This is a genomic window from Mycobacterium sp. 852002-51961_SCH5331710, from assembly GCF_001665535.1.
GTDB lineage: Bacteria > Actinomycetota > Actinomycetes > Mycobacteriales > Mycobacteriaceae > Mycobacterium.
This window is the reverse complement of the sequence record NZ_LZSQ01000019.1, coordinates 1-57,199: the sequence shown is the minus strand read 5'-3', so window position 1 is coordinate 57,199 and position 57,199 is coordinate 1. Positions and strand designations below refer to the sequence as shown.

Sequence of the window (57,199 nt, the reverse complement as noted above, 5' to 3'; positions counted from 1 at the left end):
GCGCGCCACCGGATCGAACGACGTCGTGATCGACGACGTGTTCGTGCCCGACCACCGGTTGGTCCGGGTCGTCGACATCTACACCGGCACCGCCCCCGGGTCGGCGCTACACGACGCCGACACCTACCGCTGGCCGATGGTGCCCGCTCTCGCGCTGCTGGCCGCGATGCCGGCCCTGGGCAGCGCCGAACGTGTCGCCGAGATCTACGCCGAGCGGCTCGCGGGACGGGTGCTGGCGTACGAGGGCGTCATGCAAAAGGACAAGCCGATCGCACAGGCCCGCCTCGGGGAGGCCGAAGTGCGACTGCGGGCGCTGCGCGGTCTGCTGGCCGACACCGTCGGCGAGATCGAGACGATCGTCGCCGCCGGCGACGCCGTGCCCAGACCGGTGCGCGGTGCGGCCCGGATGGCGGCCGCGCACATCGTGCACGAATCGCGCGCGGTGATCGGGCTGCTGCTCGAAGCCTCCGGCGCCAGCGCGCATTTCGTCGACAACCCGCTCCAGCGGATCAAGCGCGACGTCGACGTCGTGGCCGGTCACGTCGTGTTCGACTACGACACCAGCCGCGAACTCGCCGGGGCGCTGAGGTTGGGTATGAAGGTGTCACGGACCGCGATGGTGTGACCGAAGGGGTAACCATGGCCGAGGACTTGCGCGATCGAGTCACCAAGCTGTTCCAGAAGAACGTCGCCAATCGGGTGATGCGGCATCTGCCGTTCCAGACCTTGCTGGAGACGACGGGACGCAAGACCGGCCAACCCCGGCGCACCCCGCTCGGCGGTAGCCGGGTGGGCAACGAGTTCTGGTTCGTGTCCGAATTCGGCGACAACTCGCAGTATGTCAAGAACATCCGAGCGAACCCCGCGGTGCGGGTTCGGCTGAACGGCAAGTGGCACAAGGGAATCGCACACATCGTCGCGGATGACGATCCGCATGAGCGGTTGCGATCGCTGCCGCAGTTCAACAGTTTCGGGGTGCGGACCTTCGGTACGAAACTGCTGACCATCCGGGTCGACCTCGAGGATTGACTCGCACTGTAGGTAAAACTAAAGTCAGTTTTAGTTCTGGGCGTCCGGCCCGCCGTCACCGTCGATGGAGCGAACCATGGAATCGTTTGTCCACCTGCGCAAGGGCCGCACCCCCAAGCGCCTGCACGCCGACCTCGACGGACTAAAGGACGACGAACTCGGCCGCGGCGGATTCGTCGGGCGCACTGCGAACATCTACCGCCGCCACGACCCCACGGCGTATCGGGCGTCGGGGCCGCTGCGCCCGGTCGACGTGATGACCAGCGAGCTCAAGCCCAGCGACGCCACCGATCCCGCGGGCACGCCCCTGCTGCTCTTCAGCAACCCGGACTGCCGGATCTCGCTGAGCCGGCGCAGCGAGGAGATGCCGTTCTACGTGCGCCACGTGGACGGCGACCTGCTGTCGTTCGTGCACCGCGGCACGGGTCTGCTCGAGACGGAGTTCGGCCCGCTGCGCTATCGCGAGGGTGACTGGGTCTACATGCCGAAGGCGACGACGTGGCGCCAGATACCCGACGCCGAAACGACCCTGTTGATGATCGAGGCCACCGACGAGTTCCGCGTTCCGCCGCCGGGACCGCTGGGCAGGCACTTCCCGTTCGACCCGTCACAGGCCACGGTGCCCGACCCGCAGCCGATCGACGATGACGGTCGTGCCGAATACGAAGTTCGTCTCGTTCACGAGGGCGGACCGACATCGCTGTTCTACCAACACAATCCGATGGACGTCGAGGGGTGGCGCGGCGACAACTTCCCGTTCACGTTCAACATCGCCGACTACAACGTCATCGCCAGCGAGAGCGTGCACCTCCCCCCGACCGTGCACCTGTTCATGCAGGCGACGGGTGTTGCAGTGATGAACTTCCTACCCCGGCCCGCCGAAAGCGTGCCCGGCACCGAGCGTCCGCCGTGGTATCACCGCAACGTCGACTACGACGAGGTCTCCTTCTTCCACGGCGGTGACCTGTTCGGCATCCCGATGCCGCCCGGTCTCGTCAGCCACGCCCCGCAGGGCGTACACCACGGCGCACCGGAGAAGGCGCGCGAGCGGGCGCGGCGCAAGTTCGACGAACAGGACCGCGTCGGTTGGTACGTGATCTCGGTCGACACCACCAGGCGACTCACGCCGTCGGCCGAGGTGCTGGCGAACGATCTGGGGCAGCACTCGTGACGCAGACGACCGAGTCGCCGGTGCGCTACGAGTACGACCGCATTCCCTATCTCGTTGCCTTCCAGAACAACTCGGGTGTTCGCGACACCTACGGCGGGGTTGCCGAACTCGTCGTGATGGAGAGCTACCTGCTCAAGCCGAAGGACAAACCGAGCGATACCGTGCTGGTGTTCATGCACCCGATCGGCGGCGGCGCCTACCTGCCGATGATCAACGCGCTGGCCCGCGCCGGCCATCACGTCATCTACTGCAACAGCAGATTCCGCGGGACGGACGTGGCGCTGTTGATGGAGAAGGTCGTCGAGGACCTTGGCGAGTGCATCAAGGACGCCAAGAACCGGCTGGGCTACTCGAAGGTGGTGCTCGCCGGGTGGAGCGGCGGCGGTTCGCTGTCGGTGTTCTACCAGCAGCAGGCCCAGAACCCCACGATCACCGCCAGCCCGTCGGGCGACGGCCCGGACCTGACCAAGCTCGACCTGATTCCCGCCGACGGGATCATGCTGCTCGCGGCGCACGTCAGCCGGCACGGCACGCTCACCGAGTGGCTGGACGCCTCGATCCTCGACGAGTCAGACCCCTCCAAGCGCGATCCCGAGCTGGACCTGTACAACCCGGACAACCCCAACCAGCCGCCCTACACCGAGGAGTTCCTCGAGCGCTACCGCGCGGCGCAAATCGCCCGCAACCGCCGAATCACCGTGTGGGTCAAGGACAAACTGGCGGAACTGAAGGCCGCCGGACGGCCCGAGGACGAGTTCGGTTTCGTCGTGCACGGCACGATGGCCGACCCGCGGTGGCTGGATCCTGCGGTCGATCCGAACGAACGGGCGCCGCGGATGACCTACCTGGGTGATCCTCAGGTGGTGAACAACAGCCCGGTGGGGCTGGCCCGCTTCTGCACGCTGCGCAGCTGGCTGTCGCAGTGGAGCTACGACGACGCCAACGGCGACGCGGTGAAGTGTGGACCCGACATCGCGGTGCCCACCCTGGTGATCGGCAACCTCGCCGACGACGCCTGCACGCCGAGCCACACCCGCAGGCTCTACGAGGCGATCGGGCATCCGGACAAGGAGATGTACGAAATCCCGGGCGCCAACCACTACTACTCCGGTCCCGATCAGCGCGAGACGCGCGCGAAGGCCGTCGCGATCTGCACGGACTGGCTGCACAGGCACGGGTTCTCGCTATGACCACCGGCCCGCTGGACGGTATCCGGGTCATCGAGGTCGGCACGCTGATCTCCGGCCCGTTCGCGGGTCGACTGCTCGGCGACATGGGCGCCGAGGTCATCAAGATCGAACCACCGGGCGCGCCGGATCCGCTGCGCACCTGGGGGCAGGCCGAGCTCGACGGGCACCACTTCTTCTGGACCGTGCACGCACGCAACAAGAAAGCCGTCACGCTGAACCTGCGGACCGACGGCGGTCGTGCGCTGTTTCTCGACCTCGTCGAGCGCTCCGACATCATCGTCGAGAACTTCCGGCCGGGCACGCTCGAGAAGTGGAATCTCGGTTACGACGTGCTGCGCGAACGCAATCGCGGAATCATCCTGGTCCGCGTCTCCGGCTACGGCCAGACCGGTCCCGAGGCGCACAAGGCCGGCTACGCCTCGGTCGCCGAGGCCGCCAGCGGACTGCGGCACATGAACGGTTTCCCCGGCGGCCCGCCGCCGCGGCTGGCGCTTTCGCTGGGTGACAGCCTCGCGGGCATGTTCGCCGCGCAGGGCGCGTTGGCGGCGCTGTACCGGCGCACGGTCACCGGCGAGGGACAGGTCGTGGACGCCGCGCTCACCGAGGCCTGCCTGGCGGTACAGGAATCCACCATCCCCGACTACGACGTCGGTGGCGTGGTGCGCGGCCCGTCGGGCACGCGGCTGGAGGGCATCGCGCCGTCGAACATCTACCGCAGCGCCGACGGTAGCTGGGTGGTGATCGCGGCCAACCAGGACACCGTCTTTCGCCGACTTTGCGGCGCCATGGGCCGCCCCGAGCTGGCCACCGACGACCGGTTCGCCAACCACGTCGCCCGCGGGCGCAACCAGGACGAACTGGACAAGATCATCGGCGACTGGGCCGCTGAACGCGCGCCCGGTGACATCATCGAAACGCTCAGTGCCGCAGGGGTGATCGCCGGTCCGATCAACACGGTCGCCGAGGTCGTGGAGGACCCGCAGCTGCGGGCCCGCGGGATGCTCGTCGAGCACTGGGACGAGCGGGTCGGGCGGTCCGTGCTGGGACCCGGTGTGGTGCCGGTGCTCTCGGAGACGCCCGGCACGGTGCGCTATGCGGGGCCGGCCGCACCCGGCCAACACAACGACGAGGTCTACCGCGGCCTGCTCGGCAGGAGTCCCGCCGAACTCGACGCGCTGAAGGCGGAGGGAGTGCTGTGAACCAGCTACCCGAACACGTACGGATCCGCGACGTCTCGCTGCGCGACGGCTTGCAGATCGAAGACCCGATTCCGTTGTCGGCCAAGCTCGAACTGCTCGCCGCGGTCGCCACCACCGGGGTGCGCGAGATGGAGGCGACGGCGTTCGTCTCGCCGTCGAAGGTGCCCGCCCTGGCCGACGCCGCCGAGTTGGCCGCGCATCTGCAGGAGTACCGCGACTCGCACGACATCGAGTTCTCGGCACTGGTGGCCAGCCCGAACGGCGCCAAACGCGCGATCGCGGCGGGGTTGTCGTCGATCGAGTACGTGGTGTCGGCCGCCGATGGCCACAGCCGAGCCAACGTGGGCCGCACGTCCGCGGAGGCGACGGCGCTGATTCCGGAGATCACGGCGATCGCCCACGACAGCGGGGCGACCGTCGAGGTCATCGTCGCGACCACGTGGGACTGCCCGTTCGACGGACCCACCCCGCACCAGCGCGTCGTCGACGTTATGACCACCGCACTGTCGAGCGAGGTCGACCGGTTGGCGATCGCCGACACCATCGGGACGACGACCCCGCGGCGGGTGACGGAGACGATCGAGGCACTGCGCCCGCTGATCGGTGATGTCCCGCTCGGCGCACACTTTCACAACACCCGCGGAGCCGGGCTGGCCAGCGCCTACGCGGCCGTCACGGCGGGCGTCACCCGGCTGGACGCTTCGGTGGGCGGGCTCGGCGGCTGCCCGTTCGCGCCCGGCGCCAGCGGCAACATCGCCACCGAAGACCTCGTATACCTGTTGCGCGACAGCGGGATCGGCGTCGACGTCGACCTCAGCGCCGCGATCGAGGCGGCGGGTCTCGCGCAACGCCTGGTCGGACATGACCTGCCGAGTTCGCTGCTGCGCGCCGGCGACCGAATCCTGAACTGAGCCGACGTGCCCACCGGACCGTCGACCGCCCTGAGCGCCAAGGGCCGCCAGACCCGCGAGGCCATCGAGCAGGCCGCGCGAAAGCTGTTCGCGGAACGGGGTTTCCACGGGACGACGCTCGGCGACATCACCTCCGCGGCGGGTAAGTCGCCCGCGGCGTTCTACCGGTACTTCGCCGACAAGGAAGATCTGCTTGCGGTGCTCGCGCAGTCGTTTCTCCGCGAGGTGGTGGCCCCCTCCGGCGGGGCTCTCGACCTGCCGGAATCACCCGATGACGACGCGTTCTTCCGCTCCGTGGTCACGGGCTACTGGAACATGTTCAAACAGAACATCGGCATCATGATCGCGGTCGCGCAGCTGGCCGCGACACAACCCCGATTCGCCGCGGTGCAGAACGAGTTTCGCCGGTTCGGGATGGAGATCGTGGCCGCCTCGGTGCGCAGGGCGCAGGAGCAGGGCTACGGCGCCGAGCTCAATCCCGAGCACACCGCGGCGGCCATCGCGCTGCTGTTCGAGAACTTCACCACCGTCTTCGTCGGAACGTCGGGCCTCGGTGTCGAGCTGACCGACGAGGATGCGATCGTGACGCTATCGAGGATCTGGAAGAAGACGCTGTACGGGTTCTGAAACCCGGAAAGGAAATCAACGTGGATTTCGCCCTGCCCGACCATCTGCCCGGGCTTCTCGCGGAGATGGACGCATTCATCGAAGCCGAGATCAAACCGCTGGAACGCGAGAACATCCAGTACTTCGACAAGCGTCGCGAACACGCCCGCACGGACTGGGACAACGACGGCATTCCGCGCCGCGAGTGGGAGGACCTGCTCGACGAGATGCGCAGGCGCGCCGACGCGGCGGGCTGGCTGCGCTACGGGTTGCCGTCGCGGTTCGGCGGTCGCGACGGCAGCAACATCGACATGGCGGTGATCCGCGAACACCTCGCGCACAAAGGTCTCGGCCTGCACAACGACCTGCAGAACGAGTCGTCGATCGTCGGCAACTTCCCCCAGGTCATCATGATGGACCGGTTCGGCACCGAGGCGCAGAAGGCCGAGTGGACCGAGGCGTTGATCACCGGGGAACGGTCGATGGCCTTCGGGCTCACCGAACCCGGGCACGGCTCGGATGCCACGTGGATGGAGACCACCGCGGTGCGCGACGGCGACGACTGGGTCATCAACGGCGCCAAGCGGTTCAACACCGGTGTGCACCGCGCCACCCACGACCTGGTGTTCGCCCGAACCTCGGGCGACGCCGGCCAGGCCCGCGGCATCACCGCATTCCTGGTGCCCACCGACGCGCCCGGATTCACCGTCCCCTACTACTGGTGGTCGTTCAACATGCCCACCGACCACGGCGAGGTGGAGTTGAAGGACGTCCGGGTGCCCGCCGACGCGGTGCTCGGTGAGGTCGACCGCGGCCTGGAGGTGGGCCAGACGTTCCTGCACGAGAACCGGATCCGGCAGGCCGCGAGCAGCCTCGGCGCCGGGCAATACTGCATCGACCGCGCCGTCCAGTACGCAGGAGAGCGCAAGGTGTTCGGCAAGCCCCTGGCGACGAACCAGGCCGTGCAGTGGCCGCTGGTCGAGCTGCAGACCGAGGCCCAGATGGTGCGGCTGCTGGTGTACTACGCGGCAACGGAATTGGACCGAAACCACCACATGGAGGTGTCGGACAAGGTGTCGATGGCCAACTACCGGGCCAACCGGCTGGTGTGCGATGCCGCCGACCGCGCGATGCAGGTGTTCGGCGGCGTCGGCTACAGCAGGCACGAACCGTTCGAGCACATCTACCGGCACCACCGCCGCTACCGGATCACCGAGGGCGCCGAGGAGATCCAGATCCGGCGGGTCGCGCAGCGGCTGTTCGGGTTCGGCAAGCGTTGAACCGCGAACTCGCCGAAGCCCTCACCACCGTCCTCGGCCCGGTGCTCGGCGACGGCGTCGCCGTCGAGAACCTGCACGCGCTCACGGGCGGGGCGAGCCGCACGACGTGGGCCTTCGATGCGGTCACCGGCGACCGCCGTGCACTGATCCTGCGCACCGGCCCGCCCGACGACGTCCACGCCAGCATGGAACTGGAAGCGGCCGTTCAGCAGCGGGCGGCCGCCGCGGGAGCACCGGTGCCGCACATCCTGGCCGCCGACAACTCCCCTGCGGCGCTGGGCAATCCGTACCTGATCTGCGACGCGATCGGCGGCGAGACCATCGTGCGGCGGATCTATCGCGCATTGGACGACGCCGGGCGCGAACGGCTGCTGCACCAGTGCGCACAGGCACTGGCGGCCATCCACCGCGCGGACCATCGGGGCATCGACGTGCCGCCGTCGGACCAGCTCTCCGAGTGGCGCGCACGGCTCGACGAAATGGGCGACACCACAGCGACATTCGAATGGGCGTTCCGCTGGCTCGAAGCCAACCGGCCGGCCCCGTCATCGCAGGTGCTGGTGCACGGCGACTTTCGGATGGGCAATCTGATCGTCGACGACACCGGGTTGGCGGCGGTGCTGGACTGGGAACTCGTGCACGTCGGCGAGGTCTACGAGGACCTGGCCTGGTTTTGCATTCGGGCGTGGCGGTTCGGCGCACCCGAACATCACGGCGCCGGCGGCCTGGGCAGCGTCGAGGATTTCCTGTCGGCCTACGAGTCGGCGGCGGGTATGGCGCTGGACCGCAAGGCATTCCGCTGGTGGCTGACGGTGGCCACCCTGCGGTGGGGGGTCATCTGCCGCTATCAGGCCGAGCGTCATCTGTCGGGGCAGACGGAGTCGGTCGAGCTGGCCGCGATCGGGCGGCGCGTCAGCGAAACCGAATGGGACGTGCTGGATCTGCTCGAAGGAGGTGGACCGCGATGAGTTGGCTCTACGGGCGCCCCACCGCGGCGGAACTCGTCGCCGCCGTCGCCGGCTTCCTCGAAAAGGACGTTCGCGACGCCACCGGTCCCGACGGCCGGGGCGACGCGGGCCAGGTCAACTTCCACGCCCGCGTCGCGGCCAACGTGTTGCGCATCGTCGAACGCGAACTGCTCGACACCTCGGTCGGCGAGGTCGTCGATGCGCTACGCGGAATCGGTTACGACGACGAACCGCAACTGGCGGCGGCGATCCGCTCGGGCGACCTCGACGGCCGCGCCGCGGAGGTCCTGCCCGTGCTGCGGACGCTCGTGCGGCACCGACTCGACGTCAACCACCCCGGCTACTGACGCGATTTGTGAGTGAAAACGATCGCTGAGCGAACGGAATCACGCACAAACCGCTCAGGGGCGACGGATTCGGGCCAGCCATGCCGGTTCGTCGACCAGCGAACCCGCCGAAAGTCCGATGGCCTCGGCCTGGGACGGCTGGACGACGCCGCGGTAGGTGGTCTCCTCCAGCGACTCCAGCACCCAGCCGTCGCCGAACGCGTCGCGAATGTCGGATTCGCTGACCTGCGGGCCGAATCCACGGCCGCGGTCGGACAGCGCGAGCACATGAACGAGGGCGCCGGGACGGCACGCCGCGTGCAGGCTGCGCACGTACTCGGCGCGGTCGGTCGCATCGAAGATGTGGAACAGCGCGCTGTCGACGATCGTGTCGTAGGCGCCGTTGCCGAGGTCCATCGCGTCGGCGACCTCGAACCGTGCCTCGACGCCCTTGGCCTCGGCGTTCCTGCGCGCATGCTCGACCGCGGACGGCGCATAGTCCACGCCGAGCACGTCGTATCCGAGCTTCGTGAGCAGGATCGTGTGCTCGCCGGCGCCGCAGCCGACGTCGAGGATCCTGCCGCGGATCATGCCCGCGCGTTCGAGGTCGACGACGGCCTTCTGCGGCTCGCCGATCACCCACGGTGCGGTTCCGCTCTTGTAGGCATCGTCGAATAGCGAGAGAGTAGGTGTCACATCCATGCCGCTCAGTGTTCAACCTCAACCGACGTTGAGGTCAAGGAGGACCACGTGACCGTTGCCGACGACACCGTCACCAGCGTGGCGGATCGCCTCTTCCGGGCGATCGAGTCCGGCGACCGCGACGAGATCTCGCGCCTGTGGAACGACGACATCGTGGTGTGGAAGGTGGCCGACCGCGACCGCGACAAGGACCGCGCGCTCCGGGTGCTGCACTGGTTCATCGACGCCACCTCGGCGCGCCGGTACGAGGTCATCGACCGCGAACTGTTCGACGGCGGTCTGGTTCAGCAGCACATCCTGCACGCCACCGGACACAACGGCGGCGCGATCGCGATGCGCGTCGGCATCATCATCAGAATCGGCGCCGACGGGCTCATCAGCCGCATCGACGAGTACTTCGATCCGGCGGAGATGGCACCGTTGCTGGAATCCGCACAGTGACCTGTCGGTGAGCCCGACCCTACAAGGAGACGACATGGCAAGTCTGAGCGAGCTTTTCAGCGACCCCGCCTCGACCGGCACATGGACGCTGGACCCGTCGCAGTCGACGATCGTCGTGCGGAGCAAGTCGATGTGGGGCCTCGTGCCCGTCAAGGGCAGGTTCTCCGAATTCAGCGGCGACGGCCAACTGTCTGCGCCGCAGACGGTTTCCGGGCATGTCGACATCAAGGCGGCGTCGTTGCGAACGGGTATCCGCAAACGCGACGAACACCTGCACTCCGCGGATTTCTTTGAGGCCGAGCGGTTCCCAGAGATCAGCGTGCTCGTCGCCGGCGCCGACGCCATCGACGGCGACACCATCGACCTACGCGCCGAGCTGACCATCAAGGGCACGACGAAACCGCTGACCCTGCGCACCAAGGTCTCGCCGGTCGGCGACGGCGGGATGCGGCTGACCACCGAGGCCACCGTCAATCGGCAGGACTTCGGAGTCGACGGCAACCTGGTCGGCATGATCGGCGACAAGGCCACGATCTCCGGCGACTTGGTGTTCCGGCACACCCGCTAGCCGTACGATCACCGCATGGCCGACTCATCGCGTCCACTGCGGGTCCTCGTCTACAGCGACAACCCCAGGACCCGGGAAGAGGTACAACTCGCGCTCGGTAAGCGGGTGCATCCGGAGTTGCCGGAACTGACCTACGTCGAGGTGGCGACCGGACCCATGGTCATCCGCCAGATGGACGAGGGCGGGTTCGATCTGGTGATCCTCGACGGCGAGGCCGCCCCGACCGGCGGGATGGGAATCGCCAAGCAACTCAAGGACGAGATCGCCGATTGTCCGCCGATCCTGGTCCTCACCGGCCGGCCCGATGACGCTTGGCTGGCCCGCTGGTCACGCGCCGAAGCCGCGGTCCCCCACCCGATCGATCCGATCCGGCTGGGCGAGGCCGTGGCCTCGCTGCTGCGCACGCTGGTGCAATAGCCAGAAAACACGTAAACAGCTGTCGCACTTGCCTATTGGAGGCATGACGACATAGCCACGCGTTGCTAATAGCGATACTAACCAAAAGGTGTGGCGCGCATCCCAAAGGGCGCTAGGGTGTGGGTAAGCTCACATCGAACAGCCCACGAGGGAGCGTTTGCTCGGTATGGATTTGTACACGCCAATCCTGGTGCTTGGCGCTATTGCGGCCGCGTTCGCAGTCGGCTCGGTCGCCATTGCTCTGCTGGTCGGCCCGCGCCGCTACAACCGGGCCAAGCTCGAGGCCTATGAATGCGGGATCGAGCCCGTGCCGCACGGCGGCGCGTCCGGTCAGCCCAGTGGCCAGCGGTTTCCGATCAAGTACTACTTGACCGCGATGTTGTTCATCATCTTCGACATCGAGATCGTCTTCCTCTACCCGTGGGCCGTGGCATTCGACAACCTCGGGCTGTTCGCGCTGGTAGAGATGCTGCTGTTCATGGCGACGGTGTTCGTGGCCTACGCCTATGTCTGGCGGCGGGGAGGTCTGGCATGGGACTAGAGGAAAAGCTGCCCGGCGGAATCCTGCTGTCCACCGTCGAAAAGGTGGCCGGATACATCCGCAAGGGCTCACTGTGGCCAGCGACGTTCGGGCTGGCCTGCTGCGCGATCGAGATGATGGCGACGGCGGGTCCGCGATTCGACATCTCGCGGTTCGGCATGGAGCGGTTCTCGGCCACTCCGCGCCAGGCCGACCTGATGATCGTGGCGGGCCGGGTCAGCCAGAAGATGGCGCCGGTGCTGCGGCAGATCTACGACCAGATGGCCGAGCCGAAATGGGTGTTGGCCATGGGGGTGTGCGCCTCCTCGGGCGGCATGTTCAACAACTACGCGATCGTCCAGGGTGTCGATCACGTCGTGCCGGTGGACATCTACCTGCCGGGCTGCCCCCCGCGACCGGAGATGCTGTTGCACGCGATCCTCAAGCTGCACGACAAGATTCAGGAAATGCCGCTCGGCGTACACCGCGAAGAGGCCATCCGCGAGGCGGAGAAGGCGGCGCTGGCCGTGACGCCGACCATCGAGCTCAAGGGTCTGTTGCGGTGAGCGAGGCCAACGGGACCAACGGTCACGGCGGTCCCGAGATCATCGGTGTGCGCCGCGGCATGTTCGGGGCACGAGGCTCGGGTGATACCTCGGGTTACGGCCGACTCGTGCGTCCGGTGGCGCTGCCCGGCAGCTCCCCGCGCCCGTACGGCGGATACTTCGACGAGGTCGTCGACCGGCTCGCGGAGGTGCTCGGTGAGGACGGTTACGCCGCCTCGATCGAACGCGTCGTGGTCTACCGCGACGAGCTCACCCTCGAGATCCAGCGCGACCAGCTGCCTGCGGTTGCTCAGGCCCTGCGCGACGACGCGGAGTTGCGCTTCGAGTTGTGCCTGGGAGTGAGCGGCGTGCATTACCCCGACGACGTCGGGCGGGAACTGCATGCGGTGTATCCGCTGATGTCGATCACGCACAATCGGCGGATCCGCATGGAGGTCACCGCGCCGGACGCCGATCCGCACATCCCGTCGCTGTTCGGGGTGTATCCCACCACCGACTGGCACGAACGCGAGACCTACGACTTCTTCGGCATCATCTTCGACGGTCACCCGTCGCTGACCCGGATCGAGATGCCCGACGACTGGGTTGGGCATCCGCAACGCAAGGACTACCCGTTGGGCGGCATCCCGGTGGAGTACCACGGCGCCGAGATTCCTCCGCCCGATCAACGGAGGGCCTACAACTGATGAGCATCTCCCACGTTCCGCCCACGCAGGGCGGCGCATCGTCGCCGGACGCCTCGGACAACAACGAGACGGTTGTCGTTGTCGGCGGCCAGGATTGGGACCAGGTGGTGCAGGCCGCCAAGGAAGCGGCCGCGGCACACGCCGGTGAGCGAATCGTCGTCAACATGGGACCGCAGCACCCCTCCACCCACGGCGTGCTGCGGCTCATCCTCGAGATCGAGGGCGAGACCGTGATCTCGGCCCGCTGCGGAATCGGCTACCTGCACACCGGAATCGAGAAGAACCTCGAATTCCGCAACTGGACCCAGGGCGTCACGTTCGTCACGCGGATGGACTATCTGTCGCCGTTCTTCAACGAGACCGCCTACTGCCTGGGCGTCGAGAAGCTGCTGGGCGTCACCGACGCGATCCCCGAGCGCGCCAGCGTCATTCGCGTAATGATGATGGAGCTCAACCGGATCTCCTCGCACCTGGTGGCGTTGGCGACCGGCGGAATGGAACTGGGCGCGATGAGCGCCATGTTCTACGGATTCCGTGAGCGCGAACAGATCCTGTCGGTGTTCGAGACCGTGTCCGGCCTGCGGATGAACAGTGCCTACGTCCGCCCGGGCGGGGTGGCGATGGACCTGCCCGATGAGGCCATTCCGCAGATCCGCGAACTGCTCGAGCTGATGCCCAAGCGGCTCAAGGACCTCGAGGACCTGCTGAACGAGAACTACATCTGGAAGGCCCGCACGGTCGGCGTCGGCTACCTCGATCTGACCGGGTGCATGGCGCTCGGGATCACCGGGCCGTGCCTGCGCTCCACCGGGCTTCCGCACGACCTGCGCAAGGCCCAACCCTATTGCGGCTACGAGACATACGACTTCGACGTGATCACCGATCAGGGTTGCGACTCCTACGGCCGGTACCTGATCCGGGTCAAGGAGATGCACGAGTCGCTGAAGATCGTCGAGCAGTGTGTGGAGAGGCTAGGCCGCCTCACCTCGGAACCCGTGATGATTCAGGACAAGAAACTGGGATGGCCGGCCGATCTGAAAGTCGGTCCCGACGGGCTCGGTAACTCACCCGAGCACATCGCCAAGATCATGGGCCATTCGATGGAGGGACTGATCCACCACTTCAAACTCGTCACCGAGGGGATCCGGGTGCCTGCCGGTCAGGTCTACGTCGCAATCGAGTCTCCCCGAGGCGAACTGGGCGTGCACATGGTCTCCGACGGCGGCACCCGCCCCTACCGCGTGCACTACCGCGATCCCTCGTTCAACAACCTGCAGGCCGTCGCCGCGATGTGTGAAGGCGGCATGGTCGCCGACCTGATCACCGCCGTGGCGTCGATCGACCCGGTCATGGGAGGCGTGGACAGGTGAGCGTATTCCTGGAGCTCGGTCAGCGACCCGAGGAACCCGGCCCGCCGATCAACGGGCCGGTGTCCTATCCGGACGACGTCGCGGCGCGACTGGCCGCCGACGCCGAGCGAATCATCGCGCGCTACCCGCAATCGCGTTCGGCGCTGTTGCCGCTGCTGCACCTCGTGCAGTCCGAGGACGGCTGCATCACCCCGGCCGGTGTCGCGTTCTGCGCCAAGCAGTTGGGGCTCACCGACGCCGAAGTCACCGCCGTGGCGACGTTCTACTCGATGTACCGGCGCACGCCGACCGGTGAGTACCTCGTCGGGGTGTGCACGAACACGCTGTGCGCGGTGATGGGTGGCGACGCGATTCTCGACGCGCTGCAGGAGCATCTCGGCGTGCACGCCGGCGAGACGACGCCGGACGGGCGCATCACGCTGGAACACGTCGAGTGTAACGCGGCGTGCGACTACGCGCCGGTGGTGATGGTCAACTGGGAGTTCTTCGACAACCAGACGACGTCGTCGGCGCGCGATCTGGTCGACGCGCTGCGCGGCGGCAATCCGCCCGAACCGACGCGGGGCACGCCGTTGTGCACCTTCCGGGAGACGGCGCGCACGCTGGCCGGCCTGCCCGATCCGCGGTCGGGTGGCAGCAGGATCGGCGACGCGACGCTCGCGGGTCTGCGGGTGGCGCGCGAACGCGGCATGCAGGCACCCGACGCCGATGCCCCCGCCGCTTCCACTGAGACGCCCGACGACGAGAAGGCGGGTGCCGAAGCCACCTCGAACGCACCCGCACCCGGCCCGTCGGCGACCATCCCGCCCAAGCCGAACAACATCGAAACAAGCCCGGACGCAACGGATTCACGCGCATGACAGCTCTGACACCCGTGCTCAGCCGGTTCTGGGACGAGCCAGAACCGTGGTCGCTGGACACGTATCGCCGCCACGGCGGTTACCGCGCCCTGGAGAAGGCCCTCGCGATGGGTCCCGACGACGTCATCGGGCTGGTGAAGGACTCCGGCCTGCGTGGTCGTGGCGGCGCCGGCTTCCCCACCGGCACGAAGTGGTCGTTCATCCCCCAGGACGACACCGGCGCGGGCGCCAAGCCCCACTACCTGGTGATCAACGCCGACGAGTCGGAACCCGGTACGTGCAAAGACATTCCGTTGATGTTGACCACCCCGCACTTCCTCGTCGAGGGTGCGATCATCGCGGCCTACGCGATCCGGGCGCATCATGCGTTCATCTACCTGCGCGGTGAGGTGGTGCCCGTGCTGCGGAGGTTGCACGCCGCGGTGGCCGAGGCGTACGAGGCGGGTTTCCTCGGAAACGACATCCTGGGGTCGGGCTTCGACCTGGAGTTGATCGTCCACGCGGGCGCGGGCGCCTACATCTGCGGGGAGGAGACCGCGCTGCTGGACTCTCTGGAGGGCCGCCGCGGACAACCGAGGCTGCGGCCGCCGTTCCCTGCCGTGGCCGGTTTGTACGCCTGCCCGACCGTGGTCAACAACGTCGAGTCGATCGCCAGCGTGCCGCCCATCCTGCTCAACGGCATCGACTGGTTCCGCTCGATGGGATCGGAGAAGTCGCCGGGCTTCACGCTGTACTCGCTGTCGGGTCACGTCGCCAATCCCGGCCAGTACGAGGCGCCGCTCGGGATCACGCTGCGCGAACTGTTGGAGTACGCGGGCGGTGTCCGTGCCGGACATCAGCTGAAGTTCTGGACGCCCGGCGGGTCGTCCACTCCCCTGCTGACCGACGAACACCTCGACGTGCCACTGGATTACGAGGGCATGGCCGGCGTCGGCACGATGCTCGGGACGAAGGCGCTGCAGATCTTCGACGAGACCACCTGCGTGGTGCGTGCGGTGCGCCGCTGGACGCAGTTCTACGCGCACGAATCCTGCGGCAAGTGCACGCCCTGTCGTGAAGGCACCTACTGGTTGGCCCAGATCTACGAACGCCTCGAAACGGGCGCCGGCACCGAGGCCGACATCGACAAGCTGCTCGACATCTCCGACAACATCTTCGGAAAGTCGTTCTGCGCGTTGGGTGACGGCGCGGCGGCACCGATCATGTCGTCGATCAAGTTCTTCCGCGACGAGTACATCGCCCACCTCGACGGCGGCTGCCCGTTCGATCCGCATGCGTCCACGCTGATGGCGACGGAAGGGGTCGGGGTCTGATGGGGTGGCGTGCCATGAGTCGCCGAACGTGCGCTCAGCGCGACATTTCGGCCGATTTCTCGATCTGGTCGCACGCTCGGCGAGCTAGGGGGGTGATTCGATGACGCAGACCGCTGACACCGGTGCGGCGGCCACGGAAGTCGAGATGGTGAACCTGTCCATCGACGGCGTGGACGTCAGTGTTCCCAAGGGCACGTTGGTGATTCGGGCCGCCGAACTGATCGGCGTCCAGATCCCGCGATTCTGTGATCACCCGCTGCTCGATCCGGTGGGCGCGTGCCGGCAGTGCCTGGTCGAGGTGGAGGGCCAGCGCAAGCCGATGGCGTCCTGCACCACGACGTGCACACCCGACATGGTGGTGCGCACGCAGTTCACCTCGCCTGCGGCGGACAAGGCGCAGCAGGGCGTGATGGAACTGCTGCTGATCAACCACCCGCTGGACTGCCCGGTGTGTGACAAGGGCGGCGAATGCCCACTGCAGAACCAGGCGATGTCCAACGGCCGCGCCGAAACTCGGTTCGAAGACGTCAAGCGCACGTTCCCGAAACCGATCAACATCTCCTCGCAGGTGCTGTTGGACCGCGAGCGGTGCGTTCTGTGCGCCCGCTGCACCCGCTTCTCCGAACAGATCGCCGGCGACCCGTTCATCGAGCTGCTGGAACGCGGTGCGCTACAACAGGTCGGCATCGCGCCGGGCGAGCCGTTCCAGTCGTACTTCTCCGGCAACACCGTGCAGATCTGCCCGGTCGGCGCGCTCACCGGTGCGGCCTACCGGTTCCGGGCCAGGCCCTTCGATCTGGTGTCGAGCCCCAGCGTGTGCGAGCACTGCGCGTCCGGGTGTGCGCAGCGCACCGACCACCGCCGCGGGAAGGTGCTGCGCCGCTTGGCCGGTGACGAACCGCAGGTCAACGAGGAGTGGAACTGCGACAAGGGCCGGTGGGCGTTCACGTACACCACCCAGGGTGACCGCATCACCACACCGCTGATCCGCGACGAGGACGGCAAGCTGCGGCCGGCGTCGTGGTCCGAGGCGCTGGTGGTGGCCGGCAACGGGCTGGCCGCGGCGAGCGGCAGCGCGGGTGTGCTGGTCGGCGGTCGGATGACCCTCGAAGACGCCTACGCCTACTCGAAATTCGCCCGAATCGTGCTAAACACCAACGACATCGACTTCCGGGCCCGCGCGCACAGCGGCGAGGAGGCCGACTTCCTCGCCGCCCACGTCGCGGGTCAGCCGATGACGGTGACCTACACCGACCTCGAGAACGCGCCCGCGGTTCTGCTGGCCGGATTCGAGCCCGAAGAGGAATCGCCGATCGTGTTCCTGCGGCTGCGCAAGGCCGTCCGCAAGAAGGCGCTGCAGGTGATCTCCGTCGCGCCCTTCGCCACCCGCAGCCTGACCAAGCTGCGCGGCCGACTGGTCACGACGGCCCCGGGAGACGAGGCCGCCGCACTCGACGAGCTGGCAAGCGACCCGCAGTTGCGGCTGCCCGGCGCGATCATCATGGTCGGCGAGCGACTGGCCACCTCGCCCGGAGCCCTCTCTGCGGCAGGCAGATTGGCCGAAGCGACCGGCGCCCGGCTGGCGTGGGTGCCCAGACGGGCCGGTGAGCGCGGCGCGGTGGAAGCCGGTGCGCTGCCCACCCTGTTGCCCGGTGGCCGGCCGATCAGCGACGGCACGGCCCTCGAGCAGACCGCGGTGGCGTGGCACGTCGACGCGCTGCCCAGCGCGCCGGGCCGCGACACCACCGCGATCCTGGAGGCCGCGCGCAGCGGCGAACTCGGCGCACTGCTCGTCGGTGGAGTGGAGATCGCCGACCTACCGGATCCCGAGGCGGCGCTGGCCGCGATCGAGTCCGCGCCCTTCGTCGTCAGCCTCGAGCTGCGAGAGAGCGCGGTCACCGCGGCCGCCGACGTCGTCTTCCCCATCGCGCCGGTGGTGGAGAAGGCCGGTTCATACCTCAACTGGGAGGGCCGACTTCGCCCGTTCCAGCCGTCGCTGAAGACCAACGCCATCCCGGATCTACGGGTGCTGAACTTCCTGGCCGACGAGATCGGGGTGGCGTTGAACCTGCCCACCGCGTCGGCGGCCGGCGACGAGATCTCCCGCCTGGGCATGTGGGCGGGACGGCGACCCGACGCACCGAACGTCCCGCCGTCGAAGCGCACGCCTCCGGTCGAGGGACAGGCTGTGCTCGCGGGGTGGCGGATGCTGCTCGACGAGGGCCGCTTGCAGGACGGTGAACCGCATCTGGCGGGCACCGCACGCACGCCGGTGGCCCGGCTCTCCGCCGCCACGGCCGCCGAAATCGGCGCCGACGACGGCGATCTGATCACCGCGCGGACGCCACGCGGAACGATCACCCTGCCGCTGGCCATCACCGACATGGGCGATCGTGTGCTGTGGCTGCCCCTGAACTCACCGGGTTCGGCGGTGCACCGCAGCCTCGGCGTCTCGCCGGGGGATGTCGTGTCGATCGGGCGGGCCGAGCCGTGATCCATCCCGATCCCACGTTGTTCGGCCACGACCCGTGGTGGCTGATCCTCGGCAAGTCGGTGGCCATCTTCGCGTTTCTGATGCTGTCGGTGCTCTCGGCGATCCTGATCGAGCGCAAACTCCTGGGACGCATGCAGATGCGGTTCGGCCCCAACCGCGTCGGCCCCAAGGGACTTCTGCAGTCTCTCGTCGACGGCGTCAAACTCGCCCTCAAGGAGGGCCTGGTCCCCGCGGGGGTGGACAAGTTCGTCTACCTCGCCGCGCCGGTGATCTCGGCGGTACCCGCTTTCATCGCGTTCGCCGTCATCCCGATGGGCGGTGAGGTCTCGATCTTCGGTCACCGCACCGCATTACAGCTGACCGACATGCCCGTCGCCGTTCTCTACATCCTGGCGGCGACGTCGATCGGCGTGTACGGGATCGTGTTGGCCGGGTGGGCGTCGGGTTCGACGTATCCGCTGCTCGGCGGGATCCGGTCGAGCGCACAGGTCATCTCCTACGAGATCGCGATGGCGCTGTCCTTCGTGGCGGTGTTCATCTATGCGGGTTCGATGTCGACCTCCGGCATCGTCGCCGCCCAGGACGGCACGTGGTTCATCTTCCTGCTGCTGCCGTCGTTCCTGGTCTATGTCACCTCGATGGTCGGCGAAACCAACCGTGCGCCATTCGATCTGCCCGAGGCCGAGGGCGAACTGGTCGGCGGGTTCCACACCGAGTATTCGTCGATCAAGTTCGCGATGTTCATGCTCGCCGAGTACGTCAACATGACGACCGTGTCGGCGCTGGCGACGACGATGTTCCTCGGCGGCTGGCACGCCCCGTGGCCCATCAACATGTGGGACGGCGCCAACACCGGTTGGTGGCCCCTGCTGTGGTTCGTCGCCAAGGTGTGGGCGTTCATGTTCCTGTTCTTCTGGCTGCGCGCCACGCTGCCCCGCATGCGCTACGACCAGTTCATGGGGCTGGGCTGGAAGGTGCTGATCCCGTTCTCGTTGGCGTGGATCATGATCGTCGCCACCGCGCGGGCGCTGCGCAACGAGGGCTTCAGCCAGGTCACCACCACGCTCGCCTCTCTCGGCACCATCGTGGCGCTGCTGATCGTCGTCGGTCTGTGGCGGTCGGCGCGCCGCCGCAATGTCCGCGAGATCCCGCAGCAGAAGCTGGATCCGGAGATCTTCCCCGTCCCGCCCCTGCCGGGCAGCACAACGCCCGTCTCGGGACCGACCGCAACCAAGGAGCGAGCCGATGCCTAAGTTCCTCGACGCGATAAAGGGTTTCGGAGTCACCTTCGGGACCATGTTCAAGAAGCCGATCACCGAGGAGTATCCGGAGAAGCCCGGGCCCGTCGCCAAGCGCTACCACGGGCGCCACCAACTGAACCGGTATCCCGACGGTTTGGAGAAGTGCATCGGGTGCGAACTGTGCGCCTGGGCGTGCCCCGCCGACGCCATCTACGTCGAGGGCGCCGACAACACCGAAGACGAACGGTACTCCCCCGGTGAGCGCTACGGCCGCGTCTACCAGATCAACTACCTTCGCTGCATCGGGTGCGGTCTGTGCATCGAGGCGTGTCCCACACGGGCGTTGACCATGACCAACGAATACGAGATGGCCGACGACAACCGCGCCGATCTCATCTGGGGCAAGGACAAGCTGCTGGCGCCGTTGCGCTCCGGCATGCTGCCGCCGCCACATCCGATGGCGCCCGGCACCACCGACGACGACTACTACCTGGGCAACATCGGGCCCGTCGACCAGGAGCCCCAGAAGGTCACCGGGGACGTGCGGTGAGGCTGGACCTGCTCGCGGCGGTGGCCGCGGACACCCCCGGGCACACCACGACCACCGAAGCCGTGCTGTTCTGGGTGCTGGGCACCGTCGCGGTGCTCGGCGCGCTCGGGGTGATCTCCGCGCCGAAAGCCGTGTACTCGGCGATGTTTCTGGCCACGACGATGATCGTGCTGGCGGTGTTCTACATCGCCCAGGGTGCGCTGTTCCTCGGTGTCGTGCAGGTGGTGGTCTACACCGGCGCCGTCATGATGCTGTTCTTGTTCGTGCTGATGCTGATCGGTGTCGACTCCTCGGACTCGCTCGTGGAAACGATTCGCGGGCAACGGGTCGCGGCCATCGTCATCGGTGTCGGCTTCGGGATCCTGCTCATCGCGGGCATCGGCAACGTGTCGGCCGGCGGGTTCACCGGGCTGGCACAGGCCAATGCCGGCGGCAACGTCGAAGGGTTGGCGGCGCTGATCTTCGTGCGCTACCTGTGGGCGTTCGAGTTGACCAGCGCGCTGCTGATCACCGCCGCGCTCGGCGCGATGGTGCTGGCGCATCGGGAACGCTTCGAGCGCCGCAAGACCCAACGCGAACTCGCCGAAGAACGGTTCAAGCCGGGCGGCTACCCGACGACGCTGCCGAATCCGGGTGTGTTCGCGCGCAACAACGCCGTCGACATCGCCGCCCGGTTGCCCGACGGTTCGGGGTCGGACCTGTCGGTCAGCCCCATCCTGCAGAAGCGGACGGTCACCGTCACGAACGGCAGAGGAGGCGGGGAGTGAATCCCGACAACTATCTCTATCTGTCGGCGCTGTTGTTCACGATCGGCGCGTCCGGAGTGCTGTTGCGCCGCAACGCCATCGTGATGTTCATGTGCGTCGAGCTGATGCTGAACGCGGCGAACCTCGCGTTCGTCTCGTTCTCCCGCATGCACGGACACCTCAACGGCCAAGTGGTCGCGTTCTTCACCATGGTGGTCGCCGCGTGCGAGGTGGTGGTCGGCCTCGCGATCATCATGAGCATCTTCCGTGCCCGCCAGTCGGCCTCGGTCGACGACGCCAGCCTGCTGAAGAACTAGAGGCGCGATGACGATTCCAGTTTGGCTGACCATCGCGCTGCCGTTGGCCGGCGCGGCGATCCTGCTCCTCGGCGGACGTCGGACCGACGCCTGGGGCCACCTGCTGGGCTGTGCCGCCGCCATCGGCTCGTTCGTGGTGGGCGCGCTGCTCTTCGTCGACATGCTGGGCAGAGACTCCGAACACCGCGCCGTTCACGAGGCGCTGTTCTCCTGGGTCCCGGTCGGCGGGCTGCAGGTCGACTTCGGGATGCAACTCGACCAGCTGTCGATGTGCTTCGTGCTGCTGATCACCGGGGTCGGCTCGCTGATCCACATCTACTCGATCGGCTACATGGCCGAAGACCCCGGGCGGCGACGGTTTTTCGCGTACCTGAACCTGTTCCTGTCGGCGATGTTGCTCCTCGTGCTCGCCGACAACTATCTCGGCCTCTACGTCGGCTGGGAGGGCGTCGGCCTGGCCTCGTACCTGTTGATCGGTTTCTGGGCGCACAAACCGTCGGCGGCGACCGCGGCCAAGAAGGCGTTCGTCGTCAACCGCGTCGGCGACATGGGCCTGGCCATCGCGCTGATGGTGATGTTCGCCTATATCGGAAACATCTCCTATGCGGGCGTTTTCGCCGCCGCCCCGACCGCGAGTGAGGGCGTGCTGACCGCGATCGGATTGCTGCTGCTGCTCGCCGCGTGCGGTAAGTCCGCGCAGGTGCCGCTGCAGTCCTGGCTGGGCGACGCCATGGAGGGCCCGACGCCGGTGTCCGCGCTGATTCACGCCGCCACCATGGTCACCGCGGGTGTGTACCTCATCGTGCGGTCCGGCCCGGTGTTCGACCTCGCACCCAACGCGCAGCTCGGCGTCGTCATCGTCGGCGCGGTCACGCTGCTGTTCGGTGCGATCATCGGCTGCGCGAAGGACGACATCAAGAAAGCGCTTGCGGCGTCGACGATGTCGCAGATCGGCTACATGGTGCTGGCCGCCGGGCTCGGACCGGTCGGCTATGCGTTCGCGATCATGCACCTGCTCACACACGGCTTCTTCAAGGCCGGGTTGTTCCTGGGCGCCGGTTCGGTGATGCACGCGATGGACGACGAAGTGAACATGCGCCGCTACGGTGGCCTGCGCAAGGCGCTGCCGATCACGTTCGCCACCTTCGGTCTGGGCTACCTCGCGATCATCGGGGTGCCGCCGCTGGCCGGCTTCTTCTCCAAGGACGGGATCATCGAAGCGGCGCTCGGCGCAGGCGGCGCCAAGGGAATCATCCTGGGCGGCGCGGCGATCCTCGGCGCCGGCATCACGGCGTTCTACATGACCCGGGTGATGCTGATGACGTTCTTCGGCGAGAAGCGCTGGGCGCCAGATGCGCACCCGCACGAGGCGCCCGCGGTGATGACCTGGCCGATGATCCTGTTGGCCATCGGCTCCGTCGGGTCGGGTGCGGCGTTCGCGATCGGCGGCACGCTCGAACACTGGCTCGAGCCGGTGGTCGGCGCGCATGAGGTGCACCACGTCGCACCGGTCTGGGTGGTGACGACGGTGATCCTGGCCGTGGTGGCGGTGGGCATCCTCATCGCCTACCGGATGTACGCCACCAAGCCGGTGCCCGACGAGGTCCCGGCCGGATCGGCGCTCACCGTAGCCGCGCGCCGGGATCTGTACGGCGACGCGTTCAACGAGGCGGCGCTCATGCGGCCCGGCCAACTGCTGACCCGCGGGCTCGTCGAGATCGACGACGAAGCGGTCGACGGCGCGGCCAGCGGCCTCGCCGGGCTGGTGGCCCGGTTGTCTTCGGGCCTGCGGCGCGTGCAGACGGGTTACGCACGCTCGTATGCCCTTTCGATGCTTTCCGGTGCGGTTCTGGTGGTCGCGGCGATCCTGGCGGTGCAACTCTGGTGAACAACTTCCCCTGGCTCACGGTGCTCTGGGCGACGCCGACCGTCGGCGCCGCGCTGGTGATCCTCCTGCCCGCCGGCCAGCGGGTGCTGGCCAAGTGGTTCGCGTTGGCGATCTCGATCGCCGTGCTGGCGATCACCGCCGTCCTGGCGCTCGACTTCCAACCGGGCGGCGAGCAGTACCAGTTCGTCGAAAACCACCGGTGGATCCCGTCGTTCGGCACCGGCTACATCCTCGGCGTCGACGGAATCGCGCTCGCGATCGTCGTGCTCACCGCCGTGTTGGTGCCGCTGCTGATCATCGCCGGCTGGAACGACGCCGACGCCCAAACCGGACTGCGCGGGCGGTCGGTGCAGACCTACCTGGCGTTGACGCTGGCCGTCGAGGGCATGGTCCTGATGTCGCTGGTGTCGCTGGACATCCTGCTGTTCTACGTGTTCTTCGAGGCGATGCTGATCCCGATGTACTTCCTCATCGGCGGCTTCGGCGGCGAGAACCGCGGCAAGGCCGCGGTGAAGTTCCTGCTGTACAACCTGTTCGGTGGCCTGATCATGCTGGCCGCGGTGATCGGGCTGTACGTCGTGACGGCCTCGAGCGACGCGTTCGGCGCGGGGACGTTCGACTTCCGCGAGATCGTGGCCGCGGTGTCGAGCGGCGCGTTCGCCGTCAACCCTGCCGTGATGAACCTGCTGTTCCTCGGGTTCATGTTCGCCTTCGCGGTCAAAGCACCGCTGTGGCCCTTCCACCGGTGGCTGCCCGACGCCGCCGTCGAGGCCACCCCGGCCAGCGCGGTGCTGATGATGGCCGTCATGGACAAGGTCGGGACATTCGGGATGCTGCGCTACTGCCTGCAGTTGTTCCCCGATGCGTCAATGTATTTCCAGCCGCTGGTGGTCACCCTCGCGGTGATCGGCATCGTTTACGGTGCGATCCTCGCGATCGGTCAGACCGACGTGATGCGCTTGATCGCCTACACGTCGATCTCCCACTTCGGGTTCATCATCCTGGGCATCTTCGTGATGACCAGCCAGGGCCAGTCCGGGTCGACGCTGTACATGATCAACCACGGCCTGTCGACGGCCGCGCTGTTCCTGATCGCCGGATTCCTGGTGTCGCGCAGGGGCACCCGCGTGATCCGCGCATTCGGCGGCGTGCAGAAGGTGGCGCCGGTGATGGCGGGTACCTTCCTGGTGGCAGGCCTGGCGACGTTGTCGCTACCGGGCCTGGCGCCGTTCATCAGCGAATTCCTGGTGCTCATCGGCACATTCACGCGGTACCCCGTGCTGGCGGTGTTCGCGTCCACGGCGCTCGTGCTCTCGGCGATCTACATCCTCTGGATGTACCAGCGGATGATGACCGGAGCCGTCACCGAGGGCAACGAGCGGGTGCGCGACCTGGTGCCGCGCGAACTCGTCGTTGTCGCCCCGTTGATCGCGCTGCTGCTCGTGCTGGGGGTGTATCCGAAACCCGCGCTGGATGTCATCAATCCCGCGGTCGACCACACCCTGACCACGATCGATCAACCTGATCCCGCACCGAGACTCGCGGAAGGGCCGAGACCATGACCCTCACCCCGCCCACCGTCGAATACGGACTGATCTGCCCGTTACTGATCATCTTCGGGGTCGCCATCGCCGGGGTGCTCGTCGAGGCGTTCCTCCCGCGACAGCATCGGTATGCCAGCCAGCTGGTGCTCTGCTTCGGCGGGTTGGCGGCCGCCCTGGTGTCCGTGGTGGTGCTCGCGCGGAGTCTGCATGGCGCCGTTGGCCGCTCGGCGGTCATGGGGGCCGTCGTCATCGACACACCGGCGTTGTTCTTGCAGGGCACGATCCTGCTCGTCGGCGTCCTCGGCGTCCTGCTGATAGCCGAGCGGCAAGTCGGCGCGGAGGTCGGTGCCGGGGTGCGCCGCGGACTCGACGGGTTCACCCCGCAGGCATCGGCCACACCCGGAAGCGTCGCCGAACAACTGGCCACCAAGTCCGGAGTGATCCAGACCGAGGTCTTCCCGCTGACGATGTTCGCCGTCGGCGGAATGCTGCTGTTCCCCGCGTCTGACGACCTGCTGACCATGTTCATCGCGCTGGAAGTCCTGTCGCTGCCGCTGTATCTGCTGTGCGGGCTGGCGCGCAGGCGTCGTCTGCTGTCCCAAGAGGCGGCGCTGAAATACTTCCTGCTGGGCGCCTTTTCGTCGGCGTTCTTCCTCTACGGCGTGGCGATGCTGTACGGATACGCCGGGACGCTGGATCTGGTCGGTATCTCCGAAGCCGTCGCCGCCGGATCGGGTAAGACGTCGCTGGCGCTGATCGGCACCGCCCTGTTGCTCGTCGGTGTGCTGTTCAAGATCGGCGCAGTGCCGTTCCACTCGTGGATACCCGACGTGTATCAGGGTGCACCGACGTCAATCACGGCGTTCATGGCGGCGGCGACGAAGATCGCCGCATTCGGCGCGATGCTGCGGGTGTTCTACGTCGCGGTGCCGGGTCTGCACGAGGACTGGCGCCCGGTGCTGTGGGCGATCGCCATCCTGACGATGGTGGTCGGCACCGTCACCGCGGTGACTCAGGTGGACGTCAAGCGGATGTTGGCGTATTCCGCGGTGGCCCATACCGGTTTCATCCTCACCGGCCTGATCGCGGCCAACGAGGCGGGACTCTCGTCGACGCTGTTCTATCTGTTCGCCTACGGCTTCAGCACGGTCGGCGCCTTCGCGGTCGTCGGCCTGGTGCGCGACCGCAACGGCGAGGAAGATACCGCGATGGCGCGGTGGGCGGGACTGGGACGCCGCTATCCCATTGTGGGGATCGTGTTTTCGCTCTTCTTGCTCGCGTTCGCCGGTATCCCCCTGACCAGTGGCTTCGTCAGCAAGTTCGCGGTGTTCAAGGCCGCGGGTGAAGGCGGTGCGATCCCGTTGGTGATCGTCGGCGTGATCGCGAGCGCGATCGCCGCGTACTTCTACGTCCGCGTGATCGTTTTGATGTTCTTCACCGATCCGCCCGAGGACGCACCGACCGTGGTGGTGCCGAGCGCGCTCAGCACGACGGTGGTGACGGTGACCGCGGCGGTGACGTTCGCGTTGGGCGCGCTACCGCAACCGCTTCTGGATCTGGCCGACAGCGCCAACCAGTTCCTGCGTTAGGCCCGAGGCAGCAGACCGACCTGACGGTAGGCGGCCTCGAGATAGCGACGCATCTGCCGCTCTGTCGGCGGGTTCGGTTGCAGCAGTCGGTAGGTCACCGCGCCGGCCAACATGTCGACGAGAACCTCCAGGTCGGCGTCGCCGTCGACCGAACCGTCCCGCTGCGCCCGCTCGAGCAAGGCGACGGCGAGGTCGCGACGGGGCCGGATGTATCGGTCCCAGTACGTCTGCATCAGCCTCGGATGCGTGACGGCAGACCCGTAGATCTGCGCGATCAACGCACGGAAACGAGGATCGGTCGCGGCGCGAGCGGCGCCGGCGATGTTGCGCCGCACCAGATCCTGAGGAGCGCTGACGGCGATCTGCTCGTGTGTCGGCCACTGGATGTCGGTGCTGACGTGCGACTCGATGGCGTCGGCGACGAGTTGCTCCTTCGTCGACCACCGGCGGTAGACGGTCGGCTTGCCCACGCCGGCGCGTTTGGCCACCTGCTCGATGCTCACACCCGCGATGCCGCGTTCGATGAACATGTCGAGCGCCGCGCGCATGATCGCGTTGTCCAGCTCCTTGCTACGCGGCCGGCCCCTGGCCGGTGCCGTCATCGCGCACATCCCGTCGTCAGTGCACGGGTCAGCCAGCGGCGCAACGTTTCCGGTCGACGCCCGCGCCAGGCGAGGTGGCCGTCCGGGCGGACCAGCATCGCATCGCCGCCCCCGCGGCGATCGAGGACCGTGATCCGGTCCGGTCCGAGGCGCTCGGTCGCGATGTTTCTCAGATCCTCGTCGGCCCCCACGAACCCCCAGCGCCCGCCCAGTTCTCCCCCGGCGGCGAGGTCGGGCACCCGATCGCCCGGGCGCACTCCGGATACCCGCAGCGAGCGATCCGCCAAGGGACCACGACGGTAGGACACCCACAACTGCGATGTCCGGTAGGTCACCCAGCGTTGCACAGCGGACAGGCTCATCATCGGTACGACCAGACGATCGCGAACGAATCGGCCGATCCTGCTCTGCGCCACATTGACTCTGGCAGCACCTCGGTGGCGAGCGGACGTCGTTCGGACTCATACGTGTCCAGCAGCCGTTCGTCGGCGATGCCCGCCGTCACAAGCGCGAGCTTCCAGGCCAGGTTCTCGGCGTCTCCCAGGCCCGTCAGCATGCCCTGCCCGCCGAACGGCGCATGCGTGTGCGCCGCGTCGCCTGCGATCAGCACCCGTCCGCGCCGGTACGTCGTCGCCAGACGGCGGTGCACACTGAACATCGACAGCCAGTCGGCCCGCTCGATGGGAGCAACGCGGCCCGTGCGCTCCGGAATGATCCGCTTCAAGCGCGTGAGAATCTCGTCCTGCGAGGGCTTTTCGGGACCTGACCGCGGGTCGTACGCGATGATGCGCCACGCTCCGCCGGGCATCGGCATCGCCCCGAGCATGCCGTCGGGATGTATCCAGCCGGTCGTGCCCGATCGGTCGAGATCCCATCCGATGCGAAGGTCGGCGAGCAGGAAGCGTTCGGTCAGGCGCACCCCGGGAAAGTCGATGCCCGCCGCGCGGCGGGTGGCGCTACCGGCGCCATCGCAGCCGATCACCCAGTCGGCGGTGATGTCGTCACCGTCGGCGGTGACGGCCGTGACCTGGCCACTACCTTGGCGGAGCCCGACCAACTCTGTGCCCCAGTTGATTTCACCGCCCAGTTCGTTGAGTCGGTCGCGTAGTGTGGACTCGACCTCCGCCTGGGAGATCACCATCGGCGGCGCAGCGGTGTGCATCCCGGGGTCGCCGAAGCGGATTCGCATGATCGGCTCGTCACCGAGGTAGGTCAGGATACTCATGGCCCGCACCGATCGCTCGGGAAGGTCGCCGAGCGCACCGAGACGGTCGAGCACCTCAGAACCGCGTGCGTGCAGGAAGTTGGCACGCGAGGTGGTGGCGGGCGCGGCCGCTCCGTCGATGACGCGGACCCGGGCCCCCTGCATCAGCAGGGAACATGCGGCTGCGAGGCCCGTCGGCCCAGCGCCCACGACGAGAACGTCAGAAGCCATCATCCTTCTTTCGTTACGGTGCCGTTTCGTAATCAATCTAGGCGATGGACCGACCACAGGCTAGATTCGATTTCCATGACCGACTCGCTCGTGCTCGTCGACGACCGTGGCCCGGTACGGGTGCTGACCCTGAACCGCCCGGAGGCCCGAAACGCGCTGAGCCGCGGACTGATCAAGGCCACGTACACCGCGCTCACCGAGGCCGACGCAGATGAGTCCGTCAACGCCGTCGTCCTCACCGGCGCCGACCCGGCGTTCTGCGCGGGTGTCGACCTCAAGGAGGCCCAACGTGATGGGCTCGGCTATTTCGAGGAGTTCCGGTCGCAGAGTTGTATCACCGCGACGGGCAATATGCGCACGCCGATCGTCGCCGCCATAAACGGCGCGACCTTCACCGGTGGCCTGGAGATGGCGCTCGGCTGCGATTTCCTGATCGCCTCGGAGCGGGCCGTCTTCGCCGACACGCACGCCCGGGTCGGCATTCTGCCCGGTGGCGGCATGACCGCGCGGCTCCCGCAGGTGGTCGGGCTGGCCATGGCCCGCCGGCTCTCGATGACCGGCGAGGTGGTCGACGCGGCCCGCGCCGAACGCATCGGACTGGTCACCGAGGTCGTCGCCCATGACCGGTTGCTCGACCGGGCCGTCGAGCTGGCCACGCAGATCGCCGAGGTGCCGTCGTCCGTCATGCGCAGCTTGAAGGAGATCTACATGACCGGCGCCGTCGCGGTGATCGGCCCCGCGCTGGCCGCCGAGGAGAAGATCGCGTACGCCCAGCACCGCGATTTCGACGGGCTCGGCGACCGGTTCCGCGCGATCTCGGAGCGCAACAAGAGCCAGATCGAGACCTGAGTTTCCGCGAGCGTGCGTGTCTGTAGACGGCACGCGGGTGATCCACAGCATTTCGCGCACGCTCGCGGGCGCCGAGCGTGCGCGAGGTGTTGCTTCGGCGCGGCGTGTCGTGTGCAAACACGCACGCTCGCGCAAGAAGGGGTTAACAGAGTTACGCGACGACGCCGTGGACCACGATCGCGGTGGTCTGCTCGACCCAGTCGTCGCCGAGCGGCTCGCCCGGTCGCAGCAGCATCCGCAGCAGGGTCGCGCCGCCGATCACCTCGACCAGCCGGTCCGGGTCGACGTCGGAATAGACCTCGCCGCGCTGAACCGCGTCGGCCAGCCGATTGCGGACGGCCGCGAACACCCCGGTGAAACGGTCCATCACGCGCACATTGAGCTCGGCGTCGGCGACCATATCGGCGATCAGGCCGGGCAGCGCCGCGCGCACCACCGGGGTCGAGAACACGTCGCGAGTGGCGGCCAGCATGGCGCGGATGTCGGCGGCGATATCCCCCGGCGGCGTGGCGATCGCAGTCGGCGCGGCGGGGAACGCCGCCTCGTGCACGAGCTCGGCCTTACTGGACCACCGGCGGTACAGCGCGGTCTTGGTGGTGCCCGCCCGCTCGGCCACCGCGGCGATCGTCAGATTCGAATAACCGATCTCCGCAAGCAGATCCGCGGTGGCGCGCAATATGGCAGCGTCAATGCGTGGGTCACGGGGTCGCCCGGCGCCCGGGGCCTTGTCAACCGATGACGCGTCTGGTTTCATAACGCTACCCACCGTATCGTAATTACCGTCGAAAGAAGAGCTTGTGGCCAATGAACCGGCTGTCGAAGATGTCAGCCGCCTAGAACACTCGAGTCGCGATCTCAGCTCCCTGCCCGGCGTGATGTCGCGGTGGTTGTCGACCGTCCTGCCCGGCGGGGCGGCCCCGGAGATCACCGTGGAAAGCGGTGTCGACGCCAACGGGATGTCGTCGGAGACCATCATCCTCACCGGGCGATGGACCGCCGACGGGCAGCCGCAGGAACAGAAGTGGGTGGCGCGGGTCGCGCCGACCACCGAGGACGTCCCGGTGTTCTCGTCGTACCGGATGGATCACCAATTCGACGTGATCCGGTTGGTGCAGGAGAAGACCGATGTTCCGGTGCCGCAGGTGCGGTGGCTGGAGAACAGCGGCGACGTGCTCGGGACGCCGTTCTTCCTGATGGACTACGTCGACGGCCGGGTGCCACCCGACGTCATGCCCTACACCTTCGGCGGCAACTGGTTCTCCGACTCCCCCGCCGAACAGCGGCGCGAGTTGCAGGACGCCACCGTCGGCGTGATCGCCAAGCTGCACTCGATCCCGGAGCCAGAGAAGGTGTTCGGCTTCCTCGACAACGGATCCGATCGCAATGCGCTGCGGCGCAACCTCAATTGGCTACAGGACTGGTATCGGTTCGCCGTCCCGGACATCGGTCGCTCGTCACTGGTGGAACGCGCGCTGGACTGGCTCGAGGCCAACTGGCCCGCCGATGCCGCGGCCAACGATCCGGTCCTGGTCTGGGGCGACTCCCGCGTGGGCAACGTGCTGTACTCCGGTTACCAGCCGGTCGCCGTCCTCGACTGGGAGATGGCGACCCTCGGACCGCGCGAGATGGATGCGGCGTGGATGATCTTCGCGCACAACGTGTTCCAGGAACTGGCGGGCCTGGCCGGGCTGCCGGGGCTGCCCGATTTCATGCGCGAGGAGGACGTCAAGCAGACCTACGCGGCGCTCACCGGCGTCGAACTCGGTGACCTGCACTGGTTCTACGTCTACTCCGGCGTGATCTGGGCGTGCGTGTTCATGCGCACCAGCGCGCGGCGGGTGCGCTTCGGTGAGATCGAACAGCCAGACGACGTCGAATCGCTGTTCTACCACGGCGCACTGCTGAAACGACTCATTGGAGATGACGCCTGATGCTCGGCCCCACCGACGAATTCCCGATCCACCAGATCCCGCAGCCGATCGCGTGGCCGGGGAGTTCCGACCGCAACTTCTACGACCGGTCCTACTTCAACGCCCATGACCGCAGCGGTGACATCTTCTTGATCACCGGCATCGGGTATTACCCGAACCTGGGCGTGAAGGACGCGTTCGTGCTGGTGCGCCGCGGCAGCACGCAGACTGCGGTGCATCTGTCCGACGGCATCGACTCCGACCGGCTCAACCAGCACGTGCTGGGCTACCGCGTCGAGGTCACCGAACCGCTGCACAAACTGCGCATCGTGCTCGAGGAGACCGAGGGCATCGCCGTCGACCTCACCTGGAACGGCCTCTTCGACGTCGTGCAGGAACAGCGCCACATTCTGCGCACGGGGACGCGAATCACGTTGGACGCGCAGCGTTTCGCGCAGGTCGGCACGTGGAGCGGCGTCATCGCGATCGACGGTGAGGAGATCACCGTGGACCCGTCGGTGTGGATCGGGAGCCGCGACCGGTCGTGGGGTATCCGCCCCATCGGGGAACCCGAACCCGCGGGCAGGCCCGCCCATCCGCCGTTCGAGGGAATGTGGTGGCTGTACGTGCCGATGGCGTTCGACGACTTCGCGATCGTGATGATCATTCAGGAGGATCCCAGCGGATTCCGCAGCCTCAACGACTGCACCCGGATCTGGCGCGACGGCCGCGTCGAACAGCTCGGCTGGCCGCGGGTGAAGATCCACTACACTTCCGGAACGCGAATCCCCTACGGCGCCACCATCGAAGCGACCACCCCCGACGGCTCTCCGGTGGTGTTCGAGGTCGAGTCCAAGTTGGGGGTTCCAATCCACATCGGCGGCGGATACGGCGGCGACTCGGACTGGCTGCACGGCGTCTGGAAGGGCGATAAGTTCAGCGAACGCCTCACCTACGACATGAGCGATCCGGCGGTCAACGGCCGCAGCATGTTCGGCGTGATCGACCACGTCGGCCGCGCCGAATGCACCGAGGGCGGCAAGACCAGCGAGGGCTGGGGCCTTTTCGAACACGGCGCGCTCGGCCGGCACGACCCCTCGGGGTTCAAGGACTGGCTGACCGTCGCCGACTGACGCGATTTCAGGCGACCGGCGTCACCGCAACCGGAGCCCGACCGAACACCATCGACTCCTCGATCCGGTCGAGGCGGCGATCGATCGCGTCGAGCACATAGTTGTGCCGGACGTTCCACGGCCGGTGCGTACCCGACTTCGGTAGCACGTGCGCGGCACGCTGCACGTAGCCGGCGTTGATGTTCCACGCCGGCTTCTCGGCCATCGGTTTGTCGCCCAGATGCGGGTAGGCGTGGGTGTATCCGTGAGAGTCCATGTAGGAGACCAGCTTTGCGAACGCGCGGGCGGTCAGATCGGCGCGCAACGTCCACGAGGCGTTGATGTAGCCCACGCACCAGGCCAGGTTCGGCACGTCCTCGAGCATGTGCTCCTTGTAGACGAAGCGGTCCTGCGGTTTGACCTCTTCACCGTCGATGCTGATGAGCACCCCGCCGAGCGCCTGGAGCTGAATCCCGGTCGCGGTGATGATGATGTCGGCGTCGATCCGCTGACCCGACCGCAACACGACGCCCGTCGAATCGATGTGGTCGATCTGGTCGGTCACCACATCGAGGCGCCCGGTGTTGATCGCATCGTAGAAGTCGTTGTCGAGCATAGCGCACAGCCGTTGATCCCACGGGTCGTACCGCGGCTTGAAATGCACGTCGACCGGATAATCCTTGGGCAGGTTGCGCTTTGCGTAGTTCCGGATGTAGCGCCTGCTGAGCTTCGGCGCTGCCTTGGCGAACGCGTAGATGAACACCGTGAAGATCGTGTTGTAGATGCGTGCGCCCCAGTAGCCCGCCCGGCCGGGCAGCACCTTGCGCAGCGCCTGCACAATAGGATTGACCCGCGGACCCGACAGCATGTAGGTCGGCGAGCGCTGCAGCATCGTCACGTGGCCGGCCGTCTCGGTCAGCGACGGGATCATGCTGACCGCCGTTGCGCCGCTGCCAATCACCAGCAGCCGCTTGCCCGCGTAGTCCAGCGATTCCGGCCAGTGCTGCGGGTGTACCACCTCACCGCTGAACTCCTCGAGACCCGGGAAGTCCGGTCGGTAGGGCTCGTCGTAGTTGTAGTAACCCGTGCCGAAGAACAGGAAGCGGCTGCGATACGTGACGGGCGTCCCGTCCTCTTCGGCGTGCACCGACCACGTATCGGTGGACGAATCCCAGTCCGCGGACAGCACATGGGTGTTGTACCGGATGTGTTCGTCGATGCCGTGCTTGCGCGCGGTCTGCACCAGGTAGTCGCGGATGTCGGGACCGTCGGCCACGTTCTCCGGTCGGGTCCACGGCTCGAACGGATAGCTCAACGTGAAGATGTCGCTGTCGGAGCGGATGCCCGGATAGCGGTGCAGATCCCACGTGCCGCCGATCCGCGCCCGCCGCTCGAGGACCTTGTAGGTCGCGCCCGGGTTCTTCTCCTGCAGGCGGTAGGCCGCGCCGATTCCCGATATGCCCGCCCCGATGATCAGCACGTCGGAATACTCATCGCGACTCATCCGCAACCTCCTTTGGTCCCGCTGAGTACCACCATAGGAGTCAAGCCGTCAGCGCGTCGACGATCTCGGACAACGCGTCGATCGCGATGGGGCCGGGCTGGTACAGGCAGACGCGGTCGGACACCCCGGCCACGCGGTCGCGGATGTGGGCGGCGATCTCGTCCGGCGTGCCACACGCGGCGATGGTGTGCAGCACCTCGTCGTCGATGAGCGTCGCCATCTCCTGCCACCGGCCCTGCTTGGACATCGCGTTCAGCTCCGGCTGCAGATCCCCCCACCCGTGCACGTCCAGCACCGGACGGTAGGCCGGGGTGGAGCCGTAGAACGCCAACAACCGGCGCGCCGCGTCGTGAGCCGCATCGTCATCACCCACCGACACGATGATCTCGGGCACGAGTGCGAATTCGTCGAAGGACCGGCCCGATTCCGACAGGCCGGCGTGCACCTGCGGCATCGTCACCTCGTGCAAGAACCGCTTCGAACCGAACGGCATGACCAGCAGGCCGTCCGCTACGGCAGCGGTCGCGTGGGTCAACCGCCGGCCGAGCGCGCCGAGGTAGATCGGCGGAGGGCCGTACGGATTGGGACCCGGGTTGAACGTCGGGGTCATCAGCGTGTGCCGGAAGTACTCGCCGCGAAAGTCGAGACGCTCGCCGGTCTCCCACGCGGCGAATACCGCCCGCAGCGCAGCGACCATCTCCTTCATCCGGGCGACGGGGCGGTCGAACGCCGCGCCGTAGCGCTTCTCGACCTGCGCGCGGACCTGCGTACCGAGGCCCAGAATGAAGCGTCCCTCGGCCAGCAGCTGATGGTCGTACGCCTGGTGGGCGAGCTGAATCGGGTTGCGCGGAAACGCAATGGCGACATTGGTCATCAGGTCCAGGCCGCCGACGGTCGAGGCCAGCGTCAGGGGTGCGAACACGTCGTGCGGTCCTTCGAACGTGAACACACCGCTGGCGCCCGCGTCACGCAGCAGTCGCGCGCGTTCGATCGCATCGGTTGGGCCGAACAACGCTGTCATGACCTTCACGCCGTGAGAGCCTAATCGCGTGGGGTTGCAAGGCAGTGCCGACGCGGTCGTGGTCGGCGCCGGATTCGCCGGGCTGACAGCGGCGCGCGAACTGGTCCGGCTCGGATACGACGTGGTGGTTCTCGAGGGGCGGGATCGCGTCGGCGGACGGTCGTCGACGGCGACCATCGCCGGAGTGCCAGTCGACCTGGGCGGCACCTTCATCGGACCCACCCAGGACGCCGTCGGTGAGCTGGCCACCGAGCTGGGCTGCGAGACGGTGCCCACCTTCAGCGAGGGCAAGAACCTGATCCGGTGGCGCGGACGAGTCCGCTCGTACCGCAGCACCATTCCGCGACTGTCGATCGTCGAACTGCTCGACGTGTCGCGCATCCAATGGCGCTTCGAGCGGGCGTCCCGGCGGGTGGCCGTCGAGGCGCCGTGGACGGCCCCGCAGGCCGACGCGCTGGACTCCCTGTCGCTCGACGGCTGGCTGAAGTCGGTACACGCGAGCGCCGGAACGCGGGACCTGATGGCGATCATGTCGCGGGTCACCTGGGGTTGCGAACCCGACGCGGTGTCGATGCTGCACGCCGTGCGCTACGTCAGGGCCGCGGGCGGGCTCGACCGCATGCTCGACGTCGAGGGCGGTGCGCAGCAGAGCCGCTTTCCCGGCGGCACGCAGCAGATCGCGCTGCGGATGGCAGAGGAGTTGGGGTCGCGCGTCGTGCTCAACGCCCCGGTCCGCAGCATCGAGACCCACAGCGACGGAATGCTCACGGTTACATCGGATCAGGGCGCCGTGCGCGCCAAAGCCGTCGTCGTCGCCATCCCGCCCGAACACCGCAAGGCGATCGAATTCCTGCCCGACCTACCCGCGGAGTACGGCAAGCTCGCCCAGCACTGGCCCCAGGGCAACCTGAGCAAGGCCTACGCCGCGTACGAGACACCGTTCTGGCGTCCCAAAGGGCTTTCGGGAGAAGCACTTTCCGACGAGGGGCCGGTGTTCATCACGTTCGACGTCAGCCCCTCGGGGGACGGGCCCGGCATCCTGCTCGGCTTCGTCGACGCCCGCTCGTTCGACTCGCTGCCACCGGCGCAGCGCAGGGACCGCGCGCTGTCGGGCTTCGCCGCGCTGTTCGGTAATGCCGCCCTCGACCCGATCGACTATCTCGACCACTGCTGGAGTGCCGAGCAGTTCGCACCGGGCGGGCCGACCGCTGCTGTACCGCCCGGATCGTGGACGACATACGGACCGTGGCTGCGCAAACCGGTCAATGGAATCCATTGGGCCGGAACGGAAACCGCCGATACATGGACCGGCTTCCTCGACGGCGCCGTCCGATCGGGCAGGCGCGCCGCCGACGAGGTGCACCGCGCGCTGGCCGGCTGACTAGGAGCTGACCCGGCGCTCAGCGGTCACCGACTCGACCAGCGCACGCAGGTGCTTGTTGACCTCGGCGGGCCGTTCGAGGATGGCGCAGTGCCCACCGGCCAATTCCACGAACTCGGTGAGGTTGGGCACCTCTTCGGCGATGCGGCGAGACGACGTCACCGGCAGCAGCCGGTCCTTTTCGCTGCCGATCACCAGGGTGGGCACGACCAGATTGTGGAGGCCGATGTGCTGTGGGCCGAGGTGATCGACGAGTGTGCGGGCCCAGCCGCCGCGGCCGATCGGTGACGTGGCGGCGAACAGTTCGTGGACGAACGCCGTGATCGCGGGGTCGGCGTCGCGGCCCACCGCCAACATGGACAGGAAGCGCTGATTCGGGCCGTGGATGGCGCGCGGCACCGGCACCGCGCCGAACGTCTTCAGCAGGGTCCCCGCGGTGCGGACGCGGACGTTCGCCAGCGGTGCGGGCACCGGCAGCAGCTTGACGTTGCGCAACAGGTCGCCGGTGGTGGTATTGATCAGTGCGACGGCGTCGGCGCGTTCGGTCACCCGCTCGGCGAACCGCTCCGACCATGACGTGATCGCGATCCCGCCCATCGAGTGGCCCGCGATGACGGCGCGTTCGCCGGGTGCGAGCGTCGCCTCGAGCACGGAGTCGAGGTCGCCGGCCAAATGGTCGAGGCTGTAGGCGCCGCGACGGACCGGGACCGCGCTGCGGCCGTGGCCGCGGTGGTCGAACGCGATCACGCGGTAGTCCTGCGACAGGTCGGCGATCTGATGGGCCCACACCCGGAGCGCGCAGGTGATGCCGTGCGCGAGCACGATCGGATAGCCGTCCTCGCGTCCGAAGACCTCGGCGTGCAGGCGGATGCCATCTCGGGAGCGCACCTCGACGGCGCGACCGGGGGGCAGGGACTGCGCGGGCGCGAAGGCGTGAACCCTCGACCGGCTGCGGGGACCAGTGGTCATGTGCGCTCCGTTCGAACTCGGCAACGTTGCCGCGTAAGTGAGCTTATCTAACAGTGTGCGGCAACCGTGTAACCCCCGCCGCGTTTCGCGACGATCGGTGCCGCGGCGCAGGTCCACGAACCGAGGGGAGTTAAATGGCGGCATGCGCGCCATTCAGATAGCCAGCCTCGATGGACCTCAAGCCGCCAAGCTCGTCGATGTCGATGAGCCGGACGGCGACGGCGCGGTCGTCATCGAGGTGCACGCCGCCGGGGTCGCATTCCCCGACGTCCTGCAATCGCGCGGGCTCTACCAGTACAAGCCGGAGATGCCGTACACGCCCGGCGGCGAGGTCGCAGGCGTCGTGCGCAGTGCGCCAGCCGACGCGCATGTGCGGGCAGGCGACCGCGTCGCGGCGCTGACGATGTTGTGCGGCGCGATGGCCGAGGTGGTCGCGCTGCCCGCCGAACGGGTTTTCAAGCTGCCCGACAACGTCTCCTTCGAGGCCGGAGCGGGTCTGCTCTTCAACGACCTCACGATGCACCACGCGCTGCGCACCCGCGGACGGCTGGCCGAGGGCGAGACCGTGCTGGTGCACGGCGCGGCCGGCGGCATCGGCACGTCGACGCTGCGGCTGGCGCCCGCGTGGGGCGCGTCGCGGGTGATCGCAGTGGTGAGCACCGACGAGAAGGCCGAGGTGGCCAAGGCGGCCGGCGCGACGGACGTCGTGCCCGTCGACGGGTTCAAGGACAAGGTGAAGGAGCTGACCGAGGGCCGCGGCGTCGACATCGTCGTCGACCCGGTCGGTGGCGACCGGTTCACCGATTCGTTGCGGTCGCTCGCCCCCGGTGGCCGACTGCTCGTGGTCGGTTTCACCGGCGGCGAGATCCCGACGGTCAAGGTGAACCGGTTGCTGCTCAACAACGTCGACGCGGTCGGTGTGGGTTGGGGCGCATGGACTTTCACCCATCCCAACTATCTCGCCGAGCAGTGGGCCGAGCTCGAGCCGCTGCTCGCGTCGGGCAAGGTGTCGGCGCCGCAACCGCAGGTGTTTCCGTTCGAGCGCGCGGCGGACGCTATCGCCGCGCTCGAAGACCGCTCGGCGAAGGGCAAGGTCGTCGTCGCCGTCCGGTGACGCTGCCTACAGATACGGGTCGGCCCAGGCGCTCACAATGCGCGCCGCCCGCGCCGCCTGATCTTTGCCCGTCAGCAGATGGTCGGCGCCCTCGAGGGATACGAAACTGCGCGGATGCCGCGCGGCCTGGAAGATCTCGCTGGCGTTCTCGATGCCGACGGTGTTGTCCGTCGGCGAGTGCATCACGAGCAGCGCGCGGCGCAGGGAGTGGATGCGCTCGCGCAGATCGGCGTCGCGGACGTCCTCGAGAAAATGCCGCTTGAGGGTCAGCGCCTTGCCGCCGATGTGAAACTGCGCCTCCCCCTCCTCCTCGATGCGCTCGACGAGCGCGTCATAGATCCGCTCGACGTGGGCGGGTTCGTAGGGTGCGGCGACGGTGGCGACCGCCTTCACCGTCGGGCACTCGTGGGCGGCGGCGATGACGGCCGAGCCACCGAAGGAATGCCCCACGAGGAGGCGTACCTCGCGGTCGGAGGAGTTCATGAACTCGACGGCGCGCACGGTGTCGGCCACCTTGTGCGAAAACGAACCGTCGCTCCAGTCGCCCTCCGAATCGCCGAGGCCGAGGTTGTCGAACCGCAGCATGCCGATGCCCTCGCCGGCGAGTTGTTTGCAGATCCGGCTGGCGGCGGGCGAGTTCTTGCCGAGCGTGAACCCGTGGGCGAACACGCCCCATCCGCGGACGTCGCCGTCGGGGACGTCGATCACGCCCGCGAGGGCGGGTCCGCTGGTGCTCGGGAAGCTGACGCGTTCACCCACGCGCGTCATCCTGTCATGCGCGTCGGTGCGTCACTGCTGCTGTTGCAACAGGTCGCGTTTCACCTCGAGCCTGCGCAGCTTGCCCGACGAGGTGCGCGGCAGCGTGCCGGGCCGGACGAAGACGACATCGGTGGGTACCACGCCGCATTCGGATGCGACGCGCTCGATCAGGTCGGCGCGCGACGTCGCCTCGTCGGGTCCGCGGAACTCGGCGACGATCGCGACACCGGGCCGAACCGACAGCTCCCCCACTCCGACGGCCACCACTGCGCCCTCGCGCACACCCGGCGCACCTGCGGCCACCCGTTCCACCTCGGCGGGAAAGATGTTGCGCCCGGCCACCGTGATCAGTTCCTTGGCGCGACCGCATACCACGAGGCTGCCGTCGACGAGGTAGCCGAGATCGCCTGTGGCGAACCAGTCGTCGGCGTTGCGCGGGGTGTCGCCGCGGTAGCCTGACATCATCGAGGTGCCGCGGATGTGGATCTCGCCGACCTTGTCGTCGCCGCGCGGTTCGATGCGCACCGACATACCGGATATCGGTTCGCCGAGCAGCGCGTGACCGTCGTCGTCGACGATCAGTCCGCGCCCGGGTTCAGGAACCGTTACGGCACAGGTGGATTCGGCGAGCCCGTAGGAGGGTGCGAGCGCGCCGGCGGAGAACCCGAATCGGGCCATCTCGTCGGCGAACCGCGCGGTGAGCTCACAGTCGACGGGTTCACCGCCGTTGAGCGCGAAACGGAGGCTGGAGAGGTCGACGTCGGTGACCCGTCGCGAGTACTTGCCGATCAGGCCGTAGGCCATGTTCGGCGCGGCGGTGATGGTGGCGTGACTCTCGGTGAGCCAGCTCAGCCACCGGAACGGCGAGGCCTGAAACGCTCCGGTCGGCGCCTGCCACACGTCGATTCCGGCCAGCGCCCCGGCGAGCACGAAGCTCAAGCCCATGTCGTGGTACAGCGGCAGCCACGAGCAGCCGACGTCGTCGGCCCCTACCCCAATGCGCGAATTCAGCCCATCGAGGTTGGCCAGCACCGCATCCGGTGAGAGTTTTACTGCCCGCGGCACGCCCGTCGAACCCGCTGTGCCCTGCAGAATCGCGACGGCGGCCGGCCGGTCCAGCCGCTGGAAACTCGTCGATCTCGTCAGTGGGGCAACGGAATCCAACTCCTTGGCTACCGGGCCGCCGTCGATCAGACGCAGCTGTTCGAGCTGCCGACCCGTGCTGAGGACGTGACTGACGCCCATTCCTGCGAACCGGGCGACCGTGGACTGCGCCCACTTCTCGGCGTCGGCGCCTCGGACCGGGCCGGGCGCAATGGTCACCGGGACGCCGGCCTGGAATGCTCCGAGGATCGCCGCGATGAGTTCGACGGTGGGCTCGTTGGCCAGGCCGAGGGCCGCGACCTCCTCGTTGAGCAACCAGTCGGCAAGGTTCTCCGAGCGAGCGTGCACCTCCGGCCAGGGGTGGCGCGTCCAGGCGCCGTTGTCGAAGACGAAGAGGCCGTTCGCCGAGTTGGTCAAGCGTTCGGCCAATACCGCTGCCAACGATTCCATGAACACCCTCGCCGTGCTTCGTCCCGCCTCGACGGGCGCTTGTCGGACTAGTCAATTTAGGTAAAGCTAACCGACGCCCGTTTGCGGGCTGGCAGGGGGTCAGAGGGTCGCGCGGCCCACCGCCAGTGGATGGACGACAGACGGCATGCCCCGCCACACCGCGCGTCGGGCGGTGACCGTGAAGCCGCAGGCTCGCATGGTCTCGACGGTCGACCGGTTGCAGATGCATCCGCCCGCAAAGTGTCGCCAGGGTTCGCGGAGCGCATCCTGGCATCCGGCGAGGAAGCGCGACTCCGCCCGCACGTGCTCGATGAACAGCAACTGTCCATTAGGGCGGAGCACGCGGGCGATCTCGCGCAGTGCGCCGAGCGGGTCGTCGACGGTGCAGAGGACCAGCGTCGAGACGACGGTGTCGACCGAAGCGTCGGCCAAGGGCAGGCGCTGCGCGGGCGCGTCGAGGATCCGTCCGACCCGGCCATGGCGGGCGAGGCGCCGGGCGAGCTTGCGGCGCATTCCGGGCTCGGGTTCGGTGAGGATGAGTTCGGTGACGTCATCGGGGTAGTGCGCGAAGTTCAGTCCGGTGCCCGCGCCGATCTCGACCACCCGGCCGTAGGCGTCGGCGAGGAGTTCCCGGCGGCGGCGACGCATGCCGGACGCCTCACCCAGCCAGAGAAACGGGTCATACAGCCGGGCGAAGACTTGTAGCCACACCGCGGAGGGAGGGTTGGTCGACGGTGCGGTGGCGGTATCGATATCGGTCATGGCGTGACGATATGGAGGCGCCCGTGGGGCACGCATCGCCCGAAGCGGCCATCTTGCTCAGATGGCCGATTCCGGCATCACAGGAGGCCGAGGCGGGCGGCCTCGGCCACCGCGGCCGTGCGTGAGGTGCTGCCGAGCTTGCGCCGGATGTTGGCGACGTGACGGTGCACCGTATGAGGGCTCAGCACAAGGTGTTCGGCGATCTCGCGGTCGCCGAGACCGCGTGCGATGCAGGCGAGGATTTCTCGCTCCCGCTCCGACAACAGGGTGGGCTCCCCCGCACCCGGATGGTCGGTCGACGTTGCGGCGGGCGCCAGTCCCTGCCGGCAGGCGCGGACGACCGATGCGGCGTCGCCGTGCCAGGGGAAGTGTGCGCTGCCCTGCAACGGTAGGAGAGTCGCGCCCGCGATCGCGGCCGCGACCTCACGCCCACAGCGGTACGGCACGGCCCGGTCGTCGCGACGGTGGACGACGTGCACCGGACAGCGAACGAGGGGCAGCTGGTCGCGAACATCGACGCGGTAAACGAAATGCAGTAGGGCGGCAGCGGTTTCAGCCGTCGCCGCCTCGCGTTGAATCCGCGCGAAATGGTCCTGCTCCGCGGGCTCGGCACCGCCGAGGAAGATGTCGCCGAGCATGCGGGACCCCAGACCCCAGTGCGCGCGCACCGCCGCGAGGATCGCATCGGACACGTTGGGCGCCGTGAGAGTCGAGCCGTCACAGTAGGACCCGTACAGCACGAGGCGGTCGACGCGCTCGGGAAACGCGGCGGCGAACGCGATGGCGGTGCAACTCCCCGACGAGCCGCCCAGCAGCGAGACGCGGTCGAGTTCGAGTTCGTCGAGGAGCGTGCGCAGCGTCGCGACCTCACGGTCGATGGTCAGGTCGGCCTCGGTGAGTGCGCGGTCCGACATCCCGACGCCGAGGCGGTCGTAGCGGACAAGGGTGTAGCCGTCGGCGATGTCTTCCCAGAAGCGCCGGAAGATCGGGCTCTGCGCGTCGAGTTCGAGGTGGCTGACCCACCACGCCGGGGCGACGAGCGGTGGCCCGTCGCCGGAGACCTCGTACGCCATTCGACGGGCGCCGAGGGGAAGGAACCTGATCGTGGACTTCCCCAGCATCGCCGTGAGCTTACGACCGTCGGGGGGCGGTGGCGGCCGTATCCGCCTCGGACACAGTGCTGATGTTTACGCGGCCCGCGGCGCCCCAGCTGCTACGTTCCCGCTGTGGATCTCTTCGGCCGTTCCTGGGCGGCGCTGCGGGAGGTTGTCGCCGGCCTCGCCGACGAGGATTTTCAGAAGCCGTGTGGTTGCACCGGTTGGCTGATAAGCGATCTGGTGTGCCACCTGATCATCGACGCCCAGGACGTCCTGATCACCCTCGTGACGCCGTCCGATTCCCCGCCGACCCGAAACTCGGTGACCTATTGGGAAGTCGTCGAATCCTTGCCGGCCGACGATCCGCTAGACGCGCTGATCCCCCGGCTCGCCGCGGCCTACGGCGACCCGTCGTTGCTGAAATTTCACCTCGACGACGTCGGTTCGGCCGCGGGCCGCGCCGGCGAGCTCGCCGACCCGGACGAATTGGTCAGCACGCGCGGCCAGGTGCTGACCGTGCGCGACTATCTCGACGCCTACGTGTTCGAGTGGACGTTGCACCACCTCGACCTGATCGCGCACCTTCTGGATGCCTCCGCGCCGCCCGCCGAGGGGCTTGCGTTCTCGCGAAATCTGCTCGAAGAGGTGGCGGGAGCGGCGCTTCCCGCGTCGTGGGCGGATGTGGACGCACTCCTCATCGGCACCGGCCGCCGGCCGGCGACGGCCGCGGAGGAGGCGGACCTGCGCGCGAGTGATGCCCGGGTGCCGCTGATCCTCACGTGACCGTCAGCGGGTCAGTGTTTAGAACCGCACCTCGAGGTTTTGGGTGACGAGCCTGCGCACGCCCCAGAAATAGGTGAGCAGCGGCATCGTGCACCACAGCACGTTGATGAGGACGAACTTCACCCACATCTCGAGCGGAGACGACATGCTCTCCAGGTTGTTGGCGATCTCCGTGCCGAAGTACACCGCTGGCAGCGTGACCTCGACGATCATGCCGGCCATGACCAGCGACAGCTGAATGCTGGTGAATCGCCTGCCATTTCGGAAGAACTGAAAAAGGGCGTACGCCTCAAAGATTCCGACGAACAGCGCGATCCACTCCATGCACACGATCAGCGGATCGCCGGTGAGGTAGCGGGCGTCACCGCCGAGCAGGATGGGCGCCCACATGTAGGTCCACAGCGACCCCTGCTCGACCCCCTCGACGATCTGATCGAAGAACAGCAGCCACGGGAGTTCCCAGATAAATCGCGGAATGAGCGCGATGAAGACCCACACGATCACCATGGCCCCGAGGCGATCCCCGCGCGTCCAGTCGCGGCGGTCTCCGACCCGTAGCCACGGCAGCGCCAGCGCCGTCACAAAGCACCCGACCACGACGATCACCATCGCTACCGAGGCGGTCGATTGAGCCACCCCGACGTGAAACTCGAGGTACCAGAACACCGGATGGATCGCGAAGAAAAAGGCGAGCAGTCCGAACAGGCTCTTCTGCAGTGAGGAGAACCCCCGCCGCGGGGGCGCCTGTTCTGTCCCGTCCTGCCTGATCGTCTCCGTCATGGCGAGGCCTCCGCATCGAGGGTGATCGTCGGCCGGCGAGCCGAATCGACGTTTCGACGAATGTGTCCGTCCCTGCATCGGCGGACAGGAGTTTTATATCACGTGTGATGTTATTCCGATCGGTAGATTTCTGCGCGCGCGGTGGTTATCCGGATGACCGCGTCTTCTCCGGTCGCGCATTTGATCACCGTGCCCGCTTAGGATCAATGCGTGCGGCTCCCGACAACATTGCTCGCATTGATGCGGCTTTGCGCCGTAAGCCGATGACGGCCAAGCGCTCACGCGGTACGTCGCCGCGACGATCGCGGCACAAGACTCAAGAGCGCGCCGACCGCACGCGCGAACTCGTCATCGACGAAACGATCCGCTGCATTCGCGAAGAGGGGTTCGCCGCCGCGAGCACCCGTCACATCATCGAACGCGCCGGCGTCAGCACCGGCGTCGTGCAGTACCACTTCGGTGACCGCGACGGACTCCTGACCGCCGTCATCGACCACGCCATCGAGAGCTTGGCGGCTTCAATCGACGATCTCGCCGACGAGGTGGAAGGCATCGACAACATCGAGGAGCGGATGACGGCGCTCGCTGACGCCGCCTGGAAGGTCTTCCTCAACCCGGCCAGCATGACGGCGATGGAGATACTGATCGCCACGAGATCGCTTCGATCCAGCCTCGGCGTCGAGCAACTCGCCAATCTCCAACCGAGACTGGCACGTATCGCTGAGCTCATCGGTGCGCCATCCCCCCACGCCCCCGCGATCGCCGACCTTCTCTGGGCCGCACCCGTCGGCCTCATGGTGGGCCAAATGGTCACCGACGTGCCGCTACCGACGGAACCGCAGCGGCAAGCGCTGGGTCAGCTGCTGATCGACCACCTAGAGAAACGCCGCGGTGACGCTGCGCCGCATCGCCGCACCCGCAAACGATGATGCCGGATGCTTAGTCACGAATAGGTCTGCACATCAACGGATTACGTATGCTCAGCGCGTGGCTGCCCACACGTCGGCGCGGTGCACCGGCGGACCGTGGCCGGGCAGCAGGTGCTCGACGGGCAGCGCACGCATGCGCTTCTCACTGCGCGCCGCCGCGGCGTCGTCGACGGTCTCCGGGGTGAACCACGCCTGTCCGTCCGCACTGAGCACCGCGTCGCCGGAGATCAGGGTCCGGCTGCCGGCATGCCAGAACGCGGTCGAGTCGTCGGTGTGGCCGGGCACGTGCAACACCTCCCAATCCGTCGCGCCGGGCAGCGGCTGACCGTCGGCCAGCGGCTGGGCCCCGCCGAGGGCGTCGCCGACCATCCCCTTGGCTCCGCCGTAACCCGCGATGCGGGCGCCGTCGACGAAGCCGCGCAGTCCGGTCAGGTCCAGCGGCTGGCTCATCAGGGTGGGCCAGATCTGGGCGACCTTGCTCAGCGTCGGCGTGCGAGGCCTTTGCGTGCCGTCCAGGTAGCTGAGCGTGACTTCCGGAAGATGCAGTCCCACCCCGTGCTCGGCGGCGAGTCGCGGCGCCCCGGCGACGTGGTCGCTATGGCCGTGAGTGGCGACGACCGCGCCGACGGTGCCCTTGTGGACCAGCAGCGCACCGGCGACGTCGTCGGCGCTGCCGGGCATGCCCGCGTCGACCACCACATAAGAGCGATCGCCACGGATCAGGTAGCAGTTGAAGATCCACCGCGACAGGCGGATGACCCCGATGTCGTCGAGCGGATCAACGACCAACGCCATCGCGGCCTCCTTCGTCGCGCAACATTTCAAGCAGTCTGGGGTGCTGGGATCGAACACGGCAACCCGCGATCGTCGCGCCGCTGGCTACGATCGCGGCATGAACGAATCCGGACCTGCCTCTGCTGAAGCGTCGACACATATCGCGGCCGATCCCGCCGCGGTCTACGCGCTGATCACCGACCTCCCAACGCTCGCGTCGCTAGCCGAGGAAACCGACCGGATGGAGTGGCACAAGGGCGACCGCGTCACTCCGGGCGCCGTCTTCAGGGGCCACAACCGCAACGGTGGCAAGGAGTGGACCACGATGTGCACCGTGACCGACGCAGACCCGGGCCGAACGTTCGCCTTCGATGTGATGAGCTTTGTCATTCCCGTGGCGCGATGGCGCTACGACATCACACCCGCCGACGGCGGCTGCACCGTCACCGAACGCACCTGGGACAACCGCCCGGGCTGGTTCAAGGCGATCGCGGGGATGGCGACCGGTGTGCGCGACCGCGACTCCGCCAACAGCGAACACATCAAGCTCACCCTGCAGCGCCTCAAGGCGAAGGCCGAAGCGGCCGGCTGAGCGCGTAGGCGACAAGCCAATGAGAACGGCCCCCGGAGTTTCCTCCGGGGGCCGTTCCACCTAGTAGCGGGGACAGGATTCGAACCTGCGACCTCTGGGTTATGAGCCCAGCGAGCTACCGAGCTGCTCCACCCCGCGTCGGGTGAACGCCACGTTACCGAAGGCGCTCGTCGAGTTCCAAATCGCGCGGTCACGAAGGGCGGTGAGTCACGTCACGCCGCCCGGCTCAGCTTGCGGACTGGTACCTCTCCATCGCGTCGTCCAGCTGCTGCAGCGCCTCACCGAACTCGGCGAAGTCACCGCTCTGCTGGGCCTGCCGCAGCGAGTCGAGCGCCGTGTTGACCTCTTGCAAGGCAGCGGCTTTCGGGCCGGACAGCTGCACCGGGCCACTGGGCGGCACCGCCACCGGCGTGGGCACCTCCGGCGCCCGGCCTTCCTGGTTGGCCGGTGTGCGCCCCGTCCGCGGCTGGCCGTCGGAGGGTGTCTGCGCCGCGGGCTGTCCGCCGGGACCCGCGAGAGGCGCAGGTCCGGTTGCGGTGGCGTCCGCGCCGGGCCCGAACAGCTCGGTGAGCGCATCGCGCACCGTCGGGCCGTAGCCGACCTTGTCGTTGTACATCATCGCCACGCGGATCAGGCGCGGGTACGACGACGCGGCGTCGCTGGCCCCCGGCGAGGCGTACACCGGTGCGACGTAGAGCAACCCGCCCTGCGCCACCGGCAGCGTCAGCAGGTTGCCCCACCGGATGCGGTTCTGGTTGTCGCGGCCGATGACGCCCAGGTCCTGGCTGACCGCGGTGTCGGTGCTGATCGCGTTGAACGCCAGCTTCGGGCCGTTGACCTGACCGGGAATGGTCAACACCGTGAGCTTGCCGTAGGTGTCCGGATCCGAACTGGCGCTGATGTAGGCGGCCAGGAAGTCGCGGCGGAACCGGTTCATCGCGCTCGTCAGCTGGAACGATGCCGAACGATCATCGGCGGCAAGGTCTTTGGCGACGATGTAGTACGGCGGCTGATAGCTGCTCGCCGTCGGGTTCGGGTCCAGCGGCACGTCCCAGAAATCCGACGTCGAGAAGAACGTCACGGGGTCGTCGACGTGATACTTGGCCAGCAGCGCGCGCTGCACCTTGAACAGGTCCTCGGGATAGCGCAGGTGCTGCTGCAGTTCCGGCGTGATCTCGCTCTTCGGCTTCACCGTGCCCGGGAACACCTTCATCCACGCCTGCAGGACCGGATCGTTCTCGTCCTGCGCGTACAGCGACACCGTCCCGTCGTACGCATCGACCGTGGCCTTCACGGAGTTACGGATGTAGGACACCTGCTTGTCCGGCGCGAGGCGGTTGATGGCCACCTCGTTGGAGTCCGCCGTCGCGCTCGACAGCGTTGTCAGCTCCGAGTACGGGTAGTTGTCCAGCGTGGTGTAGCCGTCAACGATCCACACCATCCGCTTGTTCACGATGGCGGGATACACGCTGGTGTCGGTGGTCAGCCACGGTGCGACGGCCTCGACGCGCTTGGCCGGGTCGCGGTTGAACAGGATCTTGCTGTTCTCGCCGATCACGTTCGAGAACAAGAAGTTTCGTTCCGCGAACTTGGCCGCGAACACCGAGCGCGCCAGCCAGTTGCCGACCGGCACACCGCCTTGGCCGCCGTAGGTGTAGTTCTTGGTCTCGGTGTTGGTCTCGTAGTCGTACTCGCGGTCGACGTCGCCGTTCTTGCCGACGATCGCGTAATCGGCGGGCGTGTTGGCGATGACCGGTCCGTAGTAGATGCGTGGCTGATCCAGCGGCGCGGGCCCCGGCGAGATGACGCTGCCGTTGGCGCCGACGACGCTGGCGAGGAACTCCGGATAGCCGCCGTTCTGGTTCGGGTCGTTGGCGACGCCGCGCACGGTGTTCGCCGGGGAGGCGATGAAACCGTTGCCATGCGTGTAGACCGTGTGGCGGTTGATCCAGTCGCGCTGGTTGTCGATCAGCCGGTCGGGGTTGAGCTCGCGGGCGGCGACGACATAGTCGCGCAGATTGCCGTCGCGCCCGACATAGCGGTCCATCGACAGCTGATCCGGGAAGTAGTAGAAGTTCTTGCCCTGCTGGAACTGGGTGAACGCGGGGCTGACGATGGTCGGGTCGAGCAGGCGGATGTTCGACGTGGTCGCCCGGTCGGCGGCGACCTGCTGGGCGGTGGCCGCCGCGTCGCCGCTGTAGTCGCGGTAGGTGACCACGTCGTCGGTCAGTCCGTACGCGTTTCTGGTCGCCGTGATGCTCCGGCTGATGTATTCGCTTTCCTTCTGCGCCGCATTGGGTTTGACGCTGAACTGCTCGACGACGAGCGGCCAGCCCGCGCCGACCACCAGCGACGAGAGCAGCAGCAGCACCACGCCGATCGCCGGGATGCGCAGATCGCGCAGCACGATCGCGGAGAACACCGCCGCCGCACAGATCACGGCGATCGCCAACAGGATCAGCTTGGCGGGCAGCACCGCGTTGATGTCGGTGTAGCCCGCACCGGTGAACGGCTTACCGCCGCGGGTGTGGCTCAGCAGCTCGTAGCGGTCCAGCCAGTACGCGAACGCCTTGAGCAGCATCAGGATGCCGACGAGCGTGATCAGCTGGATGCGCGCCGCACGGCTCAGCGCGCCGGCGCGGCCGGACAGCCGGATGCCGCCGAACAGGTAGTGGCCCAACAGGTTTCCGATGAAGGCCAGGAAGGTCGCGACGAACAGATAGTTCAGGACCAGACGGTAGAACGGCAGGTCGAAGGCGTAGAAGCCCAGATCCTTGCCGAACTGCGGGTCGGTGATCCCGAAGCTGTTGCCGTGCAGGAAGAGCTGCACGGTCTCCCACTGTCCGAGCGCGAACAGCCCGACGAACAATCCGATGAGCGCGGGAATCCCGAAGCCGACGAGACGCAGCCGTGCCATCACCGCCGTGCGGTAGCTCGCCACCGGATCGTTGGGGCCGTTGGTCGGCACGAACACCGGCCGGGTGCGGTAGGCCAGCGCCAGCCCGGCGAACAGGATCGAACCGATCAGCAGCGCAACGACAAGGAACAGCAGGATCTGGGTGAACAGCACCGTGGTGAACACCGAGCGGTATCCGAGTTCACCGAACCACAGCCAGTCGACATAGGTGTCGATCAGGCGCGGACCGATCAGCAACAGGAGCACGATGACGGCCCCCACCGCGATGAGAATTCGGCTACGTCGTGTCAGCTTCGGCATTCGTGCCGCGGGCCGCATACCCACTCGATGACTCCAGTCTGGTTCCCGTACGTCCTGCTTGACGTGGCCACAACTCTACGCAACGGCTTTTCGCCGATGACCTAACAATGCGGCCGTTCGCCACCGGCGGACAAGGTCTTCAACGCGTCGACGGCCTCCGACAGGGTGCCGACCTTGACCAGTTCCATACCGTCCTGCGGTGCCGTCTTGGCCTCCTCGCAGTTGTCGGCCGGCACCAGGAAGATCGTCGCGCCCGCCTCGTGCGCGCTGAGCATCTTGTGGGTGATGCCGCCGATGGAACCGACCTCGCCGTCATCGGTGATGGTTCCGCTGCCGGCGACGAACTGCCCGTCGTTGAGGTCGCCGGTGGTGAGCTTGTCGACCACGGCCAGGGAGAACATCAGCCCCGCCGACGGTCCGCCGATGTTGGCGAGGTTGAAGTCGACCGCGAACGGCGCCCACGGCGCGTCGAGCACGCCGATGCCGAGGAACCCCTGATCGCGTTCGGGATGCTTGCCCAGCGTGATGGTGGCCGAACCGGACGGCGCGTCCTTGCGCCGGTAGTCCAGGGTCACCTTGTCGCCCGGCTTGGTGTCCTTCAGCAGGTCCTGGAACTCCTCGAGCTTGGTCACCGGCGTGCCGTTGACGGCGTCGATCGCGTCGCCGTCGTGCAGCTTGCCCGCCGATGGGCCCGGGTCGTTGACGTTCTCCACCGTCACCGCCATCGGGAAGTCCAGGTAGTGCAGTGCGGCGTACTCGGCGCTGCGTTCGGAGTTGCGGAAGTCGGCGGTGTTGGCCTCGTTGACCTCTTCGCGCGTCTTGTCCGGCGGGTAGACCAGATCGCGCGGCACCAGTTGTTCGCGGCCCGACAGCCACAGCGCCATCGCCTCGCCCAGCCGTAGCTGGTCGCGCTGCGACACCGTCGTCATGTTCAGGTGTCCCGACGTCGGGTAGACATCGGTCCCTTCGATCTGAACGACGGGCTTGCCGTCGACCTCGCCGAGCGTGTCGAACGTCGGCCCCGGGCCCAGGGAGACGTACGGCACCGTCACGACCGACACCAGCACCCCGAACACCAGGATCGGCACGAGCGCGACGAGCAACGTCAAAGTCCGCCTGTTCACGCCGCCCAATCTAAAGGTTGCGCCGCCGGCGACCGCGCCCACGACGTCCGGACCGGCCCGTCAGACCGTTTCGTCGGCGCCCCGATCGCCGTGATTCGCTGTCAGCGAAGGCGCCCACCGACCGGGGCGCGTCCTGGTGGGTACCGTTGAGGGCATGGCTGACCTGCCTTTCGGCTTCTCCGCCGGGGACGACCCCGAGCGCGACAAGCGCAAGAAAGATCCCGACTCCGGGCCCGAAGGGACCGGAGACCCATTCGGCATGGGCTTTCAGGGAGGATCCGAGTTCGACATGTCGCAGCTGGGGCAGATCTTCTCCAAGCTCGGCGAGATGTTCAGCGGCGCCGGCAGCGCGATGGCCGGGGGTAAGCAGTCCGGACCGGTCAACTACGACCTGGCCCGCCAGTTGGCGTCGAGCCAGATCGGTTTCGTCGCCCCGGTTCCAGAGGGGACGTCCTCGGCGATCGCCGACGCCGTGCGCCTCGCCGAGACATGGCTCGACGGCGTGACCGCGCTTCCCGCGGGCACCAACAAGGCCGTCGCGTGGACGCCGACGGACTGGATCGACAACACGCTCGAGACGTGGAAGCGGTTGTGCGACCCGGTCGCCGAACAGATCTCGACGGTCTGGGTGTCGGCGCTCCCGGACGAGGCCCGGACCATGGCCGGTCCGCTGCTGTCGATGATGACGCAGATGGGCGGGATGGCGTTCGGTTCGCAGCTTGGTCAGGCGCTGGGCAAGCTGTCGCGAGAAGTGTTGACCTCCACCGACATCGGGCTTCCGTTGGGCCCCAAGGGCGTAGCCGCGCTGATGCCCGAAGCGGTCGAGTCGCTGTCGGAGGGCCTCGAGCAGCCGCGCAGCGAGATCCTCACCTTCCTGGCCGCCCGTGAGGCCGCACACCACCGCCTGTTCAGCCACGTGCCGTGGCTGGCCAGCCAGCTGCTCAACGCCGTCGAGGCGTTCGCCCGCGGCATGAAAATCGACATGAGCGGCATCGAGGAGCTGGCCTCCGGCCTCGACCCGGCCGCGCTGACCGACCCGGCCCAGATGGAGCAGCTGCTCAATCAGGGCATCTTCGAGCCCAAGGCCACCCCGGAACAGACCGCGGCGCTGGAGCGGCTCGAGACGCTGCTCGCGCTGATCGAGGGTTGGGTGCAGACCGTCGTGTCCGAGGCGCTCGGCGACCGCATCCCCGGCACGTCGGCGCTCGCGGAGATGCTGCGCAGGCGCCGCGCCACCGGCGGGCCCGCCGAGCAGACGTTCGCGACCCTGGTCGGCCTGGAGCTGCGTCCGCGCAAGATGCGCGAGGCGGCGGCGTTGTGGGAGCGGCTGACCGAGGCCGTCGGCTCCGACCGTCGGGACGCGGTCTGGCAGCACCCCGACCTACTGCCCAGCGCCGAGGATCTCGACGAGCCCGCGGGGTTCATCGATCGCATCATCGGCGGCGACACCAGCGGTATGGACAGCGCCATCGAGGAGGCCCTCGCCGACCTCGAGAAGGACATCCAGAGCCCGGACGACGACGACAAGTAGGCCCCGTCGACACCTGTGGATAACCACCGGTGACCGCTGCCCGGCGTGGCACGCTCGATCGGTGACGCGTTATGCGCTGAGTGCCGCGACGCCCGTGCTGTCGCGGCCCGACGGGGTCGTGCAGGTGGGTTGGGATCCGCGGCGCGCCGTCGTGATCCGGCCACCGTCGGGACTGCCGTCGGCGACGCTGGCGGATCTGCTGCGCCGCTTGCAGTCGGGCGCCGCATTGAGCGACCTGAAGGCGCTGGCCCCCGGGGCGGACGTCGAGGGGCTGGTGGCGTCCCTGGTCGACGCGGGCGTGATCACCGCAGGCACGGCTCGGCGGGGCCGCACCGCCGCGGTGCGCATCCATGGCCGCGGGCCGTTGTCGGATCTGCTCGCCGGTTCCCTGCGGTGTTCGGGTGCGCGGCTGAGCCACAGCACCCGCACCGACACCGGGGCGCCGTCGGAGCCGACCGACCTCGTAGTGCTCGCCGATTACCTGGTGGCCGACCCGCGGATGGTGCGCGAACTGCACGCGGCCGGGATCGCCCACCTGCCGGTGCGCGTGCGTGACGGCGTGGGCCTGGTGGGGCCGTTGGTAATGCCGGGCGTGACGTCGTGTCTTTCGTGTGGAGATCTGCATCGCGCCGACCGGGACGCGGCGTGGCCCGCTGTCGCGGCCCAGTTACGGCACACCGTCGGCACCGCCGACCGCGCGACGGTGCTGGCCACCGCCGCGCTGGCGCTGAACCAGGTCGACCGGGTGTTGCGCGCAGTACGCGGCGGCGCCGACCTGGCCGGGTCGACCGAACCGCCGCCGACGCTGGACACCACGCTGGAGTTCGACGTCAACGTGGGCTCGGTGGTGGCGCGACGGTGGTCGCGGCACCCGCGCTGCGCATGCTGACATCGCCCGTTGGCAAGTCGTTGCGGTGTGTACAGCCGCGTCGTGGATGATGGTCTGGTGAGTGAGATCAAGCGGGGCCGGGCCGCGCGCAACGCCAAACTGGCGAGCCTGCCCGTCGGGATGGCCGGCCGGGCCGCGTTGGGCTTCGGCAAGCGGCTGACCGGTAAGTCGAAAGACGAGGTCAACGCCGAGCTGATGGACAAGGCCGCCCAGCAGCTGTTCACCGTGCTCGGCGAGCTCAAGGGCGGGGCGATGAAGGTCGGCCAGGCGCTGTCGGTGATGGAAGCCGCGATCCCCGAGCAGTACGGCAAGCCGTACCGCGAGGCGTTGACGAAGTTGCAGCGCGAGGCCCCGCCGTTGCCTGCGGCCAAGGTGCACCGCGTGCTGGACGCGCAGCTGGGCACGAAGTGGCGCCAGCGGTTCGCGTCGTTCGACGACAAGCCCGTCGCGTCGGCCAGCATCGGCCAGGTCCACAAGGCGGTGTGGTCGGACGGTCGCGAGGTCGCGGTCAAGATCCAGTACCCCGGCGCCGATGAAGCGCTGCGCGCCGACCTGAAGACGATGCAGCGCATGGTCGGTGTGCTCAAGCAGCTCGCTCCGGGCGCCGACGTCGACAGCGTGGTCGCCGAGCTGATCGAGCGCACGGAAATGGAGCTCGATTACCGCCTCGAGGCCGACAATCAGCGCACCTTCGCCAAGGCCTACGAGGGCCATCCGCATTTCGTGGTGCCACGCATCGTGGCCAGCGCACCCAAGGTCGTGATCCAGGAATGGATCGAGGGGGTGCCGATGTCGGTGATCATCCGCGAGGGCACTCAGGAACAACGAGACCTGATGGGCACCAGGCTTTTCGAACTGACCTACGATGCGCCTCGCCGATTGGAGATGATGCACGGCGACACGCATCCCGGCAACTTCATGCTGCTTTCCGACGACAAGATGGGTGTCATCGACTTCGGCGCCGTAGCCCCGATGCCCGGCGGCATCCCGGTCGAGATCGGTCTGGCAACGCGGTATGCCCTCGAAGATGACTACGAGAACTTGCTCACCACGATGCAGAAAGTCGGCTTCGTGCAGAAGGGAGAGCAGGTCTCGAAGCGCGAAATGGACGACATGATGCGCCAATACGTTGAACCGCTCGAGGTCGAGGTGTTCCACTACAACCGCAAGTGGCTGCAGCGGATCACCACTGCGAATATTCGTCCTGACCGCGCTGCGGGACAGATCAGAGCCGCGCGGCAGATGGACATTCCCGCCAAGCTCGCGATCCCGATGCGGGTCATCGCCTCGAATGTGGCCATCGCATGCCAGCTCGACGCGCATGTGCCGGCCAGAGAGCTTGCCACGGAATTGATTCCGGGCTTCGCGGACGAGGCCGCTTAGCCAGGGTTGTCCGCGCCGAGCGCACGCTTGTCAGCGGGTCCACTCGAGGTTTGCGTACACAACCGTACGCTCGGCGACGTCCATTTCCAGCCGTTCACGCGGCGTGTGCGGCAACGGCGTTCTTGCGGGGCCGGCCGCGCGGACGCTTGCGGGCGATGATGGTGCCCCGTTCGAGGATCTCGCCGCCCCAAACACCCCACGGCTCTTGCCTCTCCAGCGCGGCGGCCAGGCACTCACGCCGGATTGGGCACTCGGCGCACAACGCCTTGGCGCGTTCGAGTTCGACGGGGTTCTCCGCGAACCACAGATCGGGATCGTTCCTGTGACACGGCACCGTCAGCTTCGTCTTCTGTCGGCATGTCCCGAGTGACATGTCCAGTCCTCTGCTTCCTGGTCGTGGGTTTCGTATCTCTTCTGGGATCCGGGACCAGGTCTTGGCGGCTTGGGAATTGGCTCCGAAAAGACCAAGGCCACGGATCCGACTGCGGGTCCGTGGCCTTTTTCGGCGGAATCGTCGCTCTACCTGATAGAGCTCCGATCGACGGACGACACAATCGCGGCGGCGGCGCGGCGCTTACGCTGCGGCGTAATGGCAGCGGCGGCACCGGCGGCATGCGCGGCGGACGCAGGATGCGCCGCGGCGGCGGCGACATGGAGGGTCCGCGTCATGCCAGCAACGGCTACGCCGGTGAAGACGTGATTGCTACCCATGATGTCGACCCTCCTTTCGCACAAAAAGACACCCGAGCGGTGTGATCTTGAGGCTAAGCGTAACAGCCGAAACTGACAATTGATTTTTTGACCAGCGGCTTTGGCGCGATTTTTACGACGATTGGCCGTGCTTGGCGCCGTCGGCCGGCCGCCCCCGACCTTTGACCAAGGCCAGCACATCGGCGCCGTACTGCTCGAGCTTGCGCGCGCCGATGCCCGGGATCGCAACCAGCGCGGCGTCGTCGGTGGGCAGCGTCTCCGCGATCGCAATCAACGTGTTGTCGGTGAACACCACGTACGCAGGCACGCTCATCTCCTTGGAGGTGCGCAGCCGCCAGTCCTTGAGCTCGCCGAGCAGTTGCTCGTCGATGTCCGACGGGCAGCTTTCGCAGCGGCGCAACATGATTGCGCCCGGCGCGGTCAGGACGCTGTTGCACACCCGGCAGCGCGGCGTCGCGGCGCGGGGCCGACGCGGCTTGTTCGGAGTGTCACCGGCGTGCGACGACTGCGGTGCGATGCCGTTGAGGAACCGCGACGGTTTACGGCTCTGACGCCCTCCGGGGGCGCGTGCGAGCGCCCAGCTGAGCGCCAAATGCACACGCGCCCTGGTGATTCCGACGTAGAGCAGACGCCGTTCCTCTTCGACCGCCTCGCTGTCGGGACCGTGCGCGAGGGCATGCGAGATGGGCAGCGTGCCGTCGGCGAGCCCGACCAGGAAAACCGCGTCCCACTCCAAACCCTTGGCCGCATGCAGCGACGCGAGCGTGACACCCTGCACCACCGGAGGGTGGCGGGCGTCGGCGCGCTGTCGCAGTTCGACGATCAGCGCGCGCAGATCCAGCGTGGGGCGCACCGCGACCTCTTCGTCGACGAGTTCGGCCAGCGACGCCAGCGCCTCCCACCGGTCCCTGGCCTTGGTGCCCGACGGCGGTTCGGCGGTGAGCCCCAGCGGTTCCAGCACCGCGCGCACCACCTCGGGCAATCCCCCGCCGGCGGGAGGTGCCCCCACCCCGTCGAGGTCACGTTCGGCGGCGCGCTGCAACGCCACCAACGCCTGGCGGATCTCCTGGCGGCTGAAGAAGCCCTCACCGCCGCGCACCTGGAACGGCACGCCGGCTTCGGTGAGCGCCTCTTCGTAGACCTCCGACTGGGCGTTGATGCGGTAGAGCACCGCGATCTCAGCCGGTTCGGTGCCGGATTCGAGCAGCCGCTTGATGTTCTTGGCCACCGCCTTGGCCTCGGCGACCTCGTCGGGGTATTCGGCGAAGCGCGGTGCGGGCCCGGGATCGCGCTGCCCGACGAGGTGCAGCTTGCTGCCCGCCATCCGGCCGCGCGCGCCGGCGATGACACGGTTGGCCAGCGACACCACCTGCGGGGTGGACCGGTAGTCGCGTTCCAGCCGAACCACCGCCGCATCGGGGAAGCGCCGGGAGAAGTCGAGCAGGTAGCGGGGCGTGGCGCCGGTGAACGAGTAGATGGTCTGGTTGGCGTCACCGACGACGGTGAGGTCGTCGCGCTCGCCGAGCCAGGCGTCGAGCACCCGCTGCTGCAGCGGGGTCACGTCCTGATACTCGTCGACGACGAAACAGCGGTAGCGGTCCCGGAACTCCTGCCCCACCGCGGCGTCGTTCTCGATGGCCGCGGCGGTGTGCAGCAGGAGGTCGTCGAAGTCGAGCAGCGTGGTGCCGTCGCGGCGGGCCTTGAGCGCCTCATAGCCGGCGTAGACGGCGGCCACCTTCGCGGCGTCGAACGGGATGTCGCGGTGCACCTGTGCGACCGCGGCCGGATAGTCCTCCGGGCTGATCAGCGACGCCTTGGCCCACTCGATCTCGCCCGCGAGGTCGCGCACGTCGTCGGTAACACCACGTGGGAACTGCTCGACACCAAGTTCGCCGTGGTGGCGCAGGCCGCCAACCGTGAACGGC

General features: G+C 67.6%; 57 protein-coding genes and 1 tRNA gene (1 of these 58 cut by a window edge). 39 read left to right on the top strand and 19 right to left on the bottom strand.

The annotated features are described in order from the left end of the window. The 10 genes from A5752_RS03235 to A5752_RS03190 form a co-directional block, all read left to right on the top strand. Positions 1-625: the 3' portion of an acyl-CoA dehydrogenase family protein gene (locus A5752_RS03235; protein WP_067081992.1), read on the top strand. It extends 545 nt beyond the left edge of the window; 625 of the gene's 1,170 nt are visible here — the last part of the coding sequence; the start codon falls outside the window, past its left edge; the stop codon is at positions 623-625. Positions 626-639: 14 nt separating this feature from the next. Then, complete coding sequence (locus A5752_RS03230) at positions 640-1,029, top strand: nitroreductase/quinone reductase family protein (protein WP_067081989.1); 390 nt, start codon at positions 640-642, stop codon at positions 1,027-1,029. Between the two features lie 76 nt (positions 1,030-1,105). Continuing rightward, positions 1,106-2,200 carry a homogentisate 1,2-dioxygenase gene (locus A5752_RS03225; protein WP_067081986.1) on the top strand — a complete coding sequence of 365 codons (1,095 nt, stop codon included), beginning with the start codon at positions 1,106-1,108 and terminating at the stop codon, positions 2,198-2,200. Beyond that, a complete protein-coding gene (locus A5752_RS03220) occupies positions 2,197-3,390 on the top strand; it encodes an alpha/beta hydrolase family protein (RefSeq protein ID WP_067081983.1) in 1,194 nt (397 codons plus the stop codon). Before A5752_RS03225 ends, A5752_RS03220 begins: the two co-directional genes overlap by 4 nt. Then, positions 3,387-4,589: a CaiB/BaiF CoA transferase family protein gene (locus tag A5752_RS03215; RefSeq protein WP_067081980.1), complete on the top strand. Its 1,203-nt coding sequence runs from the start codon at positions 3,387-3,389 to the stop codon at positions 4,587-4,589. The genes A5752_RS03220 and A5752_RS03215 overlap by 4 nt, the downstream gene beginning before the upstream one ends. Then, on the top strand, positions 4,586-5,500 hold the full coding sequence (locus A5752_RS03210) for a hydroxymethylglutaryl-CoA lyase (protein WP_067081977.1): 915 nt from the start codon (positions 4,586-4,588) through the stop codon (positions 5,498-5,500). The genes A5752_RS03215 and A5752_RS03210 overlap by 4 nt, the downstream gene beginning before the upstream one ends. Before the next feature lie 6 nt (positions 5,501-5,506). After that, complete coding sequence (locus A5752_RS03205; protein ID WP_067081974.1) at positions 5,507-6,127, top strand: TetR/AcrR family transcriptional regulator; 621 nt, start codon at positions 5,507-5,509, stop codon at positions 6,125-6,127. 20 nt (positions 6,128-6,147) lie between these two features. Next, positions 6,148-7,386 carry an acyl-CoA dehydrogenase family protein gene (locus A5752_RS03200; protein ID WP_067081970.1) on the top strand — a complete coding sequence of 413 codons (1,239 nt, stop codon included), beginning with the start codon at positions 6,148-6,150 and terminating at the stop codon, positions 7,384-7,386. Beyond that, positions 7,383-8,354, top strand: coding sequence for a phosphotransferase family protein (locus A5752_RS03195; protein WP_067081967.1), 972 nt, complete (start codon positions 7,383-7,385; stop codon positions 8,352-8,354). Before A5752_RS03200 ends, A5752_RS03195 begins: the two co-directional genes overlap by 4 nt. Further along, complete coding sequence (locus tag A5752_RS03190; RefSeq protein WP_067081965.1) at positions 8,351-8,701, top strand: DUF6285 domain-containing protein; 351 nt, start codon at positions 8,351-8,353, stop codon at positions 8,699-8,701. Before A5752_RS03195 ends, A5752_RS03190 begins: the two co-directional genes overlap by 4 nt. Before the next feature lie 54 nt (positions 8,702-8,755). Here the strand turns inward: A5752_RS03190 and A5752_RS03185 are convergent, their stop codons facing one another. Beyond that, on the bottom strand, positions 8,756-9,382 hold the full coding sequence (locus A5752_RS03185) for a class I SAM-dependent methyltransferase (RefSeq protein WP_067081962.1): 627 nt from the start codon (positions 9,380-9,382) through the stop codon (positions 8,756-8,758). Between the two features lie 48 nt (positions 9,383-9,430). Between A5752_RS03185 and A5752_RS03180 the strand changes: the two genes are divergently transcribed. The 17 genes from A5752_RS03180 to nuoN all read left to right on the top strand — a co-directional run bounded on the left by A5752_RS03180 (position 9,431) and on the right by nuoN (position 26,492). Continuing rightward, positions 9,431-9,823 (top strand): nuclear transport factor 2 family protein, encoded by a 393-nt coding sequence (locus tag A5752_RS03180; RefSeq protein WP_067081959.1) that lies wholly within the window; start codon positions 9,431-9,433, stop codon positions 9,821-9,823. A 34-nt stretch (positions 9,824-9,857) separates the two neighbouring features. Then, positions 9,858-10,391 carry a YceI family protein gene (locus A5752_RS03175; protein WP_067081956.1) on the top strand — a complete coding sequence of 178 codons (534 nt, stop codon included), beginning with the start codon at positions 9,858-9,860 and terminating at the stop codon, positions 10,389-10,391. A gap of 15 nt (positions 10,392-10,406) precedes the next feature. Further along, positions 10,407-10,808, top strand: a complete 402-nt coding sequence (locus A5752_RS03170; protein WP_067081953.1) for an Rv3143 family two-component system response regulator — start codon at positions 10,407-10,409, stop codon at positions 10,806-10,808. Positions 10,809-10,974: 166 nt separating this feature from the next. Then, positions 10,975-11,349: an NADH-quinone oxidoreductase subunit A gene (locus A5752_RS03165; protein ID WP_067081950.1), complete on the top strand. Its 375-nt coding sequence runs from the start codon at positions 10,975-10,977 to the stop codon at positions 11,347-11,349. Continuing rightward, positions 11,340-11,894, top strand: coding sequence for a NuoB/complex I 20 kDa subunit family protein (locus A5752_RS03160; RefSeq protein ID WP_067081948.1), 555 nt, complete (start codon positions 11,340-11,342; stop codon positions 11,892-11,894). Before A5752_RS03165 ends, A5752_RS03160 begins: the two co-directional genes overlap by 10 nt. Then, a complete protein-coding gene (locus A5752_RS03155; protein WP_067081944.1) occupies positions 11,891-12,580 on the top strand; it encodes an NADH-quinone oxidoreductase subunit C in 690 nt (229 codons plus the stop codon). Before A5752_RS03160 ends, A5752_RS03155 begins: the two co-directional genes overlap by 4 nt. After that, positions 12,580-13,950 carry an NADH dehydrogenase (quinone) subunit D gene (nuoD, locus tag A5752_RS03150; protein WP_067081943.1) on the top strand — a complete coding sequence of 457 codons (1,371 nt, stop codon included), beginning with the start codon at positions 12,580-12,582 and terminating at the stop codon, positions 13,948-13,950. Before A5752_RS03155 ends, nuoD begins: the two co-directional genes overlap by 1 nt. Continuing rightward, on the top strand, positions 13,947-14,810 hold the full coding sequence (gene nuoE / locus A5752_RS03145) for an NADH-quinone oxidoreductase subunit NuoE (protein WP_067081940.1): 864 nt from the start codon (positions 13,947-13,949) through the stop codon (positions 14,808-14,810). The genes nuoD and nuoE overlap by 4 nt, the downstream gene beginning before the upstream one ends. Continuing rightward, positions 14,807-16,123, top strand: a complete 1,317-nt coding sequence (gene nuoF, locus A5752_RS03140) for an NADH-quinone oxidoreductase subunit NuoF (protein ID WP_067081937.1) — start codon at positions 14,807-14,809, stop codon at positions 16,121-16,123. Before nuoE ends, nuoF begins: the two co-directional genes overlap by 4 nt. 100 nt (positions 16,124-16,223) lie before the next feature. Continuing rightward, positions 16,224-18,617 (top strand): NADH-quinone oxidoreductase subunit G, encoded by a 2,394-nt coding sequence (locus A5752_RS03135; RefSeq protein WP_067081935.1) that lies wholly within the window; start codon positions 16,224-16,226, stop codon positions 18,615-18,617. Next, positions 18,614-19,870: an NADH-quinone oxidoreductase subunit NuoH gene (gene nuoH / locus A5752_RS03130; protein ID WP_067081932.1), complete on the top strand. Its 1,257-nt coding sequence runs from the start codon at positions 18,614-18,616 to the stop codon at positions 19,868-19,870. The genes A5752_RS03135 and nuoH overlap by 4 nt, the downstream gene beginning before the upstream one ends. Further along, positions 19,863-20,408, top strand: coding sequence for an NADH-quinone oxidoreductase subunit NuoI (nuoI, locus tag A5752_RS03125; protein ID WP_067081929.1), 546 nt, complete (start codon positions 19,863-19,865; stop codon positions 20,406-20,408). The genes nuoH and nuoI overlap by 8 nt, the downstream gene beginning before the upstream one ends. Before the next feature lie 8 nt (positions 20,409-20,416). After that, positions 20,417-21,175 (top strand): NADH-quinone oxidoreductase subunit J, encoded by a 759-nt coding sequence (locus A5752_RS03120; RefSeq protein ID WP_502686640.1) that lies wholly within the window; start codon positions 20,417-20,419, stop codon positions 21,173-21,175. Beyond that, on the top strand, positions 21,172-21,471 hold the full coding sequence (nuoK, locus tag A5752_RS03115) for an NADH-quinone oxidoreductase subunit NuoK (RefSeq protein ID WP_067081923.1): 300 nt from the start codon (positions 21,172-21,174) through the stop codon (positions 21,469-21,471). Before A5752_RS03120 ends, nuoK begins: the two co-directional genes overlap by 4 nt. A gap of 7 nt (positions 21,472-21,478) precedes the next feature. Further along, positions 21,479-23,359 (top strand): NADH-quinone oxidoreductase subunit L, encoded by a 1,881-nt coding sequence (nuoL, locus tag A5752_RS03110; RefSeq protein ID WP_067081920.1) that lies wholly within the window; start codon positions 21,479-21,481, stop codon positions 23,357-23,359. Further along, entirely contained in the window at positions 23,353-24,921 is a 1,569-nt protein-coding gene (locus tag A5752_RS03105) for an NADH-quinone oxidoreductase subunit M (RefSeq protein WP_067081918.1), read from the top strand. Before nuoL ends, A5752_RS03105 begins: the two co-directional genes overlap by 7 nt. Next, positions 24,918-26,492, top strand: coding sequence for an NADH-quinone oxidoreductase subunit NuoN (gene nuoN, locus A5752_RS03100; protein WP_067081915.1), 1,575 nt, complete (start codon positions 24,918-24,920; stop codon positions 26,490-26,492). The genes A5752_RS03105 and nuoN overlap by 4 nt, the downstream gene beginning before the upstream one ends. Here the strand turns inward: nuoN and A5752_RS03095 are convergent. The 3 genes from A5752_RS03095 to A5752_RS03090 are packed head-to-tail and all read right to left on the bottom strand — an operon-like array spanning position 26,489 to position 28,529. Then, entirely contained in the window at positions 26,489-27,094 is a 606-nt protein-coding gene (locus A5752_RS03095) for a TetR/AcrR family transcriptional regulator (protein WP_067081912.1), read from the bottom strand. The two genes, nuoN and A5752_RS03095, sit on opposite strands and share 4 nt — an antisense overlap. Further along, entirely contained in the window at positions 27,091-27,456 is a 366-nt protein-coding gene (locus A5752_RS28255) for an aromatic-ring hydroxylase C-terminal domain-containing protein (RefSeq protein WP_502686623.1), read from the bottom strand. Before A5752_RS28255 ends, A5752_RS03095 begins: the two co-directional genes overlap by 4 nt. Next, a complete protein-coding gene (locus A5752_RS03090) occupies positions 27,456-28,529 on the bottom strand; it encodes an FAD-dependent oxidoreductase (protein ID WP_502686621.1) in 1,074 nt (357 codons plus the stop codon). The genes A5752_RS28255 and A5752_RS03090 overlap by 1 nt, the downstream gene beginning before the upstream one ends. A 75-nt stretch (positions 28,530-28,604) precedes the next feature. On the opposite strand from A5752_RS03090, the gene A5752_RS03085 reads away from it, so the two are divergent. After that, positions 28,605-29,378, top strand: coding sequence for an enoyl-CoA hydratase (locus A5752_RS03085; RefSeq protein ID WP_067081909.1), 774 nt, complete (start codon positions 28,605-28,607; stop codon positions 29,376-29,378). Positions 29,379-29,529: 151 nt separating this feature from the next. Here A5752_RS03085 and A5752_RS03080 read toward each other — a convergent pair whose 3' ends face one another. Continuing rightward, on the bottom strand, positions 29,530-30,132 hold the full coding sequence (locus A5752_RS03080) for a TetR/AcrR family transcriptional regulator (RefSeq protein ID WP_067081906.1): 603 nt from the start codon (positions 30,130-30,132) through the stop codon (positions 29,530-29,532). A gap of 43 nt (positions 30,133-30,175) precedes the next feature. On the opposite strand from A5752_RS03080, the gene A5752_RS03075 reads away from it, so the two are divergent. Both A5752_RS03075 and A5752_RS03070 read left to right on the top strand, forming a co-directional pair. Further along, the gene (locus A5752_RS03075) at positions 30,176-31,309 is read left to right on the top strand and encodes a phosphotransferase family protein (protein ID WP_067081903.1); all 1,134 of its coding nucleotides are present in this window, start codon (positions 30,176-30,178) and stop codon (positions 31,307-31,309) included. Then, on the top strand, positions 31,309-32,421 hold the full coding sequence (locus tag A5752_RS03070; protein WP_067081900.1) for an Rv3169 family protein: 1,113 nt from the start codon (positions 31,309-31,311) through the stop codon (positions 32,419-32,421). Before A5752_RS03075 ends, A5752_RS03070 begins: the two co-directional genes overlap by 1 nt. 7 nt (positions 32,422-32,428) lie before the next feature. Here the strand turns inward: A5752_RS03070 and A5752_RS03065 are convergent, their stop codons facing one another. Next, on the bottom strand, positions 32,429-33,904 hold the full coding sequence (locus tag A5752_RS03065) for a flavin-containing monooxygenase (RefSeq protein WP_067081897.1): 1,476 nt from the start codon (positions 33,902-33,904) through the stop codon (positions 32,429-32,431). A gap of 40 nt (positions 33,905-33,944) precedes the next feature. Further along, complete coding sequence (locus tag A5752_RS03060) at positions 33,945-34,934, bottom strand: TIGR03617 family F420-dependent LLM class oxidoreductase (RefSeq protein WP_067081894.1); 990 nt, start codon at positions 34,932-34,934, stop codon at positions 33,945-33,947. 19 nt (positions 34,935-34,953) lie between these two features. Between A5752_RS03060 and A5752_RS03055 the strand changes: the two genes are divergently transcribed. Continuing rightward, positions 34,954-36,306, top strand: a complete 1,353-nt coding sequence (locus A5752_RS03055) for a flavin monoamine oxidase family protein (protein WP_067081891.1) — start codon at positions 34,954-34,956, stop codon at positions 36,304-36,306. Here the strand turns inward: A5752_RS03055 and A5752_RS03050 are convergent, their stop codons facing one another. Further along, positions 36,307-37,275, bottom strand: coding sequence for an alpha/beta fold hydrolase (locus A5752_RS03050; RefSeq protein WP_067081889.1), 969 nt, complete (start codon positions 37,273-37,275; stop codon positions 36,307-36,309). Positions 37,276-37,417: 142 nt separating this feature from the next. On the opposite strand from A5752_RS03050, the gene A5752_RS03045 reads away from it, so the two are divergent. Beyond that, positions 37,418-38,389, top strand: a complete 972-nt coding sequence (locus A5752_RS03045) for an NADPH:quinone oxidoreductase family protein (protein WP_067081886.1) — start codon at positions 37,418-37,420, stop codon at positions 38,387-38,389. Between the two features lie 6 nt (positions 38,390-38,395). Here the strand turns inward: A5752_RS03045 and A5752_RS03040 are convergent, their stop codons facing one another. From A5752_RS03040 to A5752_RS03025, 4 genes are all read right to left on the bottom strand, one after another. Further along, the gene (locus A5752_RS03040) at positions 38,396-39,148 is read right to left on the bottom strand and encodes an alpha/beta hydrolase family protein (RefSeq protein ID WP_067082258.1); all 753 of its coding nucleotides are present in this window, start codon (positions 39,146-39,148) and stop codon (positions 38,396-38,398) included. Between the two features lie 30 nt (positions 39,149-39,178). Beyond that, positions 39,179-40,702, bottom strand: a complete 1,524-nt coding sequence (gene mbtM / locus A5752_RS03035; RefSeq protein ID WP_067082255.1) for a long-chain-fatty acid--ACP ligase MbtM — start codon at positions 40,700-40,702, stop codon at positions 39,179-39,181. A 99-nt stretch (positions 40,703-40,801) separates the two neighbouring features. Next, entirely contained in the window at positions 40,802-41,464 is a 663-nt protein-coding gene (locus A5752_RS03030; RefSeq protein ID WP_067081884.1) for a class I SAM-dependent methyltransferase, read from the bottom strand. A 77-nt stretch (positions 41,465-41,541) separates the two neighbouring features. After that, positions 41,542-42,585: an alpha/beta fold hydrolase gene (locus tag A5752_RS03025; RefSeq protein ID WP_067081882.1), complete on the bottom strand. Its 1,044-nt coding sequence runs from the start codon at positions 42,583-42,585 to the stop codon at positions 41,542-41,544. 105 nt (positions 42,586-42,690) lie between these two features. Here A5752_RS03025 and A5752_RS03020 point away from each other — a divergent pair, with 105 nt between their 5' ends. Continuing rightward, complete coding sequence (locus A5752_RS03020; RefSeq protein ID WP_067081880.1) at positions 42,691-43,344, top strand: maleylpyruvate isomerase N-terminal domain-containing protein; 654 nt, start codon at positions 42,691-42,693, stop codon at positions 43,342-43,344. An 18-nt stretch (positions 43,345-43,362) separates the two neighbouring features. Here A5752_RS03020 and A5752_RS03015 read toward each other — a convergent pair whose 3' ends face one another. Then, positions 43,363-44,124, bottom strand: coding sequence for an emopamil-binding family protein (locus tag A5752_RS03015; protein ID WP_067081878.1), 762 nt, complete (start codon positions 44,122-44,124; stop codon positions 43,363-43,365). Between the two features lie 263 nt (positions 44,125-44,387). Here A5752_RS03015 and A5752_RS03010 point away from each other — a divergent pair, with 263 nt between their 5' ends. Continuing rightward, entirely contained in the window at positions 44,388-45,053 is a 666-nt protein-coding gene (locus A5752_RS03010; protein WP_067081876.1) for a TetR/AcrR family transcriptional regulator, read from the top strand. Positions 45,054-45,104: 51 nt separating this feature from the next. On the opposite strand, the gene A5752_RS03005 is transcribed toward A5752_RS03010, so the two are convergent. Next, positions 45,105-45,848: an MBL fold metallo-hydrolase gene (locus A5752_RS03005; RefSeq protein WP_067081875.1), complete on the bottom strand. Its 744-nt coding sequence runs from the start codon at positions 45,846-45,848 to the stop codon at positions 45,105-45,107. A gap of 97 nt (positions 45,849-45,945) precedes the next feature. On the opposite strand from A5752_RS03005, the gene A5752_RS03000 reads away from it, so the two are divergent. Next, complete coding sequence (locus A5752_RS03000) at positions 45,946-46,419, top strand: SRPBCC family protein (protein WP_067082253.1); 474 nt, start codon at positions 45,946-45,948, stop codon at positions 46,417-46,419. 64 nt (positions 46,420-46,483) lie between these two features. Here the strand turns inward: A5752_RS03000 and A5752_RS02995 are convergent. From A5752_RS02995 to A5752_RS02985, 3 genes are all read right to left on the bottom strand, one after another. Next, positions 46,484-46,557 (bottom strand) — tRNA-Met (locus A5752_RS02995). A gap of 88 nt (positions 46,558-46,645) precedes the next feature. Continuing rightward, complete coding sequence (locus A5752_RS02990) at positions 46,646-49,660, bottom strand: UPF0182 family protein (protein ID WP_067081873.1); 3,015 nt, start codon at positions 49,658-49,660, stop codon at positions 46,646-46,648. A 77-nt stretch (positions 49,661-49,737) separates the two neighbouring features. Then, complete coding sequence (locus A5752_RS02985; protein WP_067081871.1) at positions 49,738-50,760, bottom strand: YlbL family protein; 1,023 nt, start codon at positions 50,758-50,760, stop codon at positions 49,738-49,740. A gap of 136 nt (positions 50,761-50,896) precedes the next feature. Between A5752_RS02985 and A5752_RS02980 the strand changes: the two genes are divergently transcribed. From A5752_RS02980 to A5752_RS02970, 3 genes are all read left to right on the top strand, one after another. Beyond that, positions 50,897-52,291: a zinc-dependent metalloprotease gene (locus tag A5752_RS02980; protein ID WP_502686620.1), complete on the top strand. Its 1,395-nt coding sequence runs from the start codon at positions 50,897-50,899 to the stop codon at positions 52,289-52,291. A 61-nt stretch (positions 52,292-52,352) separates the two neighbouring features. Next, positions 52,353-53,180, top strand: coding sequence for a cyclodehydratase (locus A5752_RS02975; RefSeq protein ID WP_067081866.1), 828 nt, complete (start codon positions 52,353-52,355; stop codon positions 53,178-53,180). Positions 53,181-53,222: 42 nt separating this feature from the next. Next, positions 53,223-54,563, top strand: a complete 1,341-nt coding sequence (locus A5752_RS02970; protein ID WP_067082250.1) for a macrolide-binding ATPase MABP-1 — start codon at positions 53,223-53,225, stop codon at positions 54,561-54,563. A gap of 94 nt (positions 54,564-54,657) precedes the next feature. Here the strand turns inward: A5752_RS02970 and A5752_RS02965 are convergent, their stop codons facing one another. Beyond that, positions 54,658-54,936: a WhiB family transcriptional regulator gene (locus A5752_RS02965; protein WP_067081864.1), complete on the bottom strand. Its 279-nt coding sequence runs from the start codon at positions 54,934-54,936 to the stop codon at positions 54,658-54,660. Positions 54,937-55,055: 119 nt separating this feature from the next. Between A5752_RS02965 and A5752_RS27380 the strand changes: the two genes are divergently transcribed. Then, on the top strand, positions 55,056-55,319 hold the full coding sequence (locus A5752_RS27380) for a hypothetical protein (RefSeq protein WP_156613574.1): 264 nt from the start codon (positions 55,056-55,058) through the stop codon (positions 55,317-55,319). Positions 55,320-55,386: 67 nt separating this feature from the next. Here the strand turns inward: A5752_RS27380 and A5752_RS02955 are convergent. After that, on the bottom strand, positions 55,387-57,199 hold a 1,813-nt coding region (locus A5752_RS02955), incomplete at its 5' end, for an ATP-dependent DNA helicase UvrD2 (protein WP_067081860.1).

Excerpts from the sequence above, each read along its gene's own strand:
- A5752_RS03230 (WP_067081989.1), top strand. The coding sequence starts at position 640 with ATGGCCGAGGACTTGCGCGATCGAGTCACCAAGCTGTTCCAGAAGAAC.
- A5752_RS03225 (WP_067081986.1), top strand. The coding sequence starts at position 1,106 with ATGGAATCGTTTGTCCACCTGCGCAAGGGCCGCACCCCCAAGCGCCTG.
- A5752_RS03215 (WP_067081980.1), top strand. The coding sequence starts at position 3,387 with ATGACCACCGGCCCGCTGGACGGTATCCGGGTCATCGAGGTCGGCACG.
- A5752_RS03190 (WP_067081965.1), top strand. The coding sequence starts at position 8,351 with ATGAGTTGGCTCTACGGGCGCCCCACCGCGGCGGAACTCGTCGCCGCC.
- A5752_RS03185 (WP_067081962.1), bottom strand. The coding sequence starts at position 9,382 with ATGGATGTGACACCTACTCTCTCGCTATTCGACGATGCCTACAAGAGC.
- A5752_RS03175 (WP_067081956.1), top strand. The coding sequence starts at position 9,858 with ATGGCAAGTCTGAGCGAGCTTTTCAGCGACCCCGCCTCGACCGGCACA.
- A5752_RS03170 (WP_067081953.1), top strand. The coding sequence starts at position 10,407 with ATGGCCGACTCATCGCGTCCACTGCGGGTCCTCGTCTACAGCGACAAC.
- A5752_RS03165 (WP_067081950.1), top strand. The coding sequence starts at position 10,975 with ATGGATTTGTACACGCCAATCCTGGTGCTTGGCGCTATTGCGGCCGCG.
- A5752_RS03160 (WP_067081948.1), top strand. The coding sequence starts at position 11,340 with ATGGGACTAGAGGAAAAGCTGCCCGGCGGAATCCTGCTGTCCACCGTC.
- nuoD (WP_067081943.1), top strand. The coding sequence starts at position 12,580 with ATGAGCATCTCCCACGTTCCGCCCACGCAGGGCGGCGCATCGTCGCCG.
- nuoF (WP_067081937.1), top strand. The coding sequence starts at position 14,807 with ATGACAGCTCTGACACCCGTGCTCAGCCGGTTCTGGGACGAGCCAGAA.
- A5752_RS03135 (WP_067081935.1), top strand. The coding sequence starts at position 16,224 with ATGACGCAGACCGCTGACACCGGTGCGGCGGCCACGGAAGTCGAGATG.
- nuoI (WP_067081929.1), top strand. The coding sequence starts at position 19,863 with ATGCCTAAGTTCCTCGACGCGATAAAGGGTTTCGGAGTCACCTTCGGG.
- nuoL (WP_067081920.1), top strand. The coding sequence starts at position 21,479 with ATGACGATTCCAGTTTGGCTGACCATCGCGCTGCCGTTGGCCGGCGCG.
- nuoN (WP_067081915.1), top strand. The coding sequence starts at position 24,918 with ATGACCCTCACCCCGCCCACCGTCGAATACGGACTGATCTGCCCGTTA.
- A5752_RS03095 (WP_067081912.1), bottom strand. The coding sequence starts at position 27,094 with ATGACGGCACCGGCCAGGGGCCGGCCGCGTAGCAAGGAGCTGGACAAC.
- A5752_RS28255 (WP_502686623.1), bottom strand. The coding sequence starts at position 27,456 with ATGAGCCTGTCCGCTGTGCAACGCTGGGTGACCTACCGGACATCGCAG.
- A5752_RS03090 (WP_502686621.1), bottom strand. The coding sequence starts at position 28,529 with ATGGCTTCTGACGTTCTCGTCGTGGGCGCTGGGCCGACGGGCCTCGCA.
- A5752_RS03085 (WP_067081909.1), top strand. The coding sequence starts at position 28,605 with ATGACCGACTCGCTCGTGCTCGTCGACGACCGTGGCCCGGTACGGGTG.
- A5752_RS03080 (WP_067081906.1), bottom strand. The coding sequence starts at position 30,132 with ATGAAACCAGACGCGTCATCGGTTGACAAGGCCCCGGGCGCCGGGCGA.
- A5752_RS03070 (WP_067081900.1), top strand. The coding sequence starts at position 31,309 with ATGCTCGGCCCCACCGACGAATTCCCGATCCACCAGATCCCGCAGCCG.
- A5752_RS03065 (WP_067081897.1), bottom strand. The coding sequence starts at position 33,904 with ATGAGTCGCGATGAGTATTCCGACGTGCTGATCATCGGGGCGGGCATA.
- A5752_RS03050 (WP_067081889.1), bottom strand. The coding sequence starts at position 37,275 with ATGACCACTGGTCCCCGCAGCCGGTCGAGGGTTCACGCCTTCGCGCCC.
- A5752_RS03045 (WP_067081886.1), top strand. The coding sequence starts at position 37,418 with ATGCGCGCCATTCAGATAGCCAGCCTCGATGGACCTCAAGCCGCCAAG.
- mbtM (WP_067082255.1), bottom strand. The coding sequence starts at position 40,702 with ATGGAATCGTTGGCAGCGGTATTGGCCGAACGCTTGACCAACTCGGCG.
- A5752_RS03030 (WP_067081884.1), bottom strand. The coding sequence starts at position 41,464 with ATGACCGATATCGATACCGCCACCGCACCGTCGACCAACCCTCCCTCC.
- A5752_RS03025 (WP_067081882.1), bottom strand. The coding sequence starts at position 42,585 with ATGCTGGGGAAGTCCACGATCAGGTTCCTTCCCCTCGGCGCCCGTCGA.
- A5752_RS03015 (WP_067081878.1), bottom strand. The coding sequence starts at position 44,124 with ATGACGGAGACGATCAGGCAGGACGGGACAGAACAGGCGCCCCCGCGG.
- A5752_RS03010 (WP_067081876.1), top strand. The coding sequence starts at position 44,388 with ATGACGGCCAAGCGCTCACGCGGTACGTCGCCGCGACGATCGCGGCAC.
- A5752_RS03005 (WP_067081875.1), bottom strand. The coding sequence starts at position 45,848 with ATGGCGTTGGTCGTTGATCCGCTCGACGACATCGGGGTCATCCGCCTG.
- A5752_RS03000 (WP_067082253.1), top strand. The coding sequence starts at position 45,946 with ATGAACGAATCCGGACCTGCCTCTGCTGAAGCGTCGACACATATCGCG.
- A5752_RS02965 (WP_067081864.1), bottom strand. The coding sequence starts at position 54,936 with ATGTCACTCGGGACATGCCGACAGAAGACGAAGCTGACGGTGCCGTGT.